General features: G+C 66.8%; 53 protein-coding genes (2 of these 53 only partly in view). 29 read left to right on the forward strand and 24 right to left on the reverse strand.

Annotated features, from left to right (window positions below; all coding sequences use genetic code 11):
• Positions 1–722: the 3' portion of an MFS transporter gene (locus AC1RP5_RS16645; protein ID WP_493112307.1), read on the forward strand. Its footprint begins 514 nt before the window's first position; 722 of the gene's 1,236 nt are visible here — the last part of the coding sequence; the start codon falls outside the window, past its left edge; the stop codon is at positions 720–722.
• On the opposite strand, the gene AC1RP5_RS16650 is transcribed toward AC1RP5_RS16645, so the two are convergent.
• Entirely contained in the window at positions 683–1,432 is a 750-nt protein-coding gene (locus AC1RP5_RS16650; protein ID WP_493112309.1) for a VOC family protein, read from the reverse strand. The two genes, AC1RP5_RS16645 and AC1RP5_RS16650, sit on opposite strands and share 40 nt — an antisense overlap.
• A gap of 61 nt (positions 1,433–1,493) precedes the next feature.
• Between AC1RP5_RS16650 and AC1RP5_RS16655 the strand changes: the two genes are divergently transcribed.
• Positions 1,494–2,414 (forward strand): branched-chain amino acid ABC transporter permease, encoded by a 921-nt coding sequence (locus tag AC1RP5_RS16655; protein ID WP_493112310.1) that lies wholly within the window; start codon positions 1,494–1,496, stop codon positions 2,412–2,414.
• On the opposite strand, the gene AC1RP5_RS16660 is transcribed toward AC1RP5_RS16655, so the two are convergent.
• Complete coding sequence (locus AC1RP5_RS16660) at positions 2,401–3,192, reverse strand: enoyl-CoA hydratase (protein WP_493112312.1); 792 nt, start codon at positions 3,190–3,192, stop codon at positions 2,401–2,403. The genes AC1RP5_RS16655 and AC1RP5_RS16660 overlap by 14 nt on opposite strands.
• Before the next feature lie 117 nt (positions 3,193–3,309).
• Here AC1RP5_RS16660 and AC1RP5_RS16665 point away from each other — a divergent pair, with 117 nt between their 5' ends.
• The gene (locus AC1RP5_RS16665; protein WP_493112314.1) at positions 3,310–4,167 is read left to right on the forward strand and encodes an enoyl-CoA hydratase-related protein; all 858 of its coding nucleotides are present in this window, start codon (positions 3,310–3,312) and stop codon (positions 4,165–4,167) included.
• Here the strand turns inward: AC1RP5_RS16665 and AC1RP5_RS16670 are convergent.
• The 3 genes from AC1RP5_RS16670 to AC1RP5_RS16680 all read right to left on the reverse strand — a co-directional run bounded on the left by AC1RP5_RS16670 (position 4,143) and on the right by AC1RP5_RS16680 (position 6,080).
• Entirely contained in the window at positions 4,143–4,850 is a 708-nt protein-coding gene (locus AC1RP5_RS16670; protein WP_493112316.1) for an SDR family oxidoreductase, read from the reverse strand. The genes AC1RP5_RS16665 and AC1RP5_RS16670 overlap by 25 nt on opposite strands.
• A gap of 80 nt (positions 4,851–4,930) precedes the next feature.
• Positions 4,931–5,512, reverse strand: coding sequence for a TetR/AcrR family transcriptional regulator (locus AC1RP5_RS16675; RefSeq protein WP_493112317.1), 582 nt, complete (start codon positions 5,510–5,512; stop codon positions 4,931–4,933).
• 31 nt (positions 5,513–5,543) lie between these two features.
• Positions 5,544–6,080, reverse strand: a complete 537-nt coding sequence (locus tag AC1RP5_RS16680) for a TetR/AcrR family transcriptional regulator (protein WP_493112319.1) — start codon at positions 6,078–6,080, stop codon at positions 5,544–5,546.
• A 58-nt stretch (positions 6,081–6,138) separates the two neighbouring features.
• On the opposite strand from AC1RP5_RS16680, the gene AC1RP5_RS16685 reads away from it, so the two are divergent.
• Together AC1RP5_RS16685 and AC1RP5_RS16690 are read left to right on the forward strand one after the other, a co-directional pair.
• Entirely contained in the window at positions 6,139–7,362 is a 1,224-nt protein-coding gene (locus AC1RP5_RS16685; RefSeq protein ID WP_493112320.1) for a cytochrome P450, read from the forward strand.
• Positions 7,363–7,371: 9 nt separating this feature from the next.
• Positions 7,372–8,379, forward strand: coding sequence for an NADPH:quinone oxidoreductase family protein (locus tag AC1RP5_RS16690; protein ID WP_493112322.1), 1,008 nt, complete (start codon positions 7,372–7,374; stop codon positions 8,377–8,379).
• 3 nt (positions 8,380–8,382) lie between these two features.
• On the opposite strand, the gene AC1RP5_RS16695 is transcribed toward AC1RP5_RS16690, so the two are convergent.
• Positions 8,383–8,721, reverse strand: a complete 339-nt coding sequence (locus AC1RP5_RS16695) for a hypothetical protein (RefSeq protein ID WP_493112323.1) — start codon at positions 8,719–8,721, stop codon at positions 8,383–8,385.
• Positions 8,722–8,854: 133 nt separating this feature from the next.
• Positions 8,855–9,685, reverse strand: a complete 831-nt coding sequence (locus tag AC1RP5_RS16700; protein WP_493112325.1) for an enoyl-CoA hydratase/isomerase family protein — start codon at positions 9,683–9,685, stop codon at positions 8,855–8,857.
• A 54-nt stretch (positions 9,686–9,739) separates the two neighbouring features.
• On the opposite strand from AC1RP5_RS16700, the gene AC1RP5_RS16705 reads away from it, so the two are divergent.
• Positions 9,740–10,783, forward strand: coding sequence for a threonine aldolase family protein (locus tag AC1RP5_RS16705; protein WP_493112327.1), 1,044 nt, complete (start codon positions 9,740–9,742; stop codon positions 10,781–10,783).
• A 15-nt stretch (positions 10,784–10,798) separates the two neighbouring features.
• On the opposite strand, the gene AC1RP5_RS16710 is transcribed toward AC1RP5_RS16705, so the two are convergent.
• On the reverse strand, positions 10,799–12,913 hold the full coding sequence (locus tag AC1RP5_RS16710; RefSeq protein WP_493112329.1) for a hypothetical protein: 2,115 nt from the start codon (positions 12,911–12,913) through the stop codon (positions 10,799–10,801).
• A gap of 127 nt (positions 12,914–13,040) precedes the next feature.
• Here AC1RP5_RS16710 and AC1RP5_RS16715 point away from each other — a divergent pair, with 127 nt between their 5' ends.
• Together AC1RP5_RS16715 and AC1RP5_RS16720 are read left to right on the forward strand one after the other, a co-directional pair.
• The gene (locus AC1RP5_RS16715) at positions 13,041–15,347 is read left to right on the forward strand and encodes a xanthine dehydrogenase family protein molybdopterin-binding subunit (RefSeq protein ID WP_493112331.1); all 2,307 of its coding nucleotides are present in this window, start codon (positions 13,041–13,043) and stop codon (positions 15,345–15,347) included.
• A 28-nt stretch (positions 15,348–15,375) separates the two neighbouring features.
• On the forward strand, positions 15,376–16,344 hold the full coding sequence (locus tag AC1RP5_RS16720; protein ID WP_493112332.1) for a Bug family tripartite tricarboxylate transporter substrate binding protein: 969 nt from the start codon (positions 15,376–15,378) through the stop codon (positions 16,342–16,344).
• A gap of 122 nt (positions 16,345–16,466) precedes the next feature.
• On the opposite strand, the gene AC1RP5_RS16725 is transcribed toward AC1RP5_RS16720, so the two are convergent.
• The 3 genes from AC1RP5_RS16725 to AC1RP5_RS16735 are packed head-to-tail and all read right to left on the reverse strand — an operon-like array spanning position 16,467 to position 18,987.
• Positions 16,467–16,796 (reverse strand): chaperone modulator CbpM, encoded by a 330-nt coding sequence (locus AC1RP5_RS16725; protein WP_493112334.1) that lies wholly within the window; start codon positions 16,794–16,796, stop codon positions 16,467–16,469.
• The gene (locus AC1RP5_RS16730) at positions 16,793–17,737 is read right to left on the reverse strand and encodes a DnaJ C-terminal domain-containing protein (RefSeq protein WP_493112337.1); all 945 of its coding nucleotides are present in this window, start codon (positions 17,735–17,737) and stop codon (positions 16,793–16,795) included. The genes AC1RP5_RS16725 and AC1RP5_RS16730 overlap by 4 nt, the downstream gene beginning before the upstream one ends.
• 41 nt (positions 17,738–17,778) lie before the next feature.
• On the reverse strand, positions 17,779–18,987 hold the full coding sequence (locus tag AC1RP5_RS16735; protein WP_493112339.1) for an acyl-CoA dehydrogenase family protein: 1,209 nt from the start codon (positions 18,985–18,987) through the stop codon (positions 17,779–17,781).
• A gap of 134 nt (positions 18,988–19,121) precedes the next feature.
• On the opposite strand from AC1RP5_RS16735, the gene AC1RP5_RS16740 reads away from it, so the two are divergent.
• Both AC1RP5_RS16740 and AC1RP5_RS16745 read left to right on the forward strand, forming a co-directional pair.
• Complete coding sequence (locus AC1RP5_RS16740; RefSeq protein ID WP_493112341.1) at positions 19,122–20,024, forward strand: DUF1194 domain-containing protein; 903 nt, start codon at positions 19,122–19,124, stop codon at positions 20,022–20,024.
• Positions 20,025–20,104: 80 nt separating this feature from the next.
• Complete coding sequence (locus AC1RP5_RS16745; protein ID WP_493112342.1) at positions 20,105–20,944, forward strand: methyltransferase domain-containing protein; 840 nt, start codon at positions 20,105–20,107, stop codon at positions 20,942–20,944.
• On the opposite strand, the gene AC1RP5_RS16750 is transcribed toward AC1RP5_RS16745, so the two are convergent.
• The 5 genes from AC1RP5_RS16750 to AC1RP5_RS16770 all read right to left on the reverse strand — a co-directional run bounded on the left by AC1RP5_RS16750 (position 20,941) and on the right by AC1RP5_RS16770 (position 24,895).
• Positions 20,941–21,825: a FecR family protein gene (locus AC1RP5_RS16750; RefSeq protein ID WP_493112343.1), complete on the reverse strand. Its 885-nt coding sequence runs from the start codon at positions 21,823–21,825 to the stop codon at positions 20,941–20,943. The two genes, AC1RP5_RS16745 and AC1RP5_RS16750, sit on opposite strands and share 4 nt — an antisense overlap.
• Before the next feature lie 100 nt (positions 21,826–21,925).
• Complete coding sequence (locus AC1RP5_RS16755) at positions 21,926–22,939, reverse strand: FecR family protein (RefSeq protein WP_493112344.1); 1,014 nt, start codon at positions 22,937–22,939, stop codon at positions 21,926–21,928.
• 82 nt (positions 22,940–23,021) lie between these two features.
• Complete coding sequence (locus tag AC1RP5_RS16760) at positions 23,022–23,534, reverse strand: RNA polymerase sigma factor (RefSeq protein WP_493112345.1); 513 nt, start codon at positions 23,532–23,534, stop codon at positions 23,022–23,024.
• A gap of 47 nt (positions 23,535–23,581) precedes the next feature.
• Positions 23,582–23,935: a DUF1428 domain-containing protein gene (locus AC1RP5_RS16765; protein WP_493112347.1), complete on the reverse strand. Its 354-nt coding sequence runs from the start codon at positions 23,933–23,935 to the stop codon at positions 23,582–23,584.
• Between the two features lie 63 nt (positions 23,936–23,998).
• Complete coding sequence (locus tag AC1RP5_RS16770) at positions 23,999–24,895, reverse strand: LysR family transcriptional regulator (RefSeq protein WP_493112349.1); 897 nt, start codon at positions 24,893–24,895, stop codon at positions 23,999–24,001.
• 98 nt (positions 24,896–24,993) lie between these two features.
• Here AC1RP5_RS16770 and AC1RP5_RS16775 point away from each other — a divergent pair, with 98 nt between their 5' ends.
• The 3 genes from AC1RP5_RS16775 to AC1RP5_RS16785 all read left to right on the forward strand — a co-directional run bounded on the left by AC1RP5_RS16775 (position 24,994) and on the right by AC1RP5_RS16785 (position 27,520).
• Complete coding sequence (locus AC1RP5_RS16775) at positions 24,994–25,386, forward strand: GFA family protein (RefSeq protein WP_493112351.1); 393 nt, start codon at positions 24,994–24,996, stop codon at positions 25,384–25,386.
• Positions 25,386–26,318 (forward strand): pyridoxamine 5'-phosphate oxidase family protein, encoded by a 933-nt coding sequence (locus tag AC1RP5_RS16780; protein ID WP_493112352.1) that lies wholly within the window; start codon positions 25,386–25,388, stop codon positions 26,316–26,318. The genes AC1RP5_RS16775 and AC1RP5_RS16780 overlap by 1 nt, the downstream gene beginning before the upstream one ends.
• Positions 26,319–26,380: 62 nt before the next feature.
• The gene (locus tag AC1RP5_RS16785; protein ID WP_493112354.1) at positions 26,381–27,520 is read left to right on the forward strand and encodes a glycosyltransferase family 2 protein; all 1,140 of its coding nucleotides are present in this window, start codon (positions 26,381–26,383) and stop codon (positions 27,518–27,520) included.
• Here the strand turns inward: AC1RP5_RS16785 and AC1RP5_RS16790 are convergent.
• From AC1RP5_RS16790 to gltB, 3 genes are all read right to left on the reverse strand, one after another.
• A complete protein-coding gene (locus AC1RP5_RS16790; RefSeq protein ID WP_493112355.1) occupies positions 27,466–27,903 on the reverse strand; it encodes a type II 3-dehydroquinate dehydratase in 438 nt (145 codons plus the stop codon). The two genes, AC1RP5_RS16785 and AC1RP5_RS16790, sit on opposite strands and share 55 nt — an antisense overlap.
• Before the next feature lie 54 nt (positions 27,904–27,957).
• The gene (locus AC1RP5_RS16795; RefSeq protein ID WP_493112357.1) at positions 27,958–29,409 is read right to left on the reverse strand and encodes a glutamate synthase subunit beta; all 1,452 of its coding nucleotides are present in this window, start codon (positions 29,407–29,409) and stop codon (positions 27,958–27,960) included.
• Between the two features lie 66 nt (positions 29,410–29,475).
• Complete coding sequence (gltB, locus tag AC1RP5_RS16800) at positions 29,476–34,116, reverse strand: glutamate synthase large subunit (protein WP_493112360.1); 4,641 nt, start codon at positions 34,114–34,116, stop codon at positions 29,476–29,478.
• A 262-nt stretch (positions 34,117–34,378) separates the two neighbouring features.
• Here gltB and AC1RP5_RS16805 point away from each other — a divergent pair, with 262 nt between their 5' ends.
• From AC1RP5_RS16805 to AC1RP5_RS16830, 6 genes are all read left to right on the forward strand, one after another.
• The gene (locus tag AC1RP5_RS16805) at positions 34,379–34,663 is read left to right on the forward strand and encodes a hypothetical protein (RefSeq protein ID WP_493112361.1); all 285 of its coding nucleotides are present in this window, start codon (positions 34,379–34,381) and stop codon (positions 34,661–34,663) included.
• 100 nt (positions 34,664–34,763) lie between these two features.
• Positions 34,764–35,816 (forward strand): ABC transporter ATP-binding protein, encoded by a 1,053-nt coding sequence (locus AC1RP5_RS16810; RefSeq protein WP_493112363.1) that lies wholly within the window; start codon positions 34,764–34,766, stop codon positions 35,814–35,816.
• Between the two features lie 2 nt (positions 35,817–35,818).
• On the forward strand, positions 35,819–36,712 hold the full coding sequence (locus tag AC1RP5_RS16815) for a carbohydrate ABC transporter permease (RefSeq protein ID WP_493113384.1): 894 nt from the start codon (positions 35,819–35,821) through the stop codon (positions 36,710–36,712).
• A 10-nt stretch (positions 36,713–36,722) separates the two neighbouring features.
• Positions 36,723–37,559, forward strand: a complete 837-nt coding sequence (locus tag AC1RP5_RS16820) for a carbohydrate ABC transporter permease (RefSeq protein ID WP_493112365.1) — start codon at positions 36,723–36,725, stop codon at positions 37,557–37,559.
• A gap of 110 nt (positions 37,560–37,669) precedes the next feature.
• Positions 37,670–38,875: an ABC transporter substrate-binding protein gene (locus tag AC1RP5_RS16825; RefSeq protein WP_493112366.1), complete on the forward strand. Its 1,206-nt coding sequence runs from the start codon at positions 37,670–37,672 to the stop codon at positions 38,873–38,875.
• A gap of 76 nt (positions 38,876–38,951) precedes the next feature.
• Positions 38,952–39,740, forward strand: a complete 789-nt coding sequence (locus AC1RP5_RS16830) for a phosphodiesterase (RefSeq protein ID WP_493112367.1) — start codon at positions 38,952–38,954, stop codon at positions 39,738–39,740.
• Here AC1RP5_RS16830 and putA read toward each other — a convergent pair.
• Together putA and AC1RP5_RS16840 are read right to left on the reverse strand one after the other, a co-directional pair.
• A complete protein-coding gene (gene putA / locus AC1RP5_RS16835; RefSeq protein ID WP_493112369.1) occupies positions 39,737–43,156 on the reverse strand; it encodes a trifunctional transcriptional regulator/proline dehydrogenase/L-glutamate gamma-semialdehyde dehydrogenase in 3,420 nt (1,139 codons plus the stop codon). The genes AC1RP5_RS16830 and putA overlap by 4 nt on opposite strands.
• A gap of 9 nt (positions 43,157–43,165) precedes the next feature.
• Positions 43,166–43,570, reverse strand: coding sequence for a VOC family protein (locus AC1RP5_RS16840; RefSeq protein ID WP_493112371.1), 405 nt, complete (start codon positions 43,568–43,570; stop codon positions 43,166–43,168).
• Between the two features lie 101 nt (positions 43,571–43,671).
• Here AC1RP5_RS16840 and hrpB point away from each other — a divergent pair, with 101 nt between their 5' ends.
• On the forward strand, positions 43,672–46,146 hold the full coding sequence (hrpB, locus tag AC1RP5_RS16845) for an ATP-dependent helicase HrpB (RefSeq protein ID WP_493112373.1): 2,475 nt from the start codon (positions 43,672–43,674) through the stop codon (positions 46,144–46,146).
• A 4-nt stretch (positions 46,147–46,150) separates the two neighbouring features.
• On the opposite strand, the gene AC1RP5_RS16850 is transcribed toward hrpB, so the two are convergent.
• A complete protein-coding gene (locus AC1RP5_RS16850) occupies positions 46,151–46,384 on the reverse strand; it encodes a DUF2798 domain-containing protein (protein WP_493112375.1) in 234 nt (77 codons plus the stop codon).
• A 62-nt stretch (positions 46,385–46,446) separates the two neighbouring features.
• On the opposite strand from AC1RP5_RS16850, the gene AC1RP5_RS16855 reads away from it, so the two are divergent.
• The 8 genes from AC1RP5_RS16855 (at position 46,447) to AC1RP5_RS16890 (ending at position 53,925) form a co-directional block, all read left to right on the forward strand.
• Entirely contained in the window at positions 46,447–47,904 is a 1,458-nt protein-coding gene (locus AC1RP5_RS16855) for an amidase (RefSeq protein WP_493112376.1), read from the forward strand.
• 14 nt (positions 47,905–47,918) lie between these two features.
• On the forward strand, positions 47,919–48,446 hold the full coding sequence (locus AC1RP5_RS16860; RefSeq protein WP_493112378.1) for an adenine phosphoribosyltransferase: 528 nt from the start codon (positions 47,919–47,921) through the stop codon (positions 48,444–48,446).
• A 63-nt stretch (positions 48,447–48,509) separates the two neighbouring features.
• Complete coding sequence (locus tag AC1RP5_RS16865) at positions 48,510–49,601, forward strand: M14 family metallopeptidase (protein WP_493112379.1); 1,092 nt, start codon at positions 48,510–48,512, stop codon at positions 49,599–49,601.
• On the forward strand, positions 49,598–51,412 hold the full coding sequence (locus AC1RP5_RS16870; protein WP_493112381.1) for a patatin-like phospholipase family protein: 1,815 nt from the start codon (positions 49,598–49,600) through the stop codon (positions 51,410–51,412). The genes AC1RP5_RS16865 and AC1RP5_RS16870 overlap by 4 nt, the downstream gene beginning before the upstream one ends.
• Positions 51,413–51,481: 69 nt before the next feature.
• Positions 51,482–51,862 carry an ArsR/SmtB family transcription factor gene (locus tag AC1RP5_RS16875; protein WP_493112382.1) on the forward strand — a complete coding sequence of 127 codons (381 nt, stop codon included), beginning with the start codon at positions 51,482–51,484 and terminating at the stop codon, positions 51,860–51,862.
• Positions 51,843–52,316, forward strand: a complete 474-nt coding sequence (locus tag AC1RP5_RS16880) for an SRPBCC family protein (RefSeq protein ID WP_493112384.1) — start codon at positions 51,843–51,845, stop codon at positions 52,314–52,316. Before AC1RP5_RS16875 ends, AC1RP5_RS16880 begins: the two co-directional genes overlap by 20 nt.
• 27 nt (positions 52,317–52,343) lie before the next feature.
• The gene (locus AC1RP5_RS16885; protein WP_493112386.1) at positions 52,344–52,715 is read left to right on the forward strand and encodes a nuclear transport factor 2 family protein; all 372 of its coding nucleotides are present in this window, start codon (positions 52,344–52,346) and stop codon (positions 52,713–52,715) included.
• A 13-nt stretch (positions 52,716–52,728) separates the two neighbouring features.
• Entirely contained in the window at positions 52,729–53,925 is a 1,197-nt protein-coding gene (locus AC1RP5_RS16890) for an MFS transporter (RefSeq protein ID WP_493112388.1), read from the forward strand.
• Here AC1RP5_RS16890 and AC1RP5_RS16895 read toward each other — a convergent pair.
• A complete protein-coding gene (locus AC1RP5_RS16895; protein WP_493112390.1) occupies positions 53,922–54,350 on the reverse strand; it encodes a DUF2000 family protein in 429 nt (142 codons plus the stop codon). The genes AC1RP5_RS16890 and AC1RP5_RS16895 overlap by 4 nt on opposite strands.
• Before the next feature lie 30 nt (positions 54,351–54,380).
• On the opposite strand from AC1RP5_RS16895, the gene AC1RP5_RS16900 reads away from it, so the two are divergent.
• Positions 54,381–55,184, forward strand: coding sequence for an AraC family transcriptional regulator (locus AC1RP5_RS16900; protein ID WP_493112391.1), 804 nt, complete (start codon positions 54,381–54,383; stop codon positions 55,182–55,184).
• Here AC1RP5_RS16900 and AC1RP5_RS16905 read toward each other — a convergent pair.
• Positions 55,181–55,434, reverse strand: partial view of an FAD-dependent oxidoreductase gene (locus AC1RP5_RS16905; RefSeq protein WP_493112392.1) — the final stretch only. Its footprint extends 946 nt past the window's final position; only the last 254 of its 1,200 coding nucleotides appear in the window; its start codon lies off the right edge, out of view; it ends in the stop codon at positions 55,181–55,183. The two genes, AC1RP5_RS16900 and AC1RP5_RS16905, sit on opposite strands and share 4 nt — an antisense overlap.

The following is a 55,434-nucleotide window of genomic DNA, read 5'->3' on the forward strand; positions in this document are numbered from 1 at the left end:
TCGCGTTCGCAATCCTCACGGTCATCGCGGTGGTGGCGCTCACGCTCGTCTTCCTGCATCCGCCGCCCGAGGAATCGGCAGCGGCGGTGAGCGCCTCGGACCGGCCGCAGGCGAGCGGCGACGTCCTCGGCATGCCGCGCAACCGGCTGATGATCCTGCTGATGGCCGCGGTATTCTGCTGCTGCGTGCCCATGGCGGTACCGATGCACCACGTCCCTGCTTTCTGCAGTGACCTCGGCATGACACCACAATATGGCGCGGCGATGCTGTCGGTCTTGCTGGGCTGCGCCTTCCTGGCGCGACAGTTCTGGGGCTGGGTCGCGGATCGCATTGGCGGCCTGCAGACCTTGCTATGGAGTTCGCTCGTCCAGGCAACGGGGCTGGCCGGCTTCCTCCTGACAAAGGATCAAGCCGCCCTGTTCGCCATCTCGGCCATCTTCGGCATCGGCCTGTCGGGGCTGCTGCCGGCCTATGTCATCGCCGTGCGTGAATACTATCCGGTCGAGGAAGCCAACTGGCGCATCCCCACCGTCCTGTTCGCCGGCCTTTTAGGCATGGCGACGGGCGGCTGGGGTGCGGGCTTCCTCTACGACGCGTTCGCGGGCTACCTGCCCGCCTTCGCCGTCGGGATGGCGTTCAATCTCGCCAATCTCGCGGTCCTGTTATTCCTGGTCTCGCGCACTCACACCAGATTGATGCGGCAACCGCAGACTTCGACCTGAGCAGGGCCCATCTTGCGGCCGCGCTTCTCGGCCGCCGCAAGCACGCGCTCGCGATCGACCACGGTCACGTCGTAGGCCGACACGCCCGGCCCACGCCCGTCGACGATCGGTACGAAGCGGATCTGCGAACCGTCGAGCCGGATGATGTTGTCGACGGCCGGCCGGTCGAGGATCCGCGACCAGGCGGCAGCAGCGCCGTCGGGATCGTCATGCTGGATCTCGACGCCCGCGAGCCCGTTGGTGACGTCCGAGCGTTTATGCTTAACCCAGTCCTTCTCCGCGGGCGGCCACCACAAAGCGGGATCGGTGCCCGCCGGGGCGAAGGTCGTGTCGATCGACAGCAGCACGCCGTTCGTGTCCGAGGGATGGAAGTGCGTGTACTGGTATTCGGGCAGGTCCTTCTCGGCCACGGCGCGTACACCGAGGGCGGTGACACGCTGGCGCTCGGCGGCAGCATCGGGCACCTGCAGGATCACCATGTAGCCGCCATCGCCATGGCGACGCTCGATGTAGCGTCCGGCCGATGTCCCTTCCTTGAAGGGCGAGACGATCTCGAGGAAGTCGTTGCCGGTCGGGCAGACCACGTTGGCCAGCCCCCATTTTGCGACACCGGGATCGCGATAGGCGACCTCGATGCCCAGGATGTCGCACAGCTCCTCAGCGGAGCTCTCCAGGTCTTTGCAGACGAAGACGCACTGCCTCAGTCTCATGGCTTCGCTCCCATTCCGTTGTTGTACCGTCTATCGTAACGCCATGCGGACCGTTTGGACCATGAGCTTCGTCGCAGCGGCCGCGCTCTCCTTCTGTTTTCCCGATTTCGTCATCTTTCGCTTCACGCAAGCTGTGATCTGGTCGATCGCGTTGGTCGGCCTCGTCATCCTGTGTGGCATCAGCGGACAGTTCTCGCTGGCCCAGGCCGCCTTGTTCGGGATCGGCGGCTACGGCGCTGCGATCCTCGCGACCCACACGCCGCTTTCGCCCTATGCTGGCCTCGCGCTCGCGCCGCTTCTGGGCTTTGTTGCAGGCTATGGCGTCGGCCGCGTCGCCAGTCCGCACACCCTCTGGACCCAGGCCCTCGTCACTTTCGCCTTCGCCATCGCCTTTCCGCAGTTCTTGCGCTGGCCACCCATCGAGCAATGGACCGGCGGCGTGCAGGGCCTCTATCTCGATTTCCCGACGCCGCCCTTCAGCCAGCTCAGCAACGATCGCTGGGCCTTCCTGATGGCGCTGGGGGTGCTCGCGACGGGGATCTGGCTGGCTCACAATCTGATCAACAGCCGATCAGGCCGAGCGTTGCGTGCCGCACGGGATAACGACATCGCGGCGGAGGCACAGGGCATCCTCGTGCCGCAAGCGCGCGCCAAGGCTTCAGGCATCGCCGGCGCCTATCTCGCCGTCGCGGGCTGCCTGTCGGCCTGGCAATTCGGGTATGTGGGACCGGGCGGCTACAATTTCGCGCTCTCAGTCCAGATGCTATTCGGCCTGGTGATCGGCGGCATGCATTCGCCGGGCGGCGCGATCCTGGGTGGCCTGTTCCTGCAGTTCTTTCCCGACGTGACGGCGGGACTGGGCAAGGGCTACTCGGCCCTGCTCTACGGCGTGCTGCTGATCGCCGCCATGGTCGCGATGCCCGACGGCGTGGCGGGCGCGCTGGCCCGCCTCGCCGCCTGGCTTAAACTCAGACGCCCTTGAAGTTCGGCGCGCGCTTCTCGACGAACGCGCGGGCGGCTTCCTTGTGGTCCTCGGTCTCGCCGGTACGGATCATGCGCGCGGCTTCGCTGTCGAGCGCCTCGGAGAGCGTGCCCTCTTCCGCGACCTTCATGTTCTTCTTGGCGTGCCACCAGGCGACGCGCGGACCGGCCGCCAGCTTCTTGGCGAAGGCCATCGTCTCGGCATCGAGGTTGGCGTCGTCGATGATCCGGGTCGCGAGGCCGAGCTTCTCGATCTGTTCGGCGTTCAGGATCTCGGCGGTGAAGTAGAGCTCGCGGGCCTTCGACGTGCCGACCAGCTTGTGCAGGAAATAGTGCGAGCCGAAATCGCCCGAGAAGCCGACCTTGGCGAAGGCCGTCGTCATGCGCGCGCTCTTGCCGGCGAAGCGCATGTCGGCGGCGAGGGCCAGCGAGAGGCCGGCGCCGGCGGCGACGCCATTCACCATGGCGATCGTGGGCTTGCCCATTTCGTGAAGCAGCTCGGAGACCTGCATGCGCACACGGATGTCGTGAACCTTGTCCTCGTAGGTCTTGTCCTGGTCGCGGCCCGCCGCCATCGACTTCACGTCGCCACCGGCGCAGAAGGCCTTGTCGCCGGCGCCGCGCACGACGACGCAGCCGATGCTGCGGTCACCCGCCGCCTGCTCGAGCGATTCAGTCAGCGCGTTCATCATGTCGCGGCTCAGCGCGTTCATGGCTTCGGGACGGTTCAGCACGATCTTCATCACGCCGTCTTCGACGGTCTTGATCAGGTGGGACATCGACTTCCTCCGGGATTGCGATTGGCGGGTGTTGCGGCGAATGTTTCCCAAACCAATGAGTCACGCAACGACATTCCGTCTTGCTGGGCGGAACCACGCCGGGAGGGCATCCGAGCCATGAAATACGAGACCCTGCTGACCGATCTTTCAGACGGCGTGATGACCGTGACGCTCAACCGTCCCGACAAGCTCAACGCCTTCTCGACCACGATGAGCCGTGAACTCATCGACTTCTTCCAGCACGTGAATGCGATGGATGAGGTTCGCGCCATCGTGGTCACCGGCGCCGGCCGCGCCTTCTGTGCCGGGGCCGACATCTCGGGCGGCACCGCCGCCTTCCAGGTCTGGAACGACGGCAGCAAGCCACAGAAGCGCGAGGCGAGCGATTCGATCACGCTGGCCATCTTCAATTGCCTGAAGCCGATCGTGGCCGCGATCAACGGCGCCGCCGTGGGCGTCGGCATCACCATGTGCCTGCCGATGGACGTCCGCATGATGTCGAGCAGCGCCCGCATCGGCTTCGTCTTCAACAAGCGCGGCATGGCGATGGAGGCTGGGAGCTGCTGGTTCCTGCCGCGCCTCGTCGGCATGCAGCAGGCGCAGGAATGGGTGATGACCGCCGAGCTGTTCGGCGCGGACGAGGCCCTGAAAGGCGGCCTCGTCCGGTCCGTCCATGCGCCCGAAGAGCTGTTGCCCGCGGCGCAAGCGCTGGCCGCGAAGTTCGCCGCGTCGACTTCTTCGGCGGTGGCCGCCGCGGTCAACCGGCGCCTGATGTGGACCATGTGGGGTGCGCAGGATCCGCTCGACGCCGTGACGCTCGACCTGCAATGCGTCGGCCATCTCGCGGCCGGCGCCGATGCGCAGGAGGGCATCAAGTCGTTCTTCGAAAAGCGTGCGCCCGACTTTCCCTTGAAGCCCTCGAAGGACATGCCGCCCTTCGGGCCATGGGCTCAAGCCGCCGGCGGCAACAAGTAGACGCCGGGCTCGGCCGACAGGTTCTGCTTGATGCGACGGCTGACCTCGTCGGCCAGCACCTCGGACTTGCCCGCTTCAAGCGCCTCGAGCGTCGCCTTCACCACGTCCTCGGGCTTCGACTTCGGCGCCATCACAGCGCGCACCATGTCGGTGTCCATGTAGCCGACATGCAGGGCGAGGACCTGCGTGCCCTGGCCGCGCAGCTCGTGGCGCAGGCCGTTGCTGAACGACCAGGCCGCGGCCTTGGAGGCGGCATAGGTCGACGAGGTCGGGAACGCGACCCAGCTCAACGCCGACAGCACGTTCACGATTGCGCCGCCGCCGTTGCGGCCGAGGATGGGCGCGAAGGCGCGGCTGACGAGCACCGGCCCGAAGAAGTTGGTCTCGAACTCCGCTCGCGCCGCCTCGACGCCATTGTCGCCGAGAAAGCCCGAACCGCGGATGATGCCGGCGTTGTTGATCACGAGATCGACGTCACCGAGATCGCGCGCGACAGCCGCCACTTCCTCGGGCTTGGTCACGTCGAGCTGGATCGGCTGGACGCCCGCCTGCTTGATCGACGAAGGGTCCCGCGCGGCCGCATAGACCTTGCGCGCACCGCCGGCGAGAAGTGCCTGGGTAAAGGCGCGGCCCAGGCCACGATTGGCGCCGGTCACGAGGGCAACTGAGTTCTGGATTTTCACGACACGTCTCCAATGGTCAAGATGACCGGTCGTCTTAAGTTGGGATCGACGCTGGCGCTCTTCGAGAGAGTTTTTCTGTGTCAGGCGAGAATTTTGTTGAAGACGACGGACATGAAGGCGTCGAGCGGCGCCGGCCCCTTCTCGACCTTGGACCGCAGCACCGCGCCCTCCCAGGCGTCGAGCAGGAAGGAGGCCAGCGTGGCGGCGGGGATATCGCGGCTGACATCGCCCGCTTTCTGGGCCTCGGCGATGACCGTCGCGATGTCCTTCGTCCAGTCGGCCAGCGCCGCATCAAGCGCCGCCCGGATATGCGCGCTCTGGCCCGAAAGCTCGGCGCTGAAGTTACCGAGCAGGCAGCCCCGGTTAAATCCCGTTGCCGGTCCGAGCTGGTTCAAGGCCTTGAAATGGGCCCGCAGTCGGGCGAGCGGCGCGCCCTTGCCGCCGAGCAGCTCCTGCCGCCGTTCCGCGCCCCTGGCGGCGTAGCGCTCCACCACCTCGACGCCGAGCGCGTCCTTGCTCTCGAAGTGATTGTAGAACGACCCTTTCGGCACTTTGGCGGCATCGGTGATGTCCTGCACGCCGGTGGCGTTGAACCCGTTCTTGTGCAGCGCTTCGAGCGCGGCGGTCAGCAGCTTCTCGCGGACGTCGATCTTCTGGGTCATGCCTTTCGATATGACCGGTCACCTTGGCTTTTCAAGCCCGCAGCGAGGCCACCAGGGCCCGGCCGATCGCGGCCGGCGACTTCTTTCCCGGGCGATACCAGGTCGGAGTCCAGTTGAGCGCGCCCAGGAGCTGCAGGCGCCAGATCGTTCGATCGGTGCCGGCGGCGAGCGGCAGGGCAGCGACCAGATCGACGAAGCGCCGCTCGTAGCCGTCGCGCATCACCACCAGCCGGCGGCGCAGCTTCGGATCGAGCTGGCTGAGATCGGCCGTCATGACGGCAGCATGCGCACTGTCGGCCAGCAGCGACTTCAGGTGCGCCACGCAGGCCACCTCGAGCCGTGCCCAGGGCTCCTGCAACCCTTCCAGCGCGGCATCGACCGCGCTGCCGATCTCGGCCACGCCCTCCTCGTACACCGCCGCGATCAGGTCTTTCTTGGAGGGGAAGTGATAGTACATCGAGCCCGCAAGCATGCCGGCCTCGCCCGCGATGTCGCGCATCGAGGTGGCGTCGAAGCCGCCGCGCGCGAACAGGCGGGCCGAGACGGCCATCAGGGTCTCACGGGACATGGACCATTCTAGCCACCAAACACTTGTTTGGTAAACCGGGCGGCGCTAGCCTCGCCTCATGACCTACGTCTTCGACCTCGGCAATCCCGCGACCAACGCCAATCCGTTCCCGGAGTTCGCGCGCCTCAGGGCCGAGGATCCGGTCCACTGGTCGCCGGCGATGAAGGCCTGGATCATCACGCGCTATGCCGACGTGAAGCAGGTGGCCCTGAACAACCGGCAGATCTCCGCCGACCGGCTGACACCCTTCTTCAAGACGAACGTCGAATACCAGCGCGGCTCCATCGAGAGCCTGGTGCGCTATCTCAACCACTGGATGGTGTTCCGCGATCCGCCCGATCACACGCGGCTGCGGCGGCTGTTCAACAAGGCCTTTACGCCGACCTCGGTGTCAAACCTGCGGCCCAACATCGAGGACATCGTCAGCCACCTGATCGACGGCATGGAAGCCAAGGCGCACCGCGGCGAGACCGTCGACTACATCGCCGACTTCGCCTATCCCCTGCCCGCCTCGGTGATCATGGATCTGCTGGGCGTGCCGCGCGCCGACCTCGAACGGGTGAAGGTCTGGTCCGACGACATTGCGCTGTTCATCGGCACCGCCCAGGTCGCGGGCAACAAGTACCTGCGGGCCGAATCGGGTGCCAAGGCGATGTCGGACTATTTCCGCACCCTCGTCGAGGCGCGCACTGCCGAGCCGCGCGACGACATGATCACCCATCTCGTGCTGGCGCGCGACGACCGCGATGCGCTCACGACCGACGAGATCATCGGCACCTGCATTCTCCTGCTGTTTGCCGGCCACGAAACCACCAGCAACCTGATCGGCAATGGCTTCCTCTATTCGATGAAGAACCGCGACCAGTGGGAGCGGCTGATCGCCGATCCGTCGCTGGCCGAAAGCGCCGTCGAGGAATTCCTGCGCTATGACGGCCCGTCAGGCGCCTTCGCCCGCGTCGCCGCCGCCGATCTCGAGATGGGCGGCAAGACGATCCGCGAGGGCCAGCGCGTCTTCGCCTTCATGAACTCCGCCAACCGCGATCCCGAGGCCTTCGCCGATCCCGAGCGGTTCGACATCGGCCGGCCACAGAACCCGCACGTCACCTTCGGCCATGGCATCCATTTCTGCCTCGGCGCGCCGCTGGCGCGGCTGGAGGCCCAGATCGCCGCCATTCGTCTGAGCGAAAGACAGCCTCACATCAGGCTATGCGGAGCTGAGCCGGAATGGCACGATTCGCTGATCTTGCGCGGCGTGAAGGCGCTGCCTGTCCAGCTCGGCTGAAGGAGAAACATGCGGGCGATGATCTGCCGCCAATGGGGCGGCCCCGAAGACTTGCGACTTGAAGACGTCGAGTCGCCGTCCCTGAAGCCCGGCCAGGTCCGTATCCGGATCAAGGCGGCAGGCGTCAGCTTCGCCACCACGCTGATCATCGCGGGCAAGTACCAGCGCCGCCCGCCCTTCCCCTTCGCGCCCGGCACCGAGGCGGCAGGCATCGTCACCGAGGTCGATCCGGCCTGCAAAAGGGTCAAGGTCGGTGACGAGGTCGTGGCCGTGCTCGACTGGGGCGGCCTTGCCGAGGAAGTCGTCGCCCACGAGGTCAACGTCTTCCCCAAGCCGCGCAATGTGGGCTTCGTCGAGGCGATCCAGCTCGCCATCTCCTATCCGACCTCGGCCGGCGCGCTCACCTGGCCCGAGGCGCTCGACGTGCAATCCGGTCACACACTGCTGGTCCATGCCGCGGCCGGCGGCGTCGGCATGGCGGCGGTCGAGATCGGCAAGATCCTGGGCGCCACGGTGATCGCCACCGCGGGCGGCGCGCGCAAGACCGAATTCGCCAAGGCGCACGGCGCCGACCATGTGATCGACTACAGCGCCACCGATTTCCGCGAGGAAGTGCTGAAGATCACCGGTGGCCGCGGCGTCGACCGGGTCTACGATCCCGTAGGCGGCGACGTCTTCACTCAATCGCTACGCTGCATGGCGGTGGGCGGCCGCATCTGCCCCATCGGCTTTGCCAGCGGCACGATCCCGCAGATCCCCGCCAACATCCTGCTGGTGAAGACGCTGGCCGTGATGGGCTTCAACTACGGTTACTACGTCGGCTGGAGCCCGCACGATGCGCGCTTCGAAGAAGCGCATCGCACCTTCGCCCTGGCGGAGCGGATTCGCGGCTGGTGCGAACAGGGATTGTGCCGGCCGCATGTCGACCGGACCTTCGCCCTTCCCGAAGCCCCGCAAGCGATGCGCGCGCTGCTGGAGCGCAGCGTCACCGGCCGCGTCGCGATCGAGATGAGCTGACGCCTACTTCTTCGTCAGCTTGCCTTCGAAGACACAGTAGCCGTCGAGCTTGATCTTGGAATCGCCTTCCTTGATCTGGCCGATGACATCCATCATGCCGCCGCCGCCGACCATCGCGGCGGTCTTGATGGCGCCGCTCTTGCTGAGGGTCGTCTCGAAGGTGCGCTCGGGGCGGCCTTCCTGCTGGAACTTGCCTTTCACCGCATCGCCGTCGACCGTGACGTCGATCACCATCTTGTAGGTCGGGCACTTGCCGCTGCCGGGGACGTTCGTGCCGTAACCGGTCCATGTGTAGGCGACCGGCTCCGCCTGCGCCGCGCCGGCGACAAGCAAAAGGGCCACGGTCGTTGCTGCAAAGGTCCGGGTCATCGATCTGGCTCCAGGAAAGGGAGAATTCTGAGGGGCGACCTTAACCAAGTTCTTCGAGAAAATCGCCGTTTTGAAGGCATTTCTGTTTCAGTCCTGCTGCAGGGTGCTAGCGGCCGGTGAAGGTCGGTTCCCGCTTCTCAAGGAAGGCCTTGATGCCCTCCTTCATGTCCTGGGTCTGCATCAGCGGCAGGAGCTGCAGGAAGACGTGATGGACATGCTCGTTGAAGGGCTCGTTCCACGCCATGCGCATCATCCGCTTTGCCGCCTGGATGGCGAGCGGCGCATTGGCGGCAATCTCCAGCGCCAGCTCTCGCGCCGCGCCCATGACGTCGGCGTCCGGCACGACCTTGTTCACCAGGCCGATCTCCAGCGACTGCGCCGCGCTCAAGGTCCGGCCGGTGAAGATGAGCTCGGCGGCCTTCGCCCAGCCCAGCATCCGCGGCAGATACCAGGTGCCGCCGGACTCCGGCAGGACGCCCCGCTTGGCGTAGGAGGCCGCCAGCTTTGCCGATTGCGCCATGACCCTGATGTCGGCGCCCAGCGCCAGGTCGAGCCCGTAACCGGCGGCCGAGCCGTTGAGAGCGCAGATCACCGGCTTGTCCATGGCATGCAGGACCGGCGGCGGCGTGTTGCGCAGGTCGATGTTGGTCAAGGTGGCGCCGGAGCCGACGCCCAGATTGTCGGTGCCCTTGCTCTGCGCCTCGAGGTTCAGGCCGGCGCAGAAGGCGCGGCCCGTCCCGGTCAGGATCGCGACGCGGACGTCGCGGTCCTCGTTGGCCTTCACCAGCGCATCGGTGAGCTGCTTCAGCATCGGACCGGAGATGGTGTTCATGCGCTGCGGCGCATTCAGCGTGATGGTCGCGATCGCGCCGTCGACGGCGTAGAGCAGTTCCTCCGGCATTACCGAAGCTGTGGGCTGGGCCGCAAACTGGCTCATGTTTCCTCCCTCTGGCGATTGCCGCTATGGTGGCGCAGGAGATACAGACACGCCATGCAAAACCGTTTCATCGACCTTTACAGTGACACCAAGACCAAGCCCTCGCCCGGTATGCGGAAGGCGATGGCCGATGCCGAAGTGGGCGACGAGCAGAAGATGGAAGACCCGACGGTCAACCGCCTGCGCGACAAAGTCTGCGAACTTCTCGGCAAGGAAGACGCCGTGTTCCTACCCAGCGGCACGATGGGCAACCAGATCGCCATCCGCGTCCATTGCCGGCTGGGCGACGAGGTGATTGCCGACCGCACCGCCCATATCATCAACGCCGAGTCGGGCGGCACCGCCGCCAACGCCGGCGTCATGATCCGCATGCTCGATGGCCCGTACGGAGTCTTCACCGGCGAGCAGGTCAAGGAAGCCATCCGCGATCCCAACAGCCGCAACGCTCCACGCTCGCGCCTCGTGTCGATCGAGAACACCTCGAACGGCGGTTGCGGCACCGTCTGGCCGCTCGCCACCATGCAGGGCGTGACCAAGGTCGCCCGCGGCGCAGGGCTCAGCCTGCACATGGACGGCGCGCGCCTGGCCAACGCCTGCGTGCAGTCCGGCACCAAGGCCAAGGACTATGGCGCGTGCGTCGACTCGTTGTGGCTCGACTACACCAAGGGCCTCGGCGCACCGGTCGGTGCCAGCCTGGCGGGATCGAAGGAGTTCATCCACGAGGCCTGGCGCCAGAAGCAGATGCTGGGCGGCTCGATGCGCCAGTCCGGCATCATCGCCGCCGCAGCCCTCTACGCCCTCGAGCACAACTGGGATCGCCTCGCCGAGGACCACGACAATGCACGTCACCTCTCCGAAGGCATCGCCAACATCAAGGGCCTGAAGATCGACGTGCCGCGCATGGAGACGAACCTGATCTTCTTCGAGGTGACCAAGCCCGGCTGGACGCCGGCGCGCCTGGTCGAGGCCTGCAAGGAGCGCGGCGTCGGCATGGGCACCGCGGCGGGCAACCGCGTCCGCGCGGTGACGCATCTCGACGTCAACAAGGCCGACATCGACAGCGCGCTGAAGGTGATCAGCGACGCGCTGGCCGCCTAAACGGCCGCACGAGGGTCACGGCGCGGCGTGTCCGCGCCGGACCCACTCCTGCACCAGGAAGCGGACATCGAAGATCGGCTTGCTGTCGTAGCCCCGGCCGGCCCAGCAGAACTGGCGTTGTTCGAGGTTGCGGTCGGCGACCAGACGGATGCCCGCTTCGAGATCGCCGCGCCGCGCGAGCGAGACGGCCAGCAGCCCCTGGAGCGTGTCGCGCAGGCAGGCTCCGTCCTTCGCGGGCAACTGCGCCAGTTCACGCGGAAGCTGGCGCGTCACGGCCTCGATCTCCGACGAGGCCCCTTCCCAGGCCAGTGCGTCGACGATCTCGAGCAGCCGGCGGCTTGCCTCGTTGGCGTCCGCGCTCTTGCGCAGGCCGACGAGGGTCGGGACGTCCGTGTCGTCGCCCAGCTCGCGCAACAGCATGACGCCGACGAAGATGTCGGACACGCCGAACGCCCCCGCGCCGCCGGCAACGAACGATCGCAGCATCGCCTTGGCCTTCTCGACCTGCTCCTGCAGCATCAGGAGCCTGAGCGCGGCGAGGTCCTTGCTGGGAAAGACATCGAGATAGGCATCGAGCGCCGCGACGGCGCGCGCTCGCAGGCCGGCATTCTCCAGGGCCTCGATGAGGGAGATCAGGCGCCATCCGTCGAACTCGATCGCCGCCGGATCTGAATCGACCAGCGCATGGGCATCGGCGACCTTGCCCTCGAGCACCAGCGCGACGAGCTGAAGGCGCGCGAGGAGCTTGGGATTCGTCCGATCAATTGTCTGCCGCTCGGGCTCGTCGAGAGAGGTCAGGCGCCGCACGAAGCCCGACTGGGGGTAGGCGTTGAAGAACGCCATGACCCAGTCCAGGCTCAACGACTTCGCCGCCGTGTCGTCGATTGCACCGCCCGCCGCCACGCGCGCAAGGATCAGCGATTGCCGCGCCCAGTACCACGCAAGCGCCGCGCCGTTGTTGCGGCGCGCAGCGTCGGTCTGCGTATCGGTGGCGAGGATGGCGGCATTGGTGAGATCGATGCCATTCTCGCGCACGCTCTTGTCGAAGATGGCGATCAACTGGTCGATCAGCTCAACCGACCGCTCGCCCGCGCTCGCGCCGGCCACCGATTCGGCGAGGGCGACGAGATAGGGCTGGCCTGGCGTCGTGCCCGAAGGCTCCGCGCTCAGCTTGAAGGCCGACTGCCAGTACACGCTGCGCGCCTGCCAGCGGCGCGCAAAGTCGCGATTGAGCGTCCAGTCGCAATCGCCATAGTCCGTCGACACGCGGCGCTCGGGAGAGAACTGGCGCGGCTCGACCGCCCCGATCACCTTGCGGACGAGACGCTCGACCTCGACGCTGTCGCCCCGGCGGGCTGCCACCACGGCAAGCCGCACCAGGATCTCCGGCCCCGCCGGGGCGCGGCGCGTGGTCTGCGTCATCGTCCGGTTTGCCCGCTGCTCGGCTTCCGCAGCAGCACCGAGGTCCGCAAGCCGTGGGCCGATCGCATAGTCGAGTTCGGGTTCGGTGAGACGGATGGCGACCTGCCGGGCGAGCGACCTGTGACCCCGCTGGCACAGCCAGTTGATGCCGAGACTGCGATTGACGATGCCTGCCGCCTCGCCCACGCCCGGCTGCATCGACTGGAAGAACCAAGTCATCGCATCCGCGTCGTTGGCGCGCATGAGCTGCCCGAAATATTGCTGGTCGATGCGCTCGCCGGAGGACAGTCCGGAATATTGCCGGTCGATGAGGAAGATGCGCTGCAGGTCGTCGCGCTCTTCCGCGAGGCTCTTCGCCGCGCTCAGCCCGCCTTCGATCACCTCGCGATCGCCGGAAAGCGGCTTGTCGGTCGCCGCCTTGTCGGCAAGGGCGTCGTCGATCGTCCTCAGCCGATCCGCCGCCTCGTACTGGCGATGGGTCGACGGCAGCGACAGCAGCGCGAGATAGCCCTCGATCTGCAGCCGTCGCTTCAGGTCGGCATTCGCCTCGCGCTGCGCCTTGCCGAGATGCGCATCGACCAGCTCGATCGCCCGGCTAAGCGTCGTGCGACCGCCCGGTGCCTGGGCATGGCCGGCCGAGGGCGCCGAGATGCCGTGCATCCCGACCGCCGCCGCCAAGGCAAACTTGATCCAAAGCCTAGATTTCATCGTCGATGCTGGTCGCCGGAACCGGTGTATAACGCTCGTTAGCGAACGACTGAGAGCATTTGGTGGCAAAGACTACAACAACCTGCGCGGTTCGGCACGGGACCCCTTTCCTGCACGTTCCGACCCGATGAACGTGGCCCTCAAGCTCGGTCACTCCATCACGCGTCGTGAAGATCAGCGGTTCCTGACCGGTCGCGGGCGCTATACCGACAACACCGCGCCGGCCGACGCGCTTGCGGTCCTGTTCGTTCGCTCGCCGCATGCGCATGCACGTATCGTGAGCATCGACACGCACGCGGCGCTGGCCTCGCCCGGCGTCGCCGCAGTCTACACCGCGCAGGATCTTTTAGCCGACAAGGTCGGCCACCTGCCGGCCGTCAGCGAGATCAAGGACGAGGCCGGCAATCGCCATCGCGAGCCGCAGCACTTGCCCATGCCGGTCGGCAAGGTCCGGCATGTCGGCGACATCGCCGCCATGATCGTGGCCGACACGATCGACAATGCACGCGACGCGGCCGAGGCGCTCGGCATCGACTACGAGGAACTGCCCGCCGTCGTGACCGCCGCGCAGGCCCAGGCGCCCGGCGCGCCCCTGGTGCATGACGACGTCCCCGGCAACCTGATGTGCCGCTGGGGCAAGGGCGACGGCGCCGTCACGGACGCTGCCTTCGCGCGCGCGGCCCATGTCTCGACGCTCTCCATCCGCTCGCCGCGCCAGATCGTGCACTACATGGAAACGCGCGCGGCCTGGTCGAGCTACGACGCCGTGGACGATCTCGTCACCGTGACCTTCGCCTCGCAGGGCGTACAGATCCCTCACCGCCTGATGTGCGAGCGTGTCCTGGACATCCCCAAGGAGAAGTTGCGGCTGGTCACCGAGGATGTCGGCGGTGGCTTCGGGCCAAAATTCCCGATCTATGCCGAATCGACCCTGATCGCCTGGGCGACACGCAAGCTCGGGCGCGGCCTGCGCTGGATCTGCGAGCGCGCCGAACTCTCGCTGGCCGACAGCCATGCCCGCGACCTGGTGGCCACGGCGGACCTCGCCCTCGACAAGGACGGCCGCTTCATCGGCCTGCGCGTGAGGGCCCAGGCCAACTACGGCGCCTATGTCTCGATGTTCGCGCCGACCATTCCGACCACGGGCCTCGCAAAGGTGATCTCCGGCCTCTACCGGATCCCCGCCATCCGCGTCGATTTCGATTGCGTGTTCAGCAACACCGTGCCGGTCGATGCCATCCGCGGCGCCGGCAAGCCCGAGGCACTGTTCCTCCTGGAACGCCTTGTGGATCTCGCCGCCCACGAGACCGGCCGCACGCCGGTCGAACTGCGCCGCCTCAACCTGCTGCGCGCCGACGAGATGCCCTATGCCGCCGCAAGCGGCTACACCTACGACGCCGCCGATTGCACCCGGCTGTTCGAGACCGCGCTCGAGATCGCCGACGAGGCGGGCTTCGCCGTCCGGCGCGCGGCCAGCGAGGCCGTTGGCAAGCGCCGCGGACTTGGCTTCTCCTGCCATCTCCATGGCACCGGCGGCATCGCCGACGAGCATGTCGTCGTGAACGTCGAGGCCGACCGGCTGATCGCGCGCGTCGGCACGCAGAGCCAGGGCCAGGGCCACGAGACGGTGTTCGCGCAGATTCTCTCGGCCGCGCTCGACGTGCCCCCCGATCGCATCGAGGTCCGCCAGGGCGATACGCGCAGCATCCCGCGGGGCGGTGGCACCGGCGGTTCGTCCTCGACCATCATCAGCGGCACGACGCTCAAGCGCGCCGCCGACGTCGTGATCCAGCGCGGCCGCGATCTCGCCGCCGAGCGGCTGGAAACGTCGCCGGCGGACATCGCCTATCGCAACGGCGCCTTCGAGATCGTGGGCACCGACCGGCGCATCGGCCTGTTCGAGCTGGCCGCCTGGAAGCCGTTCGAGGGCGACGCCGTGTTCGCCGACAAGATCGAATCCTTTCCCACCGGCGTGATGGTTTGCGAGGTCGAGGTCGATCCCGAAACCGGCACGACGCATATCGACCGGTTCCTGGCCGTCGCCGATTGCGGCCCCGTGGTGAATCCGCGGCTGCTCACGGGCCAGATGCATGGCGGCATCGCGCATGGGCTCGGCAATGCGCTGATGGAAGAAGCGCTCTATGACGAGGAGACCGGCCAGCTCCTGAGCGGCACCTTGATGGACTATGCCCTGCCGCGCGCCGACGACGTGCCGAACTTCCAGGTCGAGACGATCGTCACGCTCTCGCCCAACAATTCGCTGGGCTTCAAGGGCGTCGGCGAATTGCCGACCAACGGCGCACCGGCCGCCCTGGGCAACGCCGTGCTCGATGCGTTGCGACCGCTGGGTGTGCGCCACATCGACATGCCGCTGACCGCTGCGAAAGTCTGGACGGCGCTGCAAGCCGTGACAGGAGACCGAAAGGTCGGCTAGCTTCCTTCCCAAGAAAAGGGAGGAAACAATGACCAACAAGATAGCCGCCGCGCTCGCCGGCGCGTTGCTGCTGTTCGCGACCGGTGCCCACGCACAGGCCGGATGGCCCAACAAGCCGATCAAGCTCGTGGCGCCCTATCCGCCGGGCGGCCAGACCGACGTCGCGTCGCGCTACTTCGCCGAGAAGCTTTCCGGCGTGCTGGGCCAGCAGATCATCGTCGACAACAAGCCCGGCGCCAACGGCATGGTCGGCATGGAAATTGTCAAGAACCTGCCGGGCGATGGCTACACCTTCGTCTACGTGAACTCGTCGATGATGTGCATCAATCCGTACGTCTACAAGAAGATCCCCTATGACGGCTTCAAGGACTTCATGCCGGTGACGCAGCATGGGCTGGCGCCGCTCGCCATGGTCGTGCCGCCGTCCCTCAACCTGAAATCGGTGAAGGAATTCGTCGACTGGGCCAAGGAGCGCAAGGGCAAGGTGAACTTCGCATCGTTCGGCAACGGTTCCTCGTCGCACATCTGGGGCGAGATGCTGAACCAGGCCGAGAAGCTCGACATGACCCACGTCCCCTACAAGGGCGCAGGTCCCGCGGTGCAGGACGTCGTGGCCGGGCACATCCCGATGACCATCCAGGACCTTGCCGCCAGCGGCGGTGCGATCAACGGCGGCAAGCTGACGCCGCTGGCCGTCACCTCGGCGCAGCGCTGGCCGCGCCTGCCCAACGTGCCGACCTTCGAGGAGGCCGGCTACAAGATCAACCTGACCGGCTGGAACGGCATCATGGCGCCGGCCGGCACGCCCAAGGAAATCGTCGAGCGACTGAGCGCGGAAATCCGCAAGTTGGTGCAGACGCCCGAGGGCAAGGAGAAGCTTCTCGACATGGGCCTGATCGCCACCGGTACGACGCCGGCCGAAATGGGCGAGATCATGAGGACCGGCTGCGCCGCCTGGGGCGACGCCGTGAAGCGCGCCGGCGTCGAGCCGGAGTGAGCTAGCGCACGGTCTTCAATTGCTGTCGTCCTGAGCACAGCGAAGGACCTAGCCGGGCGACCAAAGGACTCCGTAGCTGGCGTGAGATCCTTCGCTTCGCTCAGGATGACAAAATGAATTTGCTAGCGCCTCGAAAGCCGGTCAAGGGCCGCCGCGATCGCCTCGCGCGTCGCGGCGGGCTGCTCGGCGATGGCATGGCCCAGCAGGTCGAGCTGACGGCGCAGTGTGTGCACCTGGTCGACCAGATCGACCACGGTCTCGACGGACTCGTCGTTGAAGCCCAGCTCATCGACCAGCTCGCCGAGCAGGCGAGCGCGCGCCACGTCGATCTGCTCAAAACTCCAGCTGTCGCCGCTGTTCGCAGGGCGCAGCAGGCCGCGCGATACCCAGCGTTCGACATGGACTTCCGTCAGCTGACCGTGCTGACGCAGCAGTTCGTCCAACGTCGTCATGTGAACTGCTCCATCTCCTTGCGCGGATCGTAGGCGCGACCCGCCTCCCAGCCCTCGAGGAATTCCTTCAGCTTGTCGTCCGCCTTCTCGGGCAGGACGACCTTGAGCTTCACATACTGGTCGCCGCGCTGGCCCGACTTGCGGTCGAGCAGGCCCCGGCCTTTCAGCCGCAACGAGGTGCCGGTGTTCGAGCCGGCCGGCACGTTCAGCATCACCGCACCGCCCACCGTCGGCACCTTCACCTTGCCACCGAGCGTGGCTTCGGTGACCGTGACCGGCAGCTCGACATGGATGTCATTGTCGCGCGGCTGGAAGAAAGCGTGCGGGTCGACGTGGATCTCGACATAGGCGTCGCCGGCCGGACGGCCCTGCGACCCCGGCATGCCCTGCCCCTTGAGGCGCAGTGTCTGGCCGTCGGTCGTGCCCTCGGGCACGTCGATATCGAGCGTCTTGCCGTCGGGCAGGTTGACCCGCTGCTTGCCGCCTCTCGCGGCGACGAGGAACGGCACGCGCAGACTGTAGGTGACCGGCATGCCACCCATGTCGAAGCCGCCGCCGCCGAAACCCGGACCGCCGCCACCGCCGAAGCCGCGGCGCTCACCGAACATCTCCGAAAAGATGCCGCCCATGTCGACGAAGGACTCGTGGCCGGCGGCATGCTCGTACTTGCCGCCACGGCCACCCGCCTGATCACGATAGAAGCCGCGCGGCGGCATCTCCTGGCCGGTGCCGTCGATCTCGCCCGCGTCGAAGCGCCGGCGTTTCTCCGGATCGGAGAGAATGTCGTTGGCCTGGCCGATCTCCTTGAACTTGGCTTCGGCCGCCTTATCGCCGGGATTGAGGTCGGGATGGTGTTTCTTGGCGAGCTTGCGGAACGCCTTGCGGATGTCGTCGTCCGTGGCGGTCCTCGGCACGCCCAGGACGGAATATGGATCGCTCATAGCCCTACAGATGTGGTGTGAATTGCACGCTTACAAGCCCCTCAGAGGCCCAGCACCGCCTTGGCGATGATGTTGCGCTGGATTTCATTGGAGCCGGCATAGATCGTCGAAGCGCGGTTGTTGAGATAGAGCGGCGTGGCGGTGATGCCCCATTCCGGCGTGACAGTCGGCTCGTTGTGGCCGATCTCGCGCGCCTCGGGCTCGAAGGGCGCGGCATACCAGGCCAGCGCCTCGACGCCGAGATGGTCGAGCTTCTGCAGGGTCTCGCTGCCCCGGATCTTCATCGCCGAGGAAACGGCGCCGGGATTGCGGCCCTGGCTGAGGTCGGAGAGGACCTGCATCTCGATCATCTCCAGCGCTTGGATCTCCATCTCGGCCTCGGCCAGCCGTTCGACGAAGCCGCGCTCTTCGATCAGGCGGCCTGCGCCGTCGGCCGCCTCCTCGCGGGCGATCCGCTTCACGTCCTCGATGCGGGCATAGAGGTTGGGCGTGTAGGCGTCGCCGCCGCGCTCGAACTCGAGCAGATACTTGGCGACCGTCCAGCCGGCATTCTCCGGCCCGATCCGGTTGGCCACTGGCGTGCGCACATTGTCGAGGAACACCTGATTGACCTCGTGGTCGCCGGCCAGAGTCAGGATCGGCGCGACAGTGAGGCCCTGCGCCTTCATCGAATCGATCAGCACGAAGGAGATGCCATCCTGCGGCTTGCCCTCGGTCGAGGTCCGGACCAGGCAGAACATGTGGTCGGCGACATGCGCGCCGGTCGTCCAGATCTTGGTGCCGTTGATCACATAGTCGTCGCCGTCACGCTCGGCCTTGGTCTTGAGGCTGGCGAGATCGGAGCCCGAGCCCGGTTCGGAGTAGCCCTGGCAGAAGGTGATGTCGCCGGACACGATGCGCGGCAGGTACTTGGCCTTCTGCTCCGGCGTGCCGAATTTCATGATCACCGGGCCGACCATGCGCAGGCCCATGGAAAAGATGCGCGGCGCGTCGGCAGCGATGCATTCGCGGCTGAAGATGTAGCGCTCCGTCGCGCTCCAGCCGGTGCCGCCATGTTCCTTGGGCCAGCTCGGCGCCGACCAGCCGCGGCGCGCCAGGATTTTGTGCCAGCGCAGACCGGCTGCAAAGTCGGCGAAGACACCGCCCGTCTTACGCCCGGCCTCGCGCAGATCCTCGGTCAGATTCTCGTCGAGGAAGCGGCGGACCTCGTCGCGGAAGGCCTCGTCTTGCTTGCTGAGCGCCAGATCCATGAGCGTCCTCCCCTGCTTCGTTCCGCAGAGGCTAGCGACCGCCGCCACGGCCCGTCCAGTGTACGGCTGACATGGGCTTCCGACGGGCGGTATGGTTCTTGCCTCGCAGAGCGTATCCGAACGCGGAGGTCGCCGTGGCCCGTCTGGTTGGTCTGATCGCCCTTCTACTCCTCGCACTGCCGGCGGCGGCGCAGGAGCCCAAGGAAGTCGACCTCGCGCTGGTGATGGCGATCGACATCTCGGGCAGCATCGATCCCGACGAGGCCAAGCTGCAGCGCCAGGGCTATGTCGAGGCCTTCAGCGATCCCATCATCATCAAGGCGATCCTGGGCGGCAATCACGGCCGCATCGCCGTCGCCTACTTCGAATGGTCCGACTCGTGGATCCAGAAGCTGCTGGTCGACTGGACCCTGCTCGATTCCGAGGCGTCGATCGCTGCCTTCGCCAAGCGGCTCTCCGATGCACCGATCACGATCTCGCGCCGCACCTCGATCAGCGGCGCCATCCGCTACGCCATTCCGATGTACAGCCGCAGCCCCTACGAAGCCGACCGCAAGGTGCTCGACATCTCGGGCGACGGATCGAACAACGATGGCGGGCTGGTCACCGAGGTCCGGCACGACGCGCTGAAGGACCGCATCATCATCAACGGCCTGCCGATCATGAACGGCCGGCCCAATCCGTTCGGCTTCCCCGCCGAGGACGACCTCGACAAGTATTACCTGCACTGCGTCACCGGCGGTCCGCGTTCCTTCGTCGAGGTGGCGCGCAGCTTCGAGGATTTTCCCCGCGCCGTGCGCAAGAAGCTGCTGCAGGAAGTGGCCGATATCGGCCCGCTGAACGACTTCGACATCGGCGATCTCGGCACCGCGCGCGACGGCGTTCAGCTCGCACAATCCGGCGGCACCCGCCGCCAGGTGAAGGCCGACGACGACTACACCCGCTTCGTGCGCCCGGAGTATGAGCTGGGCTGCGACGTCGGCGAGCGCCGTTCGCGCGACTTCTGGCAACGCCGGTTCGGCGTGACGCCGGACTGATTGTTTGACCCTTCCGGCGCGATCCGGAAAATGCCCCCAACGAAGCAATGAAAGGTCGGGATGCCCGGCCGGGGGATCCCATGACCGACGCGACCGCCCAGGCGATCTACTTCTACGACCGCCATCCGATGTCGGGCGAGATCATCAAGGCGAAGCTGCGCGCGAGCCGCGGCCATCTGGACGGCGTGACGCCGGAAGAACTCTGGCCGCACGATCAGGACCATTATGGCGGCATCGCCGCCACCGATGCACTGGCGCGGGCGGCTTCGATCGGGCGCGGCACGAAGGTGGCCGATTTCTGTGCCGGCCTTGGCGGCACGGTGCGCTACCTCGCCCATCGCTATGGGGCCGACGTCACCGGCATCGAACTCACGCCATCGCGCGTCGCGGCGGCGCAGGAGCTGATTGCCCTGGTCGGCCTGCAGGACAGCGCGCGGGTCCTGCCGGGCAATGTGATGGATGTACCGCTGGCCAACGACACCATGGACGTCGTCGTGAGCCAGGAGGCGCTTTGTCATGTGCCCGATCATGCAAAGACGCTGGCCGAGGCATTCCGCGTCCTGCGCAAGGGCGGCCGCCTCGCCATGACCGACTGGATCGCCAACACGCCGCTCTCGTCGAAAGACGCAAAACTGATGTGGGACGGCATGGCGATCCAGCCGCTGGAGACGCTCGCCAGCTATGGCGACATCGCCCGTTCAGCGGGGTTCCGTGTCGAAGCCGCGACCGATCTCACGCAGGAATGGGGCCCGATCCTCGAACAGCGGCTCGCCATGTACCAGCGGCTGCGCGAGGAAGCCCGCGCCGCCGGCACGCCGATGGGCCACGATGCCTTTCACGAATCCTACATCCGCTTCGTCGAGTTGATCCTGAAGCGGGACCTCGGCGGCATTCGACTGGTCGCGGTGAAGCAGGACTAAGGCGCGGGACGCGGCGCGCTTCCTCCGGCGAGCGGATTGGGCTGCATCGGGCCGAGGCCGGAATCGAAGCCGCCACCACCGATACCGGGCCCACCCATCCTCGGTTGGCCGCCCGGACCGTTGGCTCCACCCGGACCGCGCGGCGCCGGTCCGCCCTGGACCGGGCCGAGGGCGTTCGGCCCCCTGCCGGAATTGGCATCTGCGAAGCCGGTGGTCTTCGCCGCCTTGTCGGCGCCGGCGTCGGGCCTGCCGCCGACCGCTTCGAGCCTGCTGATATTGTCGGCAAGGCTTCCCCGGACAGGACGCATCGCCGGTCCCGGCGGTTGGCCAAGAAGTGTGCTGACCTGGAAACCGGGCGCCGTCACGCTCTGCGTCCGGCCCTGTCCGGTCATCGTCATTTCATAGCCGAACATGAAGGTGGCCGTGGTCTTCGTCGGCTCGACGCTGAACATCGCGATGCCACCACGAATGGTGAGCGTGGCCGATGGCGTCACGACGGTGACCGGCGTCTTCTTGCTGATCCTGCCGCCGACCAGGCGGAATACGCCTTTCGTCGCCGTGATCGCGAGATCGCCCAGCTTCTGGTCGGAGTCGTAGACGAACCTGTCGAGGGTGACCTGCGCCTGGTTGCTGATCGTGAGCGCCGTTCCGTCGAGAAACAGGAGATGGGCACGATCCACCTCGCCGGTGGTGACAACCTCGCCCGCTTTCACGTCGATCCCGACATGGAGAACCCGCTCGGTCTCGTCGGGTGGCTTTCCGGTCGGATCGCCGGTGACCGCCGATGTGATCCCGATCCTTTGCGCGATCGCTGCACGGGGCACGCCTGCCACCAAGGGCAACGCCAGGACTGTTGCACCCACAAGGAGCGCGCCGCGCATCTTCTGCATGCAATGGCTACGCGTGCGCAGTCGCCATCATCCCCGGCAGCGGATCAACGAGGTTTCATCGCGCCACGGGCAACTTTCGCCGAAGCACGCTTCAGTTCCTCGACGACAGCACGACCAGCAGGCCGCCGATCCGATCGACGCGAACCGGAAGCGTGCCGGCGATTGTATCGAGGACTGCATCGGCCTCGCTCGTGTCGAACGTGGCTGTCAACGAAAGCGCGTGCAGGGACGAATCGACCAGGATGATGCGCCCGCCGCGATAGCGTTCGAGGTCGGCGATCACGTCGCCGAGCGGCGTGTCGCGGAAAACGAACCGGTCGCTGCGCCAGGCCTCGGCCTGCTCGAGGTCCGCATCCACGACGTCGTCCATGCGACGCCTGGCATACCGGACCTGTTGCCCCTCGTTCACGGAGACCTGTCCGGCTCCCTCGGCCGATACATCGACGGCATGTTCCATCACCGTGACGAGCGCTGCACGGTCGCTGCCGATCTTGATGTTGAAGGCGGTGCCCAGCGCCCAGCTGCGTCCCGCCGCGGCATCGACCACGAAAGGACGCGCGGCATCGGAGGCGACATTGAAGAACGCCTCCCCCTCGTGCAGCACGATGCGGCGGAGGTCGCTGCCGAAGTCGATCGACACCGAAGAGGCGCCAGCCAGTTCGATCGAGGAGTCGTCGTCGAGAGAGATCGTCCGGCGCTCGCCCACGAGCGTGGCGTGATCGGCGAACAGGCCGGGCCGCGACAGCATGATGCTGGCGGGAATGGCGGCCGCCGCGACGCCGGCCACGAAAAGGAACCGCCGCCGCCCCTCGGGAGCGGGCGTGGGCTGTGCAGAAAGCGTGGGCCGCATCCAGGGCGACGCGACGAGGCGCGGCGGAGGGTTCGGTGCGGTGGGCGTAGGCGACCGGTTCCTGAAGGCGGGTCCGATCCTGTCGAGACGCGCCCAGATATTTTGCGCTCGCTGCCAGGCCGCTTCGTGGCTGGGATCGCTCTTCAGCCAGCGATCGAAGGCGTCGAGATCGGCCTGGCTCGCATTCTTGTCCTGCAGGACAACGAGCCAGCGCAGCGCTTCCTTGATCAGCGGATCCTGAGGTTGCTCGGACATGATGCTCCCGGCGACGGCACTCGCACGCCGCCCCTATCGCCTAGGACGGATGACGAGCCCTGCACCATGAGGCGCGCGCGGTTTATTTTTCCGCTCGGTCCATCTCGCGCTCGATCGCAGCCAGGGCATTCACCATGTGGCTGACGACGGTATTGCGGCTGATGCCGAGCCGGTCAGCGATCTCGGCATGCGCGAGACCCTCGAACTTGCACATCCGGAAGACTTCCTGGCAGCGAGGCGACAGGCGGTCGATCACACGCACCAGCCGCGCAAACTCGCTGCGGTAAAGGACGACGTTCTCCGGCGAAGGCTGCCTGTCGGGGACGAACGCGGCCTCTTCCTCGGCCTGCAGTTCGACCCTGTGGCCGACATGACGCTGATGGTCGATCGCCAGATTCGAGGCGATCTGGAACAGGTAGCTGCGGGGATTGGCGATGGTGGCGCCGCCCGGACTGTTGGCGGCGCGCAGCCATGTCTCGTGGGCTAGATCTTCCGCCAGCGCAGGATTACCCAGCCGAGTCGTCAGGAAACGCATCAGCGCCTGACGATGTTCGGCGAAGCTCTGCAGCAGCGAATAGCGGCCTGTTTCGACCATTCCGTTGGTGTATCTGCATTGCGAACGATTCGCAAATTTTACAGAAGCTACGCAGCTACAATGGTCCTGAAGCCACCATAGGCCATGCGCTTGGGATCGAAGGGCATGTCGCCGGGGATCTTCTGCAGGCGGGCGTCGGCCATGACCTTGGCGTTGACCTTGTCGCGATGGGCCCGCGATTTGTAGAGGATGTAGGAGAACACGATCGTCTCGCTGGGCTTGATCTTCACCAGCTTGGTGAATGGCAGGCCGAACTTCACCTTGAGGTCGTCGCCGACGCATTCGCGATAGTCGAGCGCTCCGTGCTCGCGCCATACCTTGCCGGCAAGGCGGGCGATCTTGGTGTAGGCCGGCAGCTTCTTCTTCGGCACGACGAGAACGAAGCCATCAACATAGGACATCGGGCGCTCCTCCTTGCTTACTTAACTTGCGAGTTAAGGGCTAATGCAATTGCACACGGTATGTCAATCCACTCGGAGGACCGGCAGAGCCGATAATCGCTTCGCCGCGAAGTCGAGGAACACATCGATCTTCGGCGCGCGATGAGCGCGGCCCTTCGTCAGGAGTTGCACCGGAAGCGGCGCCGTTTCGAACCCGCGCAGCAGGCGCACGAGGCGGCCGGCCGCGAGATCCTCTGCCACCTGATAGGACAGGAACTCCGCGATCCCGCGCCCCTCGCGGGCGAGGCGCAGGCGAGTCTCGATATCGTCGACCCGGAACCGGCCGGCGAGATGCAGCGGTGAGCCTCGACGCCGGCCGGCGAACCGCCATTCCAGCGTGCTGCGTGACGTGCCCAGCAACGCTTCGTGAGTCGCGAGGTCGGCAGGCGCCTTCGGCGTGCCGCGCCGCGCCAGATAGGCCGGGCTCGCCACCCATTGCCGCCGCACATGCCCGACCGGCCGGGCCGTCAGGCCCGAGTCCGCCAGCGCGCCGATGCGCACCGCAACGTCGATCCCCTCGTCGATCAGGTCGACGTTACGATCGTTGAGTAAAAGTTCGATCTCGACGCCGTCATGCTCGTCGAGGAATCGGGCCGCCAGCAGCGCAATGTGGCGCCGGCCGAACTGCACCGGCGCGGTGATGCGCAGGAGCCCGCGGACGGGCGCCTCGCGAGCGCCGGCGGCCGCGGCTTCGTAGTCGGCCACGACGCCGCGTGCCCGCTCATATAGTGCCCGCCCCGCCTCGGTCGGCGCGAGCCGCCGCGTCGTGCGGTCGATCAGGCGCACGCCGATCCTGTCCTCGAGGGCCGCCAGCGCTCGGGTGACGGCAGGCGGCGAACGGCGCAGGCGCTGGGCCGCGCGCACCAGGCTTCCTTCCTCGACGATGCGGACGAAGATGGCGAACTCGTCGAGACGGTCCATGTCATTCTTCCACTAAATGGAATTATGACTTTATCATTCGTGCCATTCACGCCGCAATCCACCGTCCCTACATTGGCCGGGACCAGGAGGATACCGGCATGTTGAATGGAAGCTGCCTCTGCGGCGCCGTCGCCTACGAAGTCGACGCCCCTCTCGAACGCATCGTGCATTGTCATTGCCGCACCTGCCGCAAGACCCACGGCACGGCGTTCTCGTCGGTCACTGCCGTGCCCCGGGAGAAGTTTCGTTGGCTGCGCGGCGAGGAAGTTTTGGGTGCGATCGAGTCCTCGCCCGGCAAGTTCCGCCGCTTCTGCGGCAGGTGCGGTTCGCATGTGATGGCCGAGCGGGTCGCTCAGCCCGTGGTGCTCTTGCGACTGGGTTGCCTCGACACCGAGGTGGGCAATCGACCGCAGGTCCATATCTGGCGGTCGGACGCAGCCCCTTGGTACGACCCGAAGCTCCAGGTCCCCGAAAAGCAGGAGGGCGTGTGATGACTGCCGATCCTATGGTGTTTCTGCCGTTCAACGCCGACGAAAAGGCGGCGCAGGCAATGGCGGGCTTGCGGACCGGACGCGCGCCGATCCGGCCGTTCATGCCGGAGCAGCATCGCGACTTCTTCGCACTACTGCCCTACCTGTTCACCGCCACGCCCGATGCGCGAGGCTGGCCAATGGCCTCGGTGCTGACGGGCCCGCGCGGCTTCATCGCTTCGCCCGACCCGATGACCTTGAGGATCGGCGCGATGCCGCGAGCCGACGACCCTGCCGCACCGGGTTTCGCGTCCGGCGCGGAGATCGGCATGCTGGGGCTCGACCTCGCGACGCGGCGGCGCAATCGCGCCAACGGTCGGATCGTCAGCCGCGACGACGGCCTGACGGTGCATGTCACCCAGAGCTTCGGCAATTGCCCGCAATATATCCAGACGCGGAAGATCGTTCCTCGCGCCGCCGATGTGGCGCCGCAAGCCTCTTCCGCCGAAGCGCTGCCTGGCCTGGACGAAGCGGCGCGCGATCTCATCGAGTCAGTCGATACGTTCTTCGTCGCCAGCCGCGCCCGCGGCGAACTGGGTGACGAGGGGGGCTTCGACATGTCCCATCGCGGTGGCCGGCCGGGCTTCGTCGCTGTCCAGGGCGATACCCTCACCATCCCGGACTTTCGCGGCAACGGCTTCTTCAACACGCTGGGCAATCTGCTCGGCGATCCGCGTGCCGGCTTGCTGTTCGTCGACTTCAACAAGGGCGACCTGCTGCAGGTTCAGGGCACCGTCACCATCGACTGGCATGCTGGCCCATCGGATCTGGTCGGCGCCGAACGGCTGTGGCGGGTAAAGGTCGAGCGGGCCTGGCGTACGCGATCCGCTTTCCCGTACTGGTCGATCTTCGGAGAATTTTCTCCGGTGACGCTGCGGACAGGTGTTTGGTAACGGCGGTCTTTCGTCCATAAATCACAGCGGGTGAAGAGATCACTCCTGGGATTGGGACTGCCGTGGGAAGCAGGGTCAGCATCATCATACCGACGCACAATCGCGCGCACCTGTTGCGGTGCGCGCTGCTGTGCGCCCAGGCCCAGCTGCTGCAGGACAAGGAAATCGTGGTCGTCGACGACGGGTCGACGGACGGCACGGCCGCCATGCTGGCTGCGGACTTTCCCAGCATAAAGCTCGTCCGGCACGAGATCGCGCGCGGGCCGAGCGCCGCGCGCAACGCAGGCGTCGCGGCTTCGACCGGCGACTGGATCTTCTTCTACGACGACGACGACCTGATGCATCCGGCGCATCTCGCCGATCTGCTCGAAGCGACGCTTGCCGCGCCACCGAACTCGCTGGTCGCGGGCCGCTCGCGCGATTTCGCGTATGTCGACGGCAAGCTTCGTCTCGGCGCTCCCGTCTGGACGGTGCCGGATCGCTCCGACACCGACACGCTGATCCAGTTCCTCGAACCCACGGCGCTGCGCACCATCACCCACACGACGATCCTCTGGCCACGCCATCTGTTCGAGACGGTCACGTGGGACGAGACGCTCAGTTTCTACGAGGACTTCGACCTGTGCGGCCGGGCGATCCTGGCCGGCCAGCACGTGCTGGGGCGCGAGATCGGGATGTATTACGTCCGGATGCATGCCGCGCCACGCCTCACCGCCGCCGGCGACGATACCGAGCAGCTCCTGTCGTCGACGCGCTACTGGCTGAAATGGGCGGCGCTCCTGCGCGACCATCCACAACACCGGGCCTGTGCGGAAGCGCTGCGCAACGGGTTGATGGACTGCCTCATCAGGATGTCCAACCTGCCCGCGGGCAAGGCCTACATGCCCCAACTCAAGGCCGCCTTCCGGCATTGGGGCGGCACGCGCTATTACCTGACGCCGCAGCCGCGAAACCCGCTGAAGCGCGCCGTCGCCGACACGGTGCTGAACCTGGCGGGATTTCGGGCGCTGCACCTGATGCTGGGCGTCGTCGACGCCCTGCGGCCCCAGGGAACGCCCTATCTGGACACCCTGCACGAACCGGCCACCGACGCCGACCGGCAGGATGCCGACTACATCGCGTTACGCGAGACGGCCGCCGAAGCTTCTCAGGCCGCGGCCGACCGCAGTCGCGCCACCATCGCCTCGAGCGCCAGCACGTAGGAATCGGTCCCGAAGCCCGCGATCATCCCGACCGCCGCTTCCGCCGTGATGGAAGAGAAGCCACGCTTCTCGATATTGGTCATGTGGATCTCGATCGCCGGCATCGAGATCGAGCGCAGGCAATCGCGCAGCGCATGGCCGGCGTGGAGAAATCCGGCGGGATTGAACAGCAGGCCGTCGGCCTTGGCGCGATCGGCCTTGTAGATCACCGACACGGCCTCGCCTTCGGTGTTCGTGTAGTGGATGTCGATCGACACATCGAGCGCCTTGGCGTGGCGACGCACGGCGTTATCGAGCTCCTTGGCCGTGGTGGTGCCATAGAGTTCGGGCTGGCGTCGGCCCAGATACTCCATGTTCGCGCCCTGAATCAGCAGAAGCTTCATCGGGCGAACTCTAGGGCAAATTTTCCCCCAAGCGAACCACGCCCGTTTCGCAGATCAACGCGGCAGTGTGGAAGAACCCATCAAGCTTTCGTCAATCGAGCGAGCGCACTGGCGGCCTTCGCGAATGGCCCAGACCACCAGCGACTGGCCGCGGCGCATGTCGCCAGCCGAGAACAGCTTCGGCACCGAGGTCTTGTAGTCCTTCACATTGGCCGCGACGTTGCCGCGCGGGTCGAGCGCGACCCCCGCCTGCTCGACGAGGCCGGGCTTGCGCGGCCCCAGGAAGCCCATGGCCAGCAGCACCAGGTCGGCCTTGAGCTCGAAGGCGCTACCGGCGACCTCCTGCATGCCCATCCGGCCGTCAGCGCCCTTCACCCATTCGACGCGCACGCATTCCAGCGCCTCGATCTTACCGTTGCGGCCGATCGCCCGCTTGGTCAGCACGGCGAAGTCTCGCTCGGCGCCCTCCTCGTGGCTCGACGAGGTGCGCAACTTGAGGGGCCAATCCGGCCAGGTCAGCGTCTTGTTCTCGCGCTCCGGCGGGCGCGGCATGACTTCGAGCTGCGTCACCGAGACCGCCCCGTGACGGTTCGATGTACCCACGCAGTCCGAGCCGGTGTCGCCGCCGCCGATCACGATGACATGCTTGCCCTTGGCGGTGAGCGTGCCGCGCGGTGCGGCGCGGCCCTCGTCGTCGCCGGCGTTGCGCTTGTTCTGCTGCGTCAGGAAATCCATGGCGAAGTGGATGCCGTTCAGCTCACGGCCCGGCACTTCGAGATCGCGCGGCAGCTCGGCGCCGCCCGTCAGGGCCACGGCGTCGTAACCTTCCAGCAGCGACTTGATCGACAGGGTCGCGCCGACTTCGACACCGGTGCGGAACTCGACGCCCTCGGCCTCCATCTGGCGCATGCGCCGGTCGATGAGATGCTTCTCCATCTTGAAGTCGGGGATGCCGTAACGCAGCAGGCCGCCGATGCGATCGGCCTTCTCGAACAGCGTCACCGAATGGCCGGCGCGCGCGAGCTGCTGGGCGCATGAAAGTCCCGCCGGGCCGGAGCCGACCACGGCGACGCGCTTGCCGGTCTTGTGCGCGGCCACGACCGGATGGATCCAGCCTTCCTGCCAGCCGCGATCGACGATCGAGCATTCGATCGACTTGATGGTCACCGGGTTGTCGTCGATGTTCAGCGTGCACGAGGCCTCGCAGGGCGCGGGACAGATGCGGCCGGTGAACTCCGGGAAGTTGTTGGTCGAATGCAGGACCTCGAGCGCGTCCTTCCAGCGGTCGCGGCGGACCAGCTCGTTCCAGTCGGGGATGAGGTTATTGACCGGGCAGCCGTTATGGCAGAACGGAATGCCGCAATCCATGCAGCGCGCGCCCTGCCGCGACACCTCGGCCGCCGGCATCGGCAGCACGAACTCGTTGTAGTTCTTCAGGCGCAACTCGACCTTTTCGTAGGACCGGTCCTTGCGCTCGATCTCGAGGAAGCCTGTGGCTAGGCCCATCTTAGTAACTCCAGCTCATAACGTTGCAGATCCCTCGCAAGGGTTCGGGATGACGGCCGGGGGCCGTCACTCCGCCGCGACGGCCTTCGCCGCCGCCCGCTCGCGCGCCTGCAACAGCGCCCGCTTGTAATCGCGCGGCATCACTTTCACGAAGCTCTGCAGCGCATTGTCCCAATCCTCCAGGAGCGCGCGTGCCCGCGCGCTGCCGGTATGGAGATGATGGCGTTCGACCAGGATGCGCAGACGCTCCGCATCGAAGCGCAGCACGTCGCCCATGCCGTTGTCTTCGACATCGAGCGCGCGCTGGCGCGGCCGTTCCGCCTCGTCGCCCTCGTCCGACGCCACGCCGACCTTTTCGAGGTCGACCATCGCCGGATTGCACAGGTCCTTGAAGCGCGCCGTCGGGTCGTAGACGTAGGCGATGCCGCCCGACATGCCCGCCGCGAAGTTGCGACCGGTGTCGCCCAGCACCACGACGACACCACCGGTCATGTACTCGCAGCCATGATCGCCGGTGCCCTCGACGACGCAGACCGCGCCCGAGTTGCGCACGGCGAAGCGCTCGCCCGCGACGCCCTCGAAGTAGGCCTCACCGGCGATGGCGCCGTAGAGCACCGTGTTGCCGACGATGATGTTCTTCAGCGGATCGCGCGCGCAGTCCTTGGGCTGGCGCACCACGACGCGGCCGCCCGACAGGCCCTTGCCGACATAGTCGTTGCCGTCGCCCGAGAGTTCGAGCGACACGCCGCGCGCCAGGAAGGCGCCGAAGCTCTGACCAGCGGTGCCGCTGAGGCGCACGGAGATCGTGTCCTCCGCGAGGCCCGCATGGCCGGTACGCCGCGCCACTTCGCCCGACAGCATGGCGCCGACGGTGCGGTTGACGTTGGTGACCGGCAGGTCGATCTGCACCGGCTGGCCATTGTCGAGGGCCGGCCGCGCCGCCTCAATCAGCTTGTGGTCGAGCGCCTTGTCGAGCCCGTGATCCTGGCGCTCGACGTTCCAGATCGCCACGCCCTCGCGGGCCGGCGCCTGGTAGAGCAACTTGGAGAGATCGACGCCGCCCGCCTTCCAGTGGTCGATGGCCTGGCGCATGTCGAGACGGTCGACCCGGCCGATCATCTCGTTCAACGTCCGGAAGCCCAGCTGCGCCATGATCTCGCGCAGTTCCTCGGCCACGAAGAAGAAGTAGTTGATCACGTACTCGGGCTGGCCGGTGAAGCGCTTGCGCAGCACCGGGTCCTGCGTCGCCACGCCCACCGGACAGGTGTTGAGGTGGCACTTGCGCATCATGATGCAGCCGGCCGCGATCAGCGGCGCGGTGGCGAAGCCGAACTCGTCGGCGCCCAGCAGCGCGCCGATGGCGACGTCACGGCCGGTGCGCAGGCCGCCGTCGACCTGCACGGCGATGCGGCCACGCAGACCGTTCAGCACCAGCGTCTGCTGCGTTTCGGCGAGGCCGATTTCCCACGGCGAGCCGGCATGCGTCAGCGACGTGAGCGGCGAAGCGCCCGTGCCGCCTTCGTAGCCCGAGATCGTCACGTGGTCGGCGCGCGCCTTGCTGACGCCCGCGGCAACGGTGCCGACGCCGACCTCGGAGACGAGCTTCACCGAGACGCGGGCGGTCGTGTTCACGTTCTTCAAGTCGTGGATCAGCTGCGCCAGATCCTCGATCGAATAGATGTCGTGGTGCGGCGGCGGCGAGATCAGGCCGACACCGGCCGTCGAGCGGCGGACGCGGGCGATGTTCTCGTCGACCTTGTGGCCGGGGAGCTGGCCGCCCTCGCCGGGCTTGGCGCCCTGGGCCATCTTGATCTGGATGTCGTCGGCGTTGACCAGGTATTCGGCCGAGACGCCGAAGCGGCCCGACGCGACCTGCTTGATGGCCGAGCGCATCGAATCGCCGTTGGCCATCCGCTTGAAGCGATCCGCTTCCTCGCCGCCCTCGCCGGTGTTCGACTTGCCGCCGATGCGGTTCATGGCGATCGCGAGCGTGGTGTGCGCCTCGCGGCTGATCGAGCCGAAGCTCATGGCGCCGGTGGCGAAACGCTTCACGATGTCGGCGGCCGGCTCGACCTCCTCGATCGGAACCGGCGTCTCGGCCCACTTGAACTGCATCAGGCCGCGGATCGTCAGCAGCCGTTCGCTCTGCTCGTTGATCGTGGTCGCGAAGGCCTTGTACTCGGCCGACGAGTTGCCGCGCACCGCATGCTGTAGGCGCGACACGCTTTCGGGCGTCCAGGCATGCTCCTCGCCGCGCAGGCGGAACGCGTAGTCGCCGCCGACATCGAGCATGTCGCGATAGAGCGGATTGTCGCCATAGGCGTTGCGATGGCGCCGCACCGTCTCCTCGGCGATCTCCTGCCAGCCCGCGCCCTCGATCGTGGTGGCGGTGCCGGTGAAGTACTTCTCGACGAAGCCCGAGTGGAGGCCGACGGCGTCGAAGATCTGCGCGCCGCAGTAGGACTGGTAGGTCGAGATGCCCATCTTGGACATGACCTTGAGCAGGCCCTTGCCCACCGCCTTGATGAAGTGCTTCTGCACCTCGTAGGGCTTGAACGGCAGGCCGTTCTGAACCCGGATCGCTTCAAGCGTCTCGAAGGCGAGATAGGGGTTCACCGCCTCGGCGCCGTAGCCCGCCAGGCAGCAGAAATGATGGATTTCGCGCGCCTCACCGGTCTCGACCACGAGGCCGGTCTGGGTGCGCAGGCCGCGACGGATCAGGCTGTGATGCACGGCCGCCGTCGCCAGTAGAGCCGGGATCGGCACCCTCTCGGCAGACACCGCGCGATCCGACAGGATCAGGATGTTGCGGTCGGCCAGGACGCAGTCGGTCGCCTCGGCACAGACGCGGTCCAGCGCCTTCTCGAGTCCGGCCGCGCCTTCGGACGCCGCCCAGGTCGTGTCGATGGTGGCGGTGCGGAACGAGCCGTCGAGCAGGTCCTCAATCGAGCGGATCTTCTCCAGCTCGGCGTTGGTCAGGACCGGCTGCGCCACTTCGAGGCGCTTGTGCATGCCGGCATGGCGGCCGAGCAGGTTGGGACGCGGGCCGATCATCGATACCAGCGACATCACCAGCTCCTCGCGGATCGGATCGATCGGCGGGTTGGTGACCTGCGCGAAGTTCTGCTTGAAGTAGTTGTAGAGCAGCTTCGGCTTCTTCGAGAGCACGGCGATGGGCGTGTCGGTGCCCATGGAGCCGATCGGATCGTCCGGCTCCTTGGCCATCGGCTCGAGGAAGAACTTGATGTCCTCCTGCGTGTAACCAAAGGCCTGCTGGCGATCGAGCAAGGTCGAGGGGTCGTTCGACGGCACCGGCGAGGGCGCGTCGGGGATTTCCGACAGCTCTTCGAGCTTGTGCTGCGTCTCCTTCAGCCACTCTTCGTAGGGCTCGGCGTCGGCGAGAGCGCGCTTCAGCTCCTCGTCCTCGACGATGCGGCCCTCTTCGAGGTCGATCAGCAGCATCTTGCCGGGTTGCAGGCGCCACTTGCGCACGATCTTCTTCTCGGGGATCGGCAGGACGCCAGATTCCGACGACATGACCACGAGGTCGTCCTCGGTGATCAGGAAGCGCGCGGGACGCAGGCCGTTGCGGTCGAGCGTGGCGCCGATCTGGCGGCCATCGGTGAAGGCGATCGAGGCCGGGCCGTCCCACGGCTCCATCAGGGCCGCGTGATACTCGTAGAAGGCCTTGCGGCTGCCATCCATCAGCGGATTGCCGGCCCACGCCTCCGGAATCAGCATCATCATGGCGTGGCTCAGCGAATAGCCGCCGGCGACCAGCAGTTCGAGCGCGTTGTCGAGGCAGGCCGTGTCCGACTGGCCGTGCGGGATGATCGGCCACATCTTGTCGAGGTCGGCGCCGATCAGGTCGGATTCCATCGTGCGCCGGCGGGCGTACATCCAGTTGACGTTGCCGCGCACCGTGTTGATCTCGCCATTATGGGCGATGAACCGGTAGGGATGGGCCAGCTTCCACGACGGGAACGTGTTCGTGGAGAATCTCTGGTGAACGAGACAAAGCGCTGATTCACAAAGAGGATTTCTCAAATCCTCATAGAAACTCTCAACCTGGTGCGCGAGCAGCAGGCCCTTGTAGACCACGGTCCGCGACGAGAAGGACGGCATGTAGAGCTGCGCCAGGCCGGGCAGCTTCTGCTTCTTCTCGAGGTCGGCCAGCGGGTTCTGGGTCTGCTTGCGGATCGCCAGGATCTTGCGCTCGAAGGCGTCCTGGTCGGCGAGCTTGGCGCCCCGGCCGACGATCGCCATGCGGATGACGGGCATCGAATCGATGACCGCCTTGCCAAGGCCATCGAGGTTGGTTGGCACGTCGCGCCAGCCCACCAGCTTTTGCTTTTCGACTTTAACAAAATGCTCCAAGCGCTTGATTGCAAACGCTCTTGCCTTCTCTTCCTGCGGCAGGAAGCACATGGCGACGGCGTAGTGACCGGGCTCCGGCAGGTCGACGCCTTCCTTGCGCGCCCAGTCGCGCAGCAGCGCGTCCGGAATCTGGATCATCGCGCCGGCGCCATCGCCCATCAGCGGGTCGGCGCCGACGGCGCCGCGATGGTCGAGGTTGACCAGGATCTGGAGGCCCTGGCGCACGATGTCGTGGGTTTTGCGCCCCTTGATGTCGGCGACAAAGCCGACGCCACACGCATCGTGTTCGTTGCGCGGATCGTACAGTCCCTGCTTCTCAGGCAATCCCATGACTCTATCCTGCTGGCGCGCTTAGCTGGCCCAGCATCCCCCCGGATGCTTTCGTGTATCGGCGCATTATTAGACCGGTCGCGGGCTCCGGCGAAAGCCCTCGTTGCACTGCGCAAGCCGACCTGAGGAAATTACTCTACCGACTTGAATTGCGCGGAGATTGCCGGTCAGGGCGCGCGATGCATTGAAGACATCGCGTCCATGGCCTAATTTGCCCCCGCGGCGTGGGCAGCGTTCATTGCCCGGGGGAGATACTGAGCTGATGGCGGAACGTTCGAACGGTCGCTGGGCGACCCTGCTTGTGGCGTCCCTGCTGGCTGCAAGCCTCGGCGCCTGCTCGGGGCCGGGCGCCAGCGAGGCCTATACGGGCCCGGGCTGGTATCTCGAGAAATCCTACATCATCGTCAATGGCGGGCCGAAAGTGTTCGGCGGGCCCTTCTCCTACGACAAGTGCGAGGAAGAGCGCATCAAGCTCGGCCCGATCGTCTCGCCGGAGATGCTCTGCGTCTATCACGCGGGTCCTCCGAAGAGGTATGGCCAGTACTAGTCGTCATACGAACCGGTCGACTCTTCGACGCGATCGGCGCATAGCGGCTGTAACAAAATTCGGCTAAGCCGATGTTGCAGTTGTGGGGAGCGACGGTCGCGTGGCGACGATTTCCATCGAGGGGGTCCGAAAAAGTTTCGGCCCCGTCGAGGTCCTGAAGGACATTTCACTCAATATTGCCGACGGCGAATTCCTGACGCTGCTCGGACCGTCGGGCTGCGGCAAGTCCACCCTGTTGCGCATCGTGGCCGGGCTGGAGCGTAACGACGCCGGCGCCATCGTCATCGGTGGCCGGCGCGTAGACGAGCTGCCGGCGCGCGACCGTGACATCGCCATGGTGTTCCAGAGCTACGCGCTCTACCCGCACATGACGGTGGCCGACAATATCGGCCTGCCGCTGTCGATGCGCCGCATGAACGTCTGGCAGCGCCTGCCCTGGCTGGGCTCCCTGCTGCCCGGCACCGCCGCGGCCCGCAAGACCATCGCCAGGGACGTGGCCGAAGCCGCCCAGGCGCTCGACATCGGGTCGCTGCTCGGCCGCAAGCCCGGCCAGCTCTCGGGCGGCCAGAAGCAGAGAGTTGCGCTGGGCCGCGCCATGGTCCGCCATCCCTCGGCCTTCCTGCTCGACGAACCGCTCTCCAACCTCGATGCCAAGCTGCGCGTCCAGATGCGGGCCGAGCTGACCGAGCTGCAGCGGCGGCTGGGCGCCACGATGATCTACGTGACGCACGACCAGGCCGAGGCGATGACCATGTCCGATCGCGTCGCGGTGATGCTGGCGGGCAAGCTGGAACAGGTCGCCCCGCCGCGCCAGCTCTACGACGATCCCGAAACCCTGGCCGTGGCCGAGTTCGTCGGCAGCCCCAAGATCAACGTCATACCGGTCGAGGGCGGCTTCCATGCGGTGCGGCCGGAATCGATGCAGCTCGTGGCGCCCTATGAAGCCGGCGCGATCGCGGGTCATGTCCGCCTCGTCGAGCACATGGGTTCCGAGAGCCTCGTCCATGTCGAGGTGAAGGGCCAGCCGACGCCGCTGATCGCCCGCATCGACGCCCATTCCGACCGCGATCCGCAGCGCGGCGAGTCGGTCGGGCTGAAGCCACTGCCCCATCGCGTGCTGAAGTTCGACGCCCAGGGAAGGCGCGTCCGGTGACGATGCCGGTCGCCAGCGACGCCACCCCCGCCGAGCGCCGCGCCGCCCAGGCACTGGTCTCGCCGGCCTGGCTCGCGTTCATCGTGCTGCTCGCCGGACCGACCTTGGCCGTGTTCGTGCTGTCGCTCACTGACTGGCAGCTCGGCGCGCCGACGATGAACTTCATCGGCATCGGCAACTATCAGCAACTCTTCGCCGACAACGTCTTCTGGAAGTCGTTCGGCAATACCGCCGTCTACTGCCTCGTCGTCGTGCCCGGCTCGGTGTTCCTCGGCCTCGGCCTCGCACTGCTGATCGAGGGCGCCACTTTCGGGCGGGCCTTCTATCGCGCCGCCTACTTTCTTCCCGTCACCTCGACCCTGATCGCCATGGCCGTGGTCTGGGAGTTCCTGCTGCATCCCAGCGTCGGCCTGATCAACGTCATGCTCGAACAGCTCGGCATCCATGGCGGTGACTGGCTGAAGAACCCGAGCCGCGCCCTGTTCACGCTTGCCGGCATCGGCATCTGGCAGTCCGCGGGCCTCAACATGGTGCTGTTCATGGCCGGCTTGAAGTCGATCCCCGCTGACCTCTACGAAGCGGCCGAGATCGATGGCGCCGCCTCCGCATGGGAGCGTTTCCGCTGCGTCACCTGGCCGATGCTGGGACCGGCGACCTTGTTCGTCACCGTGGTCTCGGGCATCCGCTCCTTCCAGGTCTTCGACACGGTCGAGGTGCTGACCAAGGGCGGCCCGAACAAGTCGACCGAGGTGCTGCTCTATACGATGTACACCGAGGCCTTCAATTTCTTCCGCACCGGCTATGGCGCGGCGATTACCGTGGTGTTCCTCGTGGTCGTCCTCGCCCTCACCCTCCTGCAGGTGAAGGCCGGCGAGAAGCGGACGCACTACGGATGAGGCGCCTCCCATGAAACCGGGCGGCTCGATCCTGGGCCACGTGCTGCGCCACCTCGTGCTGATCGCCGGGCTGGTGATCATGCTGACGCCGTTCGTCTGGATGATCTCGACCTCGCTGAAGCCGCCGAACGAGATATTCTCGACCAAGCTCAGCCTGCTGCCGACCAACTGGGCGGCCGCCGAGAACTACGGCAAGGCCTTCACCAAGGTGCCGCTGCTGCGCTACCTGCTGAACGGCGTGATCGTGACCGGCGGCATCTTCCTGCTGCAGCTCGCGGTCTCGCTGCCGGCCGCCTATGCGCTCGCCAAGCTGCGTTTCAAGGGCCGTGACATCCTGTTCACCATGGTGCTGATCGGGCTGATGATCCCGGCCCAGGCGCCGGCCATCCCGCGCTACGTCATGCTCTATGAGGTCGGCCTGCTCGACAGCTACGCCGCCCTCATCGTCCCGTTCGTCTTCTCGGCCTTCGGCATCTTCCTCATGCGGCAGTTCTTCAAGACCGTGCCCGACGACCTGATGCACGCCGCCCGGATCGACGGGCTGGGCGAGTTCGAGATCCTGTGGCGGATCATGCTGCCGCTCGCGATGCCGGCCATGCTGGCCTTCGGCGTGATCTCGATCGTCTCGCACTGGAACGATTTCTTCTGGCCACTGATCGTCATCCAGACCGGCGACCTTGCCACACCCCCTCTGGGTACGCTCTTCTTCCGGAACGAGGAAGCAGGCAGCGACTTCGGCCCGCTGATGGCCGGCACCGTGGTGATCACCGCGCCGCTCGTCCTGCTGTTCCTCGCCGCCCAGCGACGCTTCATCGAGGGAGTTACGCTCAGCGGCATGAAGGGGTGAAAGAAAACGGCAACACAGCCGTGTGACTTAGTGCACATCCAGGGAAGGGAGACAAAATGCGTAGATTTTTGGGGTTGGCGGCACTTGCCGTCGCATTCGCCGGGGGCCCCGTGGCAGCTCAGACCGAGATCACCGTCCAGTACGCGATCCCCGACATCTTCAAGGAGGTGCAGGAGGAGATCGCCAAGCAGTTCATGGCGGCGAACCCGAACATCAAGGTGAAGTTCACCCAGCCGACCAAGGAATACGAGGACGCCACGCAGCAGGTGCTGCGCAACGCCGTCACCGGCCAGCTTCCCGACGTCACGTTCCAGGGCCTCAACCGCCAGCGCATCCTGGCCGACCGCGGCATCGCGCAGCCGCTCGACGGCCTGATCGCCGCCGAGAAGGATTGGGCCAAGGCCGGTTATGACGGCGCGTTGCTGACGCTCGGCCAGGTCAAGGGCAAGCAGTACGGCATGGGCTTCTCGCTCTCGACGCCGATCATCTACTTCAACGCCGACCTGGTGAAGAAGGCCGGCGGCGATCCCGACAACTTCCCCAAGACCTGGGAAGGCATCTTCGCGCTCGCCAAGAAGATCAACGACCCGGCCAACAAGATCACCGGCTTCCATTTCGACTGGGACATCACCGGCAACTGGATGTGGCAGGCCCTCGTCTTCTCGAACGGCGGCACGATGCTGACGGCCGACGAGAAGCAGGTCGCGTTCGACCAGCCGCCGGGCCAGAAGGCGATCGAGACGCTGCGTCTCATGATCACCGACGGCACGATGCGTGACGTGAGCCAGGCGACCTCGCTGCAGGACTTCGTCGCGGGCCGCCTCGGCATCTGGGCGCACTCGACCTCGCGCCTCGGCGGCGTCACCAAGCAGACGCAGGGCGTGTTCCCGCTGCGCACCGCGACCTTCCCGCTGGGCGCCGGCGCCGATTCGCGCCTGCCGGCCGGCGGCAACGTCGCCATGATGCTGTCGAAGGACCCGGCCAAGCAGAAGGCCGCCTGGGAGTACATCAAGTTCGCCACCGGCCCGGTCGGCGCCACCATCATGGTGAAGGGCACCGGCTACTTCCCGGCCAACGCCATCCCGGCCAAGGACCCGAAGATGCTGGGCGACTTCTACGCCCAGAACCCCAACCACCGCGTCGCCATCGGCCAGCTCCCGAGCATGACCGCCTGGTACGCCTTCCCCGGCGAGAACGGCCTCAAGATCACCGACGTGATCAAGGACGACCTCCAGACCGTCGTGAACGGCAGCGCCAAGCCCGCCGACGCGCTGAAGAAGATGACGACGGGAACCCAGGCGCTGCTGCCGAAGTAACGCCGAAAAAAACCTGCGAAACGGAATGGCGGAGCAAGGGATGCCTTGCTCCGCTTTTTCATGTCAGAGTGACGACGTGCAAAAGTTCATCCACATCACCGACACCCATTTCGTGCCGCCGGGCAACCTGCTCTACGGCCTGAACCCGATCGACCGGCTGGCGCTCTGCGTCGCCGACGTGAACCGCAACCACCCGGACGCGGCCTTCGCCATCATCACCGGCGACCTCGCCCACAAGGGCGAGATGGAGGCCTACGCCGCACTGAAGCGCGAGTTCGACAAGCTGGTGATTCCCTATCATCTGCTGGTGGGCAATCACGACGATCGCGAGAATTTCCGCACGACCTTCCCGCAGGCGAAGTTCGACGAGAACGGCTTCGTGCAATACACGGTCGACATGGGCGAGGGCGTGACGGGCATCTGCCTCGACACCAACGAACCCGGCAAGCCTTGGGGCACCTTCTGCGAAAAGCGCGGCGCCTGGCTGAAGGCGACGCTCGATAAGCTCGGCGACAGACCGGTGATGATCTTCATCCATCATCCGCCCTTCAAGGTGCGGCTGAAGCGCATGGACGACATCTCGCTGCTCGACCCGCAGCACTTCATCAAGGCGATCGAGGGCCGGAAAAACATCCGCCACCTGTTCTTCGGTCATCTCCACCGGCCGATCTGCGGCGCCTGGCGCGGCATCCCGCTCTCGACCTTGCGCGCCACCAGCCACCAGGTGGCGCTCGACTTCGTCATCGAGGGCCGCATCGCCGGCAGCCACGAGCCGCCGGCCTATGGCGTCTGCCTGCTCGAGGAAGACCAGATGATCGTGCACATGCACGACTTCCTCGACCGCACGAACACCTTCCTGCTCTAGCCGATCGCCATCAGGCTGGCGTTGCCGCCCGCGGCGGCGGTGTTGAGGCTGAGCGCCACCTCGTCGAACAGCAGGTGGCGCGGATAGGGCGCGACATGGACCGGCACGATGCGGCCGGGCCGCCCAGCCATCCGAACGGCCAGTGCCGTCAGCTCTGCCGAACTTCCGGCAAACAGGACGGCGGCGATGTCTTCGGCCTCACTTGCGGCGACACGGTTGCCGGTCTCGCGCACGAGATCCTGCTGCACCTTCAACGCGACCGGGTCGGACGCGATGCAGAGGATCCCGCCTTTCGGCCGAAGTGCGTAGCTGTTGCGCTCGCCGACCGGCCCGATGAGATCGCCCTCCCGTACTTCGGGCATCGGCCCGGACGACAGCAGGCGATGCACGTAGAGAGGCCCGCCCGCCTTCGGCCCCGTCCCCGACAGGCCGTGGCCGCCGAAAGGCTGCACTCCGACCACGGCGCCGATCATGTTGCGGTTGACGTATTGGTTGCCGGCGTGGCTCGCCGCCGTCGCGCGTTCGATGGTCTCGTCGATGCGGCTGTGCACGCCGAAGGTGAGACCGAAACCGGTCTCGTTCACCGCGCGGATCACGTTCTCCATCTCTTCGCGGGCGTAGCGCAGGACATGCAGCACCGGACCGAAGATCTCTCCGGGCAGATCGGAGATCGCATCGATCTCGATCAGGGTCGGCGCGACGAAGGTTCCGTTCGCGGCCTCTTGCGGCAGCGGTTCCTGATGGACGCGATGACCGGCGGCGCGCATGCGGGCGATGTGATCGAGCAGGCGCTTCTGCGCTTCCGCTGAGATCACCGGCCCGACATCGACCGACAGCCGGTCGGGAACGCCGATGCCCAGTTCGGCCATCGCGCCTTCGAGCAGGGGCACGACCTTGTCGGCGATGTCGTCCTGCAGGCAGAGCACGCGCAGCGCCGAGCAACGCTGGCCCGCTGAATCGAAAGCCGACGTGATCGCATCCATCACGAGCTGCTCGGGCAGCGCTGATGAGTCGACCACCATTGCATTCTGGCCACCGGTCTCGGCGATCAACGGAATAGGCCTTCCCTGGAGGCCAAGACGCCGCGCCAGCGTGCGGTTGATCGATTGCGCCGCTTCGGTCGAGCCGGTGAAGACGACACCCGCCACGGCCGCATGGGCGACCAGGCGCTTGCCGATCTCGCCGTCGCCCGGCGTGAATTGCAAAGCCGACGTCGGCACGCCAGCCTCGTGCAGGATCGCGACGGCGAGGGCTGCGATCAGGGGCGTCTCTTCCGCGGGCTTGGCGACGACGGCATTGCCGGCCGCCAGCGCGCCCGCGACCTGGCCCGTGAAGATCGAGAGTGGGAAATTCCACGGGCTGATGCAGGCCACCAGCCCGAGCGGACGGTGCGTCTCGTTGTCGAATCCTTCGACAGCGTTCGCGTAGTAGCGCAGAAAATCGACGGCCTCCCGCACCTCGCCCACGGCATTGCCGAAGGTCTTGCCGGCCTCGCGCACGATCGGTCCCAGCAGCGACTGCAGCCGCGCCTCCATGAGATCGGCCGCCCGACGCAGGACCGAAGCCCGCTCGGCTGGCGGCGCGGACCAGGACTTGGCGGACGCGCAAGCGTCGTCGACGAGTTCGGGCGCGGCTTCGACGACAGTCCCGACGAGATCGCGGTGGTCCGCGGGATTGCGCACGTCGCGCGCCTGCCCCTGACGCGGACCGTTCGCCAGAAGCGGCGTTGCACGCAGAAGCGTCGACGCGGCTGCCATCAGCTCCGTCGCCAGCGAGGCGAGCACGCCTTCGTTGACCAGATCGAGCCCCCGCGAATTGCGTCGTCCCGGACCGAACAGATCGCGTGGCAAGGCGATCAGCGGGTGCGGTGCGCCGACCGGCGAGAGCGTACGAGCGCGTTCGACGGGGTCGGCCAGCAGCTGCTCGGTCGTCACGTCGGGATCGGCGATCTGGTTCACGAACGACGTGTTCGCGCCGTTTTCGAGCAGGCGGCGCACCAGGTAGGCGAGCAGCGTTTCGTGTGTGCCGACCGGCGCGTAGATGCGGCAGGGCCGGTTGAGCTTGTCACGGCCGACCACCTCTTCGTAGAGCGGCTCGCCCATGCCGTGCAGGCACTGGAACTCGTACTGGCCGGCATAAAAATTCTCGCCGGCCATCGCGTAGATCGTCGCCAGGGTCAGGGCATTGTGCGTGGCGAACTGCGGGAACGCGGCGTCGGGCGCGGACAGCAGCTTGCGCGCGCAGGCGAGGTAGGAAACATCAGTGTGGATCTTGCGCGTGAAGACCGGGAAATCCTCCAGCCCGTCGACCTGGGCGCGCTTGATCTCGGTGTCCCAGTACGCGCCCTTTACAAGACGGATCATCAGCCGGTGATGGCTGCGGCGGCCAAGGTCGATCAGGTGATCGATCACGAAGGCGGCGCGCTTCTTGTAGGCCTGCACCACGAAACCGATGCCGTTCCAGCCTTCGAGCGCGGGATCGAAGCAGAGGCGCTCCAGCAGATCGAGCGAGATTTCGAGCCGGTCGGCCTCCTCGGCGTCGATGTTGACGCCGATATCGTAGTGCCGCGCCAGCACGGCCAGGTCGCGCAAGCGCGGATAGAGCTCGGCATGCACCCTTTCGGCCTGGGCGCGGCCATAACGCGGATGAAGCGCCGAGAGCTTGAGCGAGATGCCGGCGCCTTCGTAAATGCCGCGTCCCGCCGAAGCCTTGCCGATCGCATGGATCGCCTGCTCGTAGGCTAGGCGATAGTGCTCGGCCTGCGCCGCGGTGATCGCCGCCTCGCCCAGCATGTCGTAGGAATAGCGGAAGCCCTCGGCTTCGAAGCGACGGCCATTGGCCAGGGCTTCGTCGATCGTCTGGCCGGCGACGAACTGCTCGCCCATCAGACGCATGGCGATGTTCACACCGCCACGAATCAATGGCTCGCCGCCCTTCGCCAACAGCCGCGTCAGCGCCGCCGAGAGGCTCTTCTCGCTGCTGGTCGCGGTCAGTCGGCCGGTCAGCATCAGGCCCCAGGTCGCGGCGTTCACGAACAGCGACGGGCTTTGGCCGAGATGCGCGCGCCAGTCGCCGCCGCCGATCTTGTCGCGGATCAACGCATCGCGCGTCTCGTCGTCGGGGATGCGCAGCAGCGCCTCGGCGAGGCACATCAGCGCCACGCCTTCCTGGCTCGACAGCGAATATTCGTGGATCAGCCCTTCGACGCCACCCGCCGGCACCTTGGTCCGCAAGGTCTCGACCAGCCGCCGCGCCAGCGCACGCGCTTTGGCCATTGCCGCCGGACCGAGGCTCGCGAGGTCGAGCAGCGGCGGTACGCACTCAGGCTCGGGACGCCGATAGGCGGCCGTGATCGCCGCGCGCAACGGCGTTTGTGGGTGCAGGGAACGGGCGAAGGTGTCGAATGGCGCGGTCATGCCCGGTCTCTATTTGTAGGAAGAAACCTCGATCAGGTTGCCATCGGGGTCGCGACAATAGACCGAGACGATCGTCCCCATCGCCCCGCTCTTCTCGCCCGGCCCCTCTTCGATCGCCACGCCGCAGCTCCGGAAATGGTCGGCCACCGCCTGCGGCGTCGACGAGGTCAGAAAGCAGAGATCGTCGCTGCCGGGCGCAATCGTCTTGCCCGTGAACCATTGCTTCTGTGTGGCGGTCTCGGGTCGGAGGTTGATCTTCTGGCGGCCGAAATGCATCGACGTGACGCGATGACCGGGCCGCGGCTCGGTGACCTTGCGCGTCATGCCCAGCACACGTTCGTACCAGGCGGCGGCGACCTCCACGTCCCGCACGTTCATCACGAGATGATCCAGGGCCTCGACGATAACAGCCATTGCACGACCTCCCTGCAGACACGGCTTGGCACCGGCACCGCGCGGCCATATTAGATCGTCCGCGCCGACATGGTTACCGAGACAAGCCGCAGGGAGCCAGAGTGAACCCGGTCGTCCTTCCCGTCGACGAGGCGTTGCCGCGACTGCGCGCCGCGTTGGAGGCAAGCAACGCCGCCGTACTGGTCGCGCCGCCGGGCGCCGGCAAGACGACGCGCGTGCCGCTGGCGCTGCTCGATGCGCCCTGGCTGGGGGACCGCAAGATCCTGATGCAGGAGCCGAGGCGGCTGGCCGCGCGTGCCGCCGCCCGCCGCATGGCGGAGTCGCTGGGCGAAGCGGTCGGCGAGACGGTCGGCTATCGCGTGCGCTTCGACACGAAGGTCGGGCCGCACACCCGCATCGAGGTTGTCACCGATGGACTGTTCCTGCGCCTGCTTCAGGACGACCCCTCGCTCGACTCCGTGGGTTGCGTGATCTTTGACGAGCTGCACGAGCGCGGCCTGGAGACCGACCTCTCCTTTGCTCTGGTGCGTGAGGCGCAGACGGCGCTGCGCGAGGACCTGCGCGTCGTCGCCATGTCGGCGACACTCGATCCCGGCCCGGTATCGGCACGGCTGGGCGGCGCGACGGTGATCGAGAGTGCCGGCCGCATGTTCCCCGTCGACACGCGCTATCTCGACCGCGAGCCCGCCGGCCGCCTTGAAGACGGCGTCGCTGCCGCCGTGCGTCGCGCGCTCGCCGAGGAAACCGGCAGTGCGCTGGTCTTCCTGCCGGGCGTCGGCGAAATCCGCCGCGTTGAGGAGCGACTGCAGGGAACGGGTCCAGAGGTCGACGTGGCACCGCTCTACGGCGACCTCTCGCCCGCCGACCAGGATCGTGCCATCGCGCCCTCCTCGCCGGGGCGTCGCAAGGTCGTGCTCGCCACCTCGATCGCCGAGACCAGCCTCACCATCGAGGGCGTGCGCATCGTCATCGACAGCGGCCAGATGCGCGTTCCGAAATTCTCTCCGCGCTCGGGCATGACGCGCCTCGAAACCGTGCGCGTCAGCCAGGCCTCGGCAGATCAGAGGCGCGGCCGCGCCGGGCGCCTCGAGCCCGGCATCTGCTACCGGTTGTGGCCGGAGGAATCGCAGCGCGGCCTGCTGCCCTTCACGCCGCCGGAAATCCTCGACGCCGACCTGGCGCCGCTGGCGCTCGAACTGGCGGCCTGGGGCACCAGCGATGCCGCCAGCCTGCCCTGGCTCACGCCGCCGCCCGCCGCATCGCTTGCCACCGCAAGGACGCTGCTGGCCGACCTCGGCGCGATCGACGGCAAGGGCGCCATCACGCAGCACGGCCGCGCGATGGTTCGGCTCGGTCAGCATCCGCGCATCGCCCATCTCGTCCTGAAAGGGCGCGAGCTGGGACAGGGAAGGGTCGCCGCGCTTCTGGCTGCGATCCTGGGCGAACGCGATTTCCTGCGCCTGCCCCCCGGCCAGCGCGACGCCGACCTCCGTCACAGGGTCGACATCGCCTTGAGCGGTCGGCGCGACGGCACGCTGCGCCTGATCCAGGAGGCTGCACGCCGCCTGATGCCGCGCGACTCAAATGGCGAGCGGCCGGACATCTCGATGACCGGCCCCCTGCTGGCCTTGGCCTATCCCGATCGCATCGGCCGACGTCGTCTCGGTACGACCGGACGTTACCTGCTGTCGGGCGGGCGCGGCGCCGCGTTGCCGGAGGGCGATCCGATGGCAAACGAGGAATTCCTCGTCGTCGCCGATCTCGACGGGTCCGCTCAGGAGTCGCGCATCTTCCTCGCCGCTCCGATCACGGCGGCGGAGATCGAGGAGCTGTACGCCGATCGCATCGTCGACGAGCAGGCCGTTCAGTGGAGCGCCCGCGACGGTGCGGTGCTGGCGCGGCAGCGCCGGCGGCTGGGCGCGCTCCTGCTGGAGGACAAGCCGCTCGCCCGGCCCGACGCCGACAAGACGCGCGACGCGATGCTCGATGGCATCCGCCAGCTCGGGCTCGGGGCGCTGCCCTGGGGCGACGATCTCGCGCGCTGGCGCGAACGCGTCGGCTTCCTGCGCCGACATGTCGGCGAGGATTGGCCCGACCTTTCCGATGCGGCGCTTCTCGCGTCGCTGTCCGACTGGCTGGGCCCTTATCTCGAAGGAGCGTCGCGCCGGGATCATCTGACGCGCATCGATCTCAGCGCCGCGCTCAGGGCGCTGGTGCCATGGGAAAAGCAGCGCGAAGTCGACCGGCTGGTGCCGACGCATGTCGAGGTGCCGAGCGGATCACGGGTGGCGATCGATTATGCCAATCCCGACGAGCCGACGTTGTCGGTCCGCCTGCAGGAGATGTTCGGCCTCACCGAGACCCCGCGCATCGCCGGCGGCAAGGTGCCGCTCACCATCCACCTGCTCTCGCCCGCAAGGCGGCCGGTGCAGGTGACGCGCGATCTCGCAAGCTTCTGGGCCAATGGTTACAAAGCCGTGAAATCAGAACTGAAGGGCCGCTATCCGCGTCACTACTGGCCGGACGATCCGCTGGTCGCCGAACCGACCGCCCGCGCGCGGCCTAGGCCTCGCTAAAACGCTACCGGGTCTCGATCAGGCGCGACAGCAGGCGCCGCATCAGCGGCATCAGGAACAGCATGGTCGGGAACGCGACCATCCAGGACGCCATCCACGATTCCATCCAGCGCGCGGTCATGCCCGTCTCGAATCCGATCGCCCGGATCGTGGCGATGCCTGAGACGATGAAGGTCATCACGAAGGTCAGCGCCAGCGGCATGGCGATGTGCATCGTTCGGGCGGGGAGTTTCTTCACGGCGGGCCGGACAATATGGTACGGGCTTAGACCTCGTCCATCCCCCTTGCGGAAGCCCTCCCATGTCCCTCGCCCTCCCGTTCCAGACCGCCAAGCAGCTCGCCGCTGCGGTCCGGAAGAAGAAGATCGGCTGCCTGGAACTGCTCGACCTCTACCTGAAGCGGGTCGAGGCCTATAACCCCGAGCTCAACGCCATCATCGCGACCGACATCGAGGGCGCCCGCAAGCGCGCCAAGGCGGCCGACCGGGCCGTCCGGGCCGGCAAGAAGCTGGGACCGCTGCACGGCGTGCCCATGACGATCAAGGAATCCTTCGACGTCGCGGGCTTCCCCACGACCTGGGGCGATCCCGCCTTCAAGGACAGCGTCGTCGCGCAGAATTCGCTCGTTACACAGCGCATGATGGATGCCGGCGTCACCCTGTTCGGCAAGACCAACGTGCCGCTGAACCTCGCCGACTGGCAGAGCTACAACGAGGTCTACGGCTCGACCAACAATCCCTGGGATCTCGGCCGCACGCCGGGCGGTTCCTCGGGCGGCTCGGGCGCAGCGCTCGCCGCTGGCCTGACCGGCATCGAGGCGGGCAGCGACATCGGCGCCTCGATCCGCAACCCCGCACATTACTGCGGCGTCTGGGGTCACAAGCCGAGCTGGGGCGTGGTCTCGCCCAAGGGCCACGCGCTGGCCGGCGCCGTTGCCTACGGCGACATCGGCGTCGTCGGCCCGCTGGCCCGCGGCGCGGAGGATCTCGAGATTGCGCTCACCGCGATGGCCGGTCCCGATTCGATCGACGGCCGTGGCTGGACGCTGAACCTGCCGCGTTCGAAGAAGACCAAGCTGCGCGACTTCAAGGTGGCGGTGCTGCTGACCGATCCCAACGCCGAGGTCGACGACTCGGTGCAGGAGCAGATCTCCAAGCTCGCCGCATTCCTCGCCAAGAACAAGGTCAAGGTGAGCGACAAGGCGCGGCCTGCCATCGACACGGTCGAGCTGAACGACGTCTACATCCGCCTGCTGCGCGCGGCGACGTCGGCCCGCATGAGCGACGCGGTCTACGAGCAGGCCGTGAAGGACGCGGCCAGCTTCGCCGGCGACGACATGAGCTACTTCGCCCAGATGCAGCGCGGCAATTCGCTGCCGCATCGCACCTGGCTGCAGCTGAACGAGAAGCGCCACAAGATGCGCTGGGCCTGGGATGCGTTCTTCCAGGACTACGACCTGATGCTCTGCCCGGTCGCCGTGACCGCGGCCTTCCCGCACGACCAGGCGGGCCTGCGCCACAAGCGCACGATCGTCGTCAACAACAAGCAGGTGCCGGTGGTCGACCAGATCTTCTGGGCGGGCTACTCGGGCGTCACCTGGCTGCCCTCGACGGCCGCTCCGATCGGCCAGAGCAAGGATGGCCTGCCGATCGGCGTGCAGATCATCGGCCGGCAGTACGGCGACTACGAATGCATCCAGTTCGCCAAGCTGCTCGAGAAAGAATATCGCGGCTTCGAGCCGCCGCCGGCCTATAGCTGAGAGCGGGCAACAGAATGCATAACGACATCGACCTCAAGAAGCACATCCGCTCGATCCCCGACTTCCCCAAGCCGGGCATCCTCTTCTACGACATCTCGACCCTGCTCGCGCATCCCAAGGCGTGGCACACGACGGTCGAGCGGCTGGCCGATCTCATCCGGCCGCACAAACCCGACATGCTGGCGGGTATCGAATCGCGCGGCTTCCTGCTGGCGGCGCCACTCGCCCTCGCTCTGGGCACCGGCTTCGTGATGATGCGCAAGCAAGGCAAGTTGCCCGGCGACAAGGTGCGTCACACCTATGATCTGGAGTACGGCACCGACACGATCGAGATCCAGCAGGACGCCGTGCACAAAGGCGCGCGCGTCGTGCTGGTGGACGACCTGCTGGCAACCGGCGGGACCATGGGCGCGGCCGTGCACCTGCTGGAAAGCGTCGGCGCCGTCGTGCCTGCTTGCGCGGTCATCATGGAGCTCACCTTCCTCAACGGTCGCAAGAAACTGAAGCCGCCGGTCGAAACCCTGCTGCAGTACGACAGCTAGGGGGCATCGCCACCGCTTTCCGCCCCCCCGACAAACCGGCTAGCATGCGGGTGGGAGGAATAGATGTTTTCAGTTTCCGAGTGCTTCTCTGAAACCTATGCCGAGGCGCGGCCCAAGTTCTGCGGCGCCGCGGCGGCTGCCGGCGGGGCGCTGCGGTCCTGGCTCAATCCCAAGGCGCGCGGCCCCAACGGCGAAGCGCTCTTTCTCGACACCGCGCGGTTCGGCCCAGCCGACGCCGAGAACATGCTGGTGCTGATCGCCGGCACGCACGGCGTCGAAGGCCATTGCGGTTCGGGCGCCGAGATCGCCTGGATGCGTTCGGGCGGGCCCGCGAATCTGCCGAAGAACACTGGCGCCCTGCTGATCCACGCCCTCAATCCCTACGGCTTTGCGTGGACGCGCCGCGTCACCGAAGACAATGTCGATCTCAACCGCAACTTCGTCGACCACGACAAGGGCTATCCGAACAACGAGGGCTATCTCGCCATCGCCGATGCGGTGCTGCCCAAGACCTGGGACCAGGCAAGCACGGCCGAGACGGAACGCGTGTTCGCGGCCTATGCCCAGAAGCATGGCGCCTTCGGACTGCAGGGCGCGATCAGCGGCGGCCAGTACAGCCATCCCGACGGCATCTTCTTCGGCGGCACCACGCCGACCTGGAGCAACCGCACCGTGCGCGCGATCGCCCGCGAGGAACTCTCGCGCGCCAAGCGCGTCGGCATCATCGACTTCCACACCGGCCTCGGTCCGTTCGGCCATGGCGAACTGATCTGCGCGGTGTCGCCCGCCGCCAAGTCGTTCGCCCGATCCAAGGCCTGGTACGGCGACGAGCTGACCTCACCCGAAAGCGGCACCTCGACCTCGGCCGTGGTGGTCGGCGTCATGACCGACGCCTTTCCACAGGAACTGCCCGATGCGGAAGTCACGCCGGTCGCGCTGGAGTACGGCACCTACACGGTGTCCGAAGTGCTGACGGCCGTGCGCGCCGACAACTGGGTCCATCATCGCGGCGATCTCGGCTCGGCGCAGGGCCGCGCCCTCAAGGCCGACATGAAGGAGCGGTTCTTCCCCGCCGGCGACAAGTGGCGCGAGATGGTGTGGGCGCGCGCCGACCAGACGATCGGCTGGGCGCTGAAGGGCATGGCCGGGGGATGAGCCTCGTCGAGCCGAGCGAGGATACGGCGCGGCTGCGTCTGCAGAAGGTCCTGCACCAGACGCCGCTATTCTCCGACCTCGATCCCGAAGCCTTGAAGGCTGTCGAGCGCGAGCTCACGCTGATGGTGCTTCCCGGCGGTGCACCACTGTTCCGGGCCGGCGAACCGGCCGACGCCGTCTATGTCGTGACCAGCGGCTGCCTCGGCGTGTTCCGCCACGAAGCCGAAAGCGACGCACGCGAACCGGTGCTGATCGCCGAGGTGCCGCCGGGCAACCTGGTCGGCGAGATGTCGCTGCTGTCGCAGGGCAAGCGCACGCGCAGCGTCGCGGCGCTGCGTGACAGCGAGGTCTGGCGCCTGGCGCAGAACCGCTTCAACGCGCTCACCTCGCACCATCCCGAGGTTCTGCCGGCACTGATGCGCAGCGTGGTCGCGCGCAATGCCCAGGACACCGGCAAGCGCCGCCGCCAGCCCAGGACCTTCGCGATCCTGCCGAGCGGTCCCGACGTGGCATCGGCCCGCTTTGCCGTGATGCTGGCCGACGCGCTGGGCCGCATCGGCAACCAGGTCCAGATGCTGGGGCCGGAATCGGTCGACGAGGAACCGGAATGGTTCGCGCGCTGCGAGATGGAATCGTCGTTCGTCCTCTATCGAGCCGACCCGACCCTGACGCCGTGGACCGAACTCTGCCTGCGCCAAGCCGACTGCCTGGTCGTCATCCGCAACGCCGACAACGACGTCCCGACCAAGCTGCCGTTCGAGATCGAGACGGCGCAGAGCGGCGCGGTGTTCCATCGCCGCCGCGAACTCGTGTTGCTGCATGAAGGCCACGACCCCAGCCCCGGCTCCACGGCGCCGCTGCTGGCGGGTGGCCTCTACGGCAACCATCATCACGTCCGGCTCGACATCCATTCCGACATCGATCGGCTGGCCCGGCTGCTCACCGGCCATGCCGTGGGCGTGGTAATGGCCGGCGGCGGCGCGCGCGCCTTCACCCATATCGGCGTGGTCAAGGCGCTGCGCAAAAGTGGCGTGCCGATCGACCTGGTGGGCGGCACCAGCATGGGCGCCATCGTCGCCGCGGGCGTCGCCTCGCGCTGGAGCGACGAGGAACTCGACGCACGCTTCCGCCGCGCCTTCGTCGACAACAATCCGCTCAGCGACTACACGGTGCCGCTGATCGCCCTGTTCTCCGGCCGGCGGGTCACGCGCCTCCTGCGCGCCGCGTTCGGCGAGAAGGACATCGAGGACCTGATCCTCCCCTTCTATTGCATGACCGCCAACCTCACGACCTCCAATGCCGACATCCACACCGTCGGACGGCTGTGGCGCTGGCTGCGTGCATCGGTGGCGATTCCCGGCGTGATGCCACCCTTCAACGAGGCCGGCGAAGTCCATGTCGATGGCGGCGTGATCGACAACTTTCCGGTGCGCGCCATGCGCCGGTTGGGCCGTGGTGTCACCATCGGCGTCGACATCGACACGGGCGGCGCCCTGGCCGCGGGTGCCGGCGTCATGGAGCCCTGGTCGGCCTGGCAGTTCTTCCGTCGCCTGGTCTGGAAGCGCAACGAGACACTGCCCATCCCCTCGATCGTGCGCATCCTGCTGCGCTCGGCGCTGGTCGCCAGCACGTCCCGCGCCGCCCACGATCGTAACGCGGCAGAACTGCTGATCGTGCCGCCCATGACCCATATCGACCTGCTCGACTGGACGAGCTTCGACGCGGCGATCGAGCTCGGCTACCGCACGACCATGGAGGGGCTGGAGAAAGCCCGCACGCTGCCGATCGGAGCGCGCCTGTTCCTGTCGTGACCGGTCGGCTTGACAGAGAACCGCCAACCGCTTCTATTTTACCCAACGGTTAATAAATAGAATGCGCCCATGTCCCCTGCCGACGATCGCCTGACCGCCACCTTTTCCGCCCTCGCCGATCCGACACGGCGGGCGATCCTGGCCCGCCTGACCCTGGGCGAGACAACGGTCGGCGACCTCGCCGAGCCTTTCGACATGTCGCTGCCGGCAATCTCCAAGCATCTCAAGGTGCTGGAGCGGGCCGGACTGATCGCGCGCGGCCGCGACGCCCAGCGACGGCCCTGTCGTCTCGCCGCCGAGCCGCTGCACGAGATCTCGGACTGGGTCGCGACCTACCAGCGCTTCTGGGAACAACGGCTCGACCGGCTGGAAGCGTATCTGCAGCAGGCCCAGACGGCCGCTCCTTCGCCCCGGAAGAGGAAACGCACAGATGCCCGCAAGAGCAAGTGAATCGACCTTTCCGGCGCTCCGCCAGTTCACCCTGAATCGCGTGCTGGAGGCGCCGCGCACCCTGGTCTTCCGCGCCTTCATCGAGCCCGAGCGCATGAAGCTGTGGTGGGCGCCGCATGGCTTCCACATCCTGTCCTGTGCGCTCGACCTGCGCGAGGGCGGTGCGTGGCGCATGCGGATCCAGTCCGACGAGACCGGCGCCGTCCAGACCGAGGTCGGCACCTATGTCGAGATTTCCGAGCCCGACCGCCTCGTCTTCACCCACGCCTGGGTGCGCGCCAACGGGACGTTGACGCCGACCACTCTCGTCACGGTGACGTTCGCCGAGCATGATGACGGAACGGAAGTTGCCTTCACCCAGTCCGACTTCCATTCGCCGGAATTCTGCCGGTCGCACGAGGAAGGCTGGAGCCAATCCCTGGAACAACTCACCAAATACGCTCCACGCATGTGAAGCGCTAAAGCAAGACGGAGGAAGATCGTGGCGGACGATATGGCGGCGCGGCATCTCGCGACCTTGGAAGAACTCAACCACAACTACGTGCGATCGGTCGATCAGGCCGACGTTCGCTGGTTCGACCAGCATCTGTCGGACGACTTCCTCAATACCAACCCCGACGGCGCGTTGATCGACCGTGCGGCGTTCCTGGCGCAGATCGGCCGTGGCTCCCCCGTCAAGGACATCCGCGAGCACGACGTAAAGATCCAGTTTCTCGGCACCTTCGCTATCATCCACGCCCGCACCAGCTACACCAAGCCCGACGGCAGCAAGGGCGGCGGTTGGTACACCGACGACTGGCAGCTCCGGCCGGAGGGCTGGCGCTGCGTCTCCGCCCACGTCAGCCGCTCCTGAACGCCGCCCGCTTATGTCCGTGATCCCGGCCGCCGATACGTCGCCGGCGGCGTGGCGTGTGGTCTTCGCCTGCTTCGTGGCAGCCGTGTTCGCCTGGGGTTTCGGCTTCTATGCCCACGGCATCTATCTCGTCGAACTGCAGCGGGAGCACGGCTGGTCGACGGGTTTCATCTCGTCGGTCGTCACCGCGCACTATGTGCTGGGCGCCCTGCTGTTGCCGCGCATCGCCGAAGCCATCGCCCGCTTCGGTCCGCGCACCGTGTTCCTGGCGGGCCTTTCGATCACCACCGTTTGCCTGCTGCTGCTGCCGTCGATCAGCGAGCCCTGGCAGCTCGTCGTGCTCTACATCGCCATGGCGCCGGGCTGGAACGCGACCAGCGTGGCACCGATCGCCGCGACGGTCGGGCAATGGTTCGACCGCAAGCGCGGCCTTGCCCTCAACCTGGCGCTGAGCGGCGCCACAGTGGCCGGTCTCGTCGTCACGCCCGTGCTTCTCGCCGCCATTCCCGACCTGGGGTTCGCCAACGCCGAGCGGCTGCTGGTGGCCATCGGCATCGTGCTGGCCGCCGGCACGGTGGCGCTGTTCGTGCGCAGGGGCCCACTGTCGCCCAAGCGCACGACGGCCCGACCGAACCGGTTGGCGCCACTCCGTCAGTGGCACTTCTGGAGCATCTCGGCGCCCTTCGCGTTCGTCCTGCTCTCCCAGGTCGGCTTCCTCACCCACCTGGTGCCGCTGGTGACCGCACGTTCGGCGGGCGGCGGTCCGGTGCTCGATCCGGCGCTGGCGGTCGGCATCAACGCCGTGATGGCATTGGTCGGGCGCATCGTGCTGGGGCTGGTCATCGACCGGCTCGAACCGCGCCGCGCCTCGGCGATCTGCTTCCTGGTACAGGTCGGCGCCATCGCCGTGCTGGCCTATGCCGTCGCTCCGCTCGCAGTCTATGGCGCCTGCGCGGTCTACGGCTTTTCCGTCGGCAACAACATCACCCTGTCGCCGATGATCGTGCAGCGCGAATACACGGCCGATCAGTTCCCAGCGATCGTCGCGCTCTCGACCGCCGTCGTGCAGACCCTCTACGCCTTCGGCCCCGGTTTGCTGGGCGTCCTGCGCGACCTGTCGGGCGGCTATGGCGTGCCGCTGGTGGTCTGCATGGGCCTCAACGTCGCGGCCGCAGTCCTGATCCTGATGCGCTCGCGACGGGTGGCCTAGGACAGGAACTTCAGCCCGTTGACCACCTTGTCGATCGTCTTGCGCGGGCCATGCACGCCGATGCCGACGAAATTCATCGCATCGACCGGTGCCGCCGCCACCGCGGCGCGGTTGTCCGCGTCGTTGGTCGTGGTGAACATCGGCTCGATGTAGATCGCGGGCACCAGTTCGCGCGAGAGCGCGCGCTGGTGGGTTCGCTGCAGCTCTTCCAGTGTGGCGCCGTAGACGAACATCGGCTCACGGATCAGCGCGGTATAGGCCCGTCCGCTGGCGTCGCGATAAGGTTCGCCCATCAGATGGGCATGGGTGCCGGCAAGGCCACCCGCCAGGAAGGCCGACACATTGGCCATCTGCCAGGCGGCCAGGTCCTTGCGCAGGATCAGGGCTGTCTTGGTTTCATAGATCATGCCGCCCATATGGGGCATGCTAGGCCCCATCGTCTTGAACATTCGTGCATGAACGCCGACCAGATCCGCCTCGACCGACCGGCCGCCGGCCTGCAACGCCTCGAAGCGCGCTTCGGCGGTCATGCCTACGACCTGCACCGGCACGAGACCTACGGCATCGGCCTCACCCTCTATGGCGTACAGCAGTTCCATTATCGCGGCAGCCTGCGAGCGAGCCGCGCCCGGCAGGTGCTGATCCTGCATCCCGACGAGGCCCATGACGGCCATGCCGGCGAAGGCGGTGCCTTCGCCTATCGCATGCTCTATCTCGACCCTGCGGCGATCTCGCTGGCGCTGGACGGCGCGTCCCCGCCCTATGTCGCGGAGGCCGTCGCTCGCGACGAAGCCACGGCGCGCGTCATCGAGGAAGCGTTCGTGGATTTTCCGCAACCGCTCGAACCGTTGGCCGTCGACGGCATGATCAGCCGCCTGGCCGATGTGCTGGCGCGACGCGGTGACGGCGGCCCCCGCCCGCCGCGCGGCCGGATCGCGCTGAAGGCGGCCTCGCGCGCCCGCGAATTCCTGATGGCCGAATCGCATCGCGTCGTGGGCTCCGACGAACTCGAGAAGATCAGCGGCCTCGATCGCTTCACCCTGGCTCGCCACTTCCGGGCCGCGTTCGGCACGTCGCCGCATCGCTTCCAGGTCGGCCAGCGATTGCGGCGCGCGCAGGAGATGATCGTCGAGGGCAACGCGCTGTCGGAAGTCGCCGCCGCAGCGGGCTTTGCCGACCAGAGCCATCTCACGCGGCACTTCTCCGCCCGCTTCGGCGTCACCCCCGGAAGGTGGGCCTCCCTGTCGCGCCGAGCCTAGAGCGGATACCGACCGTCAGCGTCGAGCGAATCGGTCGACAGCCAGCCGCGCCTCAGGCCGGCCAGGATGGTCGTCATCATCGGCCGCACGAAAGGTGCCTGGCAGGCATGGCGCATCGTGAGGTCCCGCAGCACGCCCAACACCTGGCCCTCCGACTGGAAGAACGGCGTCAGCAAATGGCTGGCGCTCCGGTAGAAGCGGCTGGGCGGTCCGCGCCGGCGCGCGAACAGGTCCAGCGCCTGGGCGAGGT

Source organism: Reyranella sp. GW821-FHT12G01, from assembly GCF_058806575.1.

What these genes read in the sequence shown, in the direction of transcription:
- AC1RP5_RS16795 (WP_493112357.1), bottom strand. Translation starts at nt 29,409, where the DNA reads ATGGGCCTAGCCACAGGCTTCCTCGAGATCGAGCGCAAGGACCGGTCC.
- AC1RP5_RS16815 (WP_493113384.1), top strand. Translation starts at nt 35,819, where the DNA reads ATGCCGGTCGCCAGCGACGCCACCCCCGCCGAGCGCCGCGCCGCCCAG.
- AC1RP5_RS16650 (WP_493112309.1), bottom strand. Translation starts at nt 1,432, where the DNA reads ATGAGACTGAGGCAGTGCGTCTTCGTCTGCAAAGACCTGGAGAGCTCC.
- AC1RP5_RS16895 (WP_493112390.1), bottom strand. Translation starts at nt 54,350, where the DNA reads ATGCCCCATATGGGCGGCATGATCTATGAAACCAAGACAGCCCTGATC.
- AC1RP5_RS16820 (WP_493112365.1), top strand. Translation starts at nt 36,723, where the DNA reads ATGAAACCGGGCGGCTCGATCCTGGGCCACGTGCTGCGCCACCTCGTG.
- AC1RP5_RS16775 (WP_493112351.1), top strand. Translation starts at nt 24,994, where the DNA reads ATGTTGAATGGAAGCTGCCTCTGCGGCGCCGTCGCCTACGAAGTCGAC.
- AC1RP5_RS16660 (WP_493112312.1), bottom strand. Translation starts at nt 3,192, where the DNA reads ATGTCCCACCTGATCAAGACCGTCGAAGACGGCGTGATGAAGATCGTG.
- AC1RP5_RS16870 (WP_493112381.1), top strand. Translation starts at nt 49,598, where the DNA reads ATGAGCCTCGTCGAGCCGAGCGAGGATACGGCGCGGCTGCGTCTGCAG.
- AC1RP5_RS16790 (WP_493112355.1), bottom strand. Translation starts at nt 27,903, where the DNA reads ATGAAGCTTCTGCTGATTCAGGGCGCGAACATGGAGTATCTGGGCCGA.
- AC1RP5_RS16680 (WP_493112319.1), bottom strand. Translation starts at nt 6,080, where the DNA reads ATGTCCCGTGAGACCCTGATGGCCGTCTCGGCCCGCCTGTTCGCGCGC.
- AC1RP5_RS16780 (WP_493112352.1), top strand. Translation starts at nt 25,386, where the DNA reads ATGACTGCCGATCCTATGGTGTTTCTGCCGTTCAACGCCGACGAAAAG.
- putA (WP_493112369.1), bottom strand. Translation starts at nt 43,156, where the DNA reads ATGACCGCGCCATTCGACACCTTCGCCCGTTCCCTGCACCCACAAACG.
- AC1RP5_RS16805 (WP_493112361.1), top strand. Translation starts at nt 34,379, where the DNA reads ATGGCGGAACGTTCGAACGGTCGCTGGGCGACCCTGCTTGTGGCGTCC.
- AC1RP5_RS16715 (WP_493112331.1), top strand. Translation starts at nt 13,041, where the DNA reads ATGAACGTGGCCCTCAAGCTCGGTCACTCCATCACGCGTCGTGAAGAT.
- AC1RP5_RS16745 (WP_493112342.1), top strand. Translation starts at nt 20,105, where the DNA reads ATGACCGACGCGACCGCCCAGGCGATCTACTTCTACGACCGCCATCCG.
- AC1RP5_RS16855 (WP_493112376.1), top strand. Translation starts at nt 46,447, where the DNA reads ATGTCCCTCGCCCTCCCGTTCCAGACCGCCAAGCAGCTCGCCGCTGCG.
- AC1RP5_RS16700 (WP_493112325.1), bottom strand. Translation starts at nt 9,685, where the DNA reads ATGAGCCAGTTTGCGGCCCAGCCCACAGCTTCGGTAATGCCGGAGGAA.
- AC1RP5_RS16875 (WP_493112382.1), top strand. Translation starts at nt 51,482, where the DNA reads ATGTCCCCTGCCGACGATCGCCTGACCGCCACCTTTTCCGCCCTCGCC.
- AC1RP5_RS16760 (WP_493112345.1), bottom strand. Translation starts at nt 23,534, where the DNA reads ATGGTCGAAACAGGCCGCTATTCGCTGCTGCAGAGCTTCGCCGAACAT.
- AC1RP5_RS16880 (WP_493112384.1), top strand. Translation starts at nt 51,843, where the DNA reads ATGCCCGCAAGAGCAAGTGAATCGACCTTTCCGGCGCTCCGCCAGTTC.
- AC1RP5_RS16735 (WP_493112339.1), bottom strand. Translation starts at nt 18,987, where the DNA reads ATGGATCTGGCGCTCAGCAAGCAAGACGAGGCCTTCCGCGACGAGGTC.
- AC1RP5_RS16770 (WP_493112349.1), bottom strand. Translation starts at nt 24,895, where the DNA reads ATGGACCGTCTCGACGAGTTCGCCATCTTCGTCCGCATCGTCGAGGAA.
- AC1RP5_RS16865 (WP_493112379.1), top strand. Translation starts at nt 48,510, where the DNA reads ATGTTTTCAGTTTCCGAGTGCTTCTCTGAAACCTATGCCGAGGCGCGG.
- AC1RP5_RS16750 (WP_493112343.1), bottom strand. Translation starts at nt 21,825, where the DNA reads ATGCGCGGCGCGCTCCTTGTGGGTGCAACAGTCCTGGCGTTGCCCTTG.
- AC1RP5_RS16655 (WP_493112310.1), top strand. Translation starts at nt 1,494, where the DNA reads ATGAGCTTCGTCGCAGCGGCCGCGCTCTCCTTCTGTTTTCCCGATTTC.
- AC1RP5_RS16755 (WP_493112344.1), bottom strand. Translation starts at nt 22,939, where the DNA reads ATGTCCGAGCAACCTCAGGATCCGCTGATCAAGGAAGCGCTGCGCTGG.
- AC1RP5_RS16665 (WP_493112314.1), top strand. Translation starts at nt 3,310, where the DNA reads ATGAAATACGAGACCCTGCTGACCGATCTTTCAGACGGCGTGATGACC.
- AC1RP5_RS16690 (WP_493112322.1), top strand. Translation starts at nt 7,372, where the DNA reads ATGCGGGCGATGATCTGCCGCCAATGGGGCGGCCCCGAAGACTTGCGA.
- AC1RP5_RS16890 (WP_493112388.1), top strand. Translation starts at nt 52,729, where the DNA reads ATGTCCGTGATCCCGGCCGCCGATACGTCGCCGGCGGCGTGGCGTGTG.
- AC1RP5_RS16675 (WP_493112317.1), bottom strand. Translation starts at nt 5,512, where the DNA reads ATGACCCAGAAGATCGACGTCCGCGAGAAGCTGCTGACCGCCGCGCTC.
- AC1RP5_RS16685 (WP_493112320.1), top strand. Translation starts at nt 6,139, where the DNA reads ATGACCTACGTCTTCGACCTCGGCAATCCCGCGACCAACGCCAATCCG.
- AC1RP5_RS16725 (WP_493112334.1), bottom strand. Translation starts at nt 16,796, where the DNA reads ATGACGACGTTGGACGAACTGCTGCGTCAGCACGGTCAGCTGACGGAA.
- AC1RP5_RS16900 (WP_493112391.1), top strand. Translation starts at nt 54,381, where the DNA reads ATGAACGCCGACCAGATCCGCCTCGACCGACCGGCCGCCGGCCTGCAA.
- AC1RP5_RS16730 (WP_493112337.1), bottom strand. Translation starts at nt 17,737, where the DNA reads ATGAGCGATCCATATTCCGTCCTGGGCGTGCCGAGGACCGCCACGGAC.
- AC1RP5_RS16860 (WP_493112378.1), top strand. Translation starts at nt 47,919, where the DNA reads ATGCATAACGACATCGACCTCAAGAAGCACATCCGCTCGATCCCCGAC.
- AC1RP5_RS16705 (WP_493112327.1), top strand. Translation starts at nt 9,740, where the DNA reads ATGCAAAACCGTTTCATCGACCTTTACAGTGACACCAAGACCAAGCCC.
- AC1RP5_RS16765 (WP_493112347.1), bottom strand. Translation starts at nt 23,935, where the DNA reads ATGTCCTATGTTGATGGCTTCGTTCTCGTCGTGCCGAAGAAGAAGCTG.
- AC1RP5_RS16720 (WP_493112332.1), top strand. Translation starts at nt 15,376, where the DNA reads ATGACCAACAAGATAGCCGCCGCGCTCGCCGGCGCGTTGCTGCTGTTC.
- gltB (WP_493112360.1), bottom strand. Translation starts at nt 34,116, where the DNA reads ATGGGATTGCCTGAGAAGCAGGGACTGTACGATCCGCGCAACGAACAC.
- AC1RP5_RS16710 (WP_493112329.1), bottom strand. Translation starts at nt 12,913, where the DNA reads ATGAAATCTAGGCTTTGGATCAAGTTTGCCTTGGCGGCGGCGGTCGGG.
- AC1RP5_RS16840 (WP_493112371.1), bottom strand. Translation starts at nt 43,570, where the DNA reads ATGGCTGTTATCGTCGAGGCCCTGGATCATCTCGTGATGAACGTGCGG.